Below are 57,671 nucleotides of genomic sequence, written 5' to 3'. Positions count from 1 at the left end.
CGCTCTCTTCGAGCGCGCCGATCCGCAAGCGATCGCGACGCTGGACGCGGCGATCGACCGCGAAAGCGACCCGGCGATCCTCGGCCGTCTCACGCAGGCGCGCGCCGTCGCCGTCCTGCGCTCCGACCGGCCTTCGGCCGAGAAGCTGGAAGCCGTCCACGTGGTCGCCGAGCGTTCCGACCGCGCGGCGCTGAACGTCTTGACGGCCGCTGCGAGCGACGCGGACCCGGCCGTGGCCGCGGCGGCCGAACAGGGAGCGGCCGCAATCCGCACCACGATCGCCGCCTGGGGGCAGGCGCAGAACGTCTGGTACGGGCTGTCGCTCGGCTCCGTCCTGCTGCTGGCCGCGATCGGCCTCGCCATCACCTTCGGCGTCATGGGCGTCATCAACATGGCGCATGGCGAGATGGTGATGCTGGGTGCCTACACGACCTTCGTCGTCCAGCAAGCCATGCGCGACCACGCCCCGCAATGGCTGGACTGGTCGCTGGCGCTTAGCATTCCGATGGCGTTCCTCGTGGCAGGCTTCGTCGGCTTCGTGATCGAGCGCGGCGTCATCCGCTTCCTCTACGGCCGCCCGCTGGAAACGCTGCTCGCCACCTTCGGCGTGTCGCTGATCCTCCAGCAGGCGGTCCGTATGATCTTCGGGCCGACCAACCGGGAGGTTTCCAATCCGTCCTGGATGTCGGGCTCTTTCGAGATCGGGCAGATGGCCGTCACCTGGAATCGGCTGTGGATCATCGTCTTCGCAGCCGTCGTCTTCGCCGCGCTCCTCTTCGCACTCAACCGCACGGCGGCGGGCCTCCAGATGCGCGCCGTTACCCAGAACCGGCGCATGGCCGCCGCCATGGGCATCCGCACGCCGATGGTGGACGCCCTGACCTTCGCGCTCGGCTCCGGGATCGCCGGCATGGCGGGCGTGGCGCTCAGCCAGATCGACAACGTCTCGCCGGACTTGGGGCAAGGCTACATCATCGACAGCTTCATGGTGGTGGTGTTCGGCGGGGTCGGCAATCTCTGGGGCACGCTCGTCGGTGCTCTGTCGCTCGGCCTCGTCAACAAGTTCCTCGAGCCCTATGCCGGCGCCGTTCTCGGCAAGATCGTGGTGCTCGTCCTCATCATCCTCTTCATCCAGAAACGGCCGCGCGGCCTCTTCGCCCTCAAGGGAAGGTTCGTGGACGCATGATCACCGTTCGGCTTCTCGGACCCCGCGTCGTCTGGCTGGCCCTGGCGCTCCTCCTCGCCGCCGTTCTGGTGCCCGCGCTCAACCTCGGGCTCTCCCCCGGCCATCCGCTCCATGTGCCGGACCACCTCGTGCCGCTCCTCGGCAAGTATCTGGCCTACGCTCTGCTGGCGCTCTCGCTCGACCTCGTCTGGGGCTATGTCGGCATCTTGTCGCTCGGCCACGGCGCGTTCTTCGCTCTGGGGGCCTACGCGATGGGAATGTACCTGATGCGCCAGATCGGGGCGCGCGGCGTCTACGGCAATCCCGACCTGCCGGACTTCATGGTGTTCCTGAACTACCGCGAACTCCCCTGGTTCTGGCAGGGGTTCGACCAGTTCTGGTTCGCCGCGCTTATGGTGGTGCTGGTGCCGGGGCTTCTCGCCTTCCTGTTCGGCTTCTTCGCCTTTCGCTCCCGGGTGACGGGCGTCTACCTTTCGATCATCACGCAGGCGCTGACCTACGCGCTCCTCCTCGCCTTCTTCCGCAACGATATGGGGTTCGGCGGCAACAACGGGCTGACCGATTTCAAGGAAATCCTCGGAGCTCCCCTCCAGGCCGCCTCGACGCGCGCCGGGCTGTTCGCCGCGACCGCTGTCGCGCTGGCGGGGGGCGTCCTTCTCGTCGGCGCGGTGACGCGCTCCAAGCTCGGGCTCCTGATGATCGCGGTGCGCGACGCGGAAGGGCGCACGCGCTTTCTCGGCTGGAAGCCGGAATACGTGAAGCTCTTCGCCTTCACGCTGTCGGCGATGATGGCGGGCGTCGCCGGGGCGCTCTACGTGCCGCAGGTCGGCATCGTGAACCCCGGCGAGTTCGCGCCGCTGAACTCGATCGAGGTCGTGGTTTGGACGGCGGTGGGCGGGCGCGCGACGATCCTCGGCCCGGTGATCGGCGCGATCCTCGTCAATGGCGGCAAGAGTTATTTCACCGCCGCCGCGCCGGACGCCTGGCTCTTCATCCTCGGCGGCCTCTTCGTCTTCGTCACCCTGTTCCTCCCGCGCGGCATCGTCGGCACGATCGACGGCGGCTGGCGGGCTTTGACGGAGCGCCGCCGCGCCGCGCGCGCCGAAAAGGGCGTCGACGACAGCGCGGCCGCCCCCGCCGCCAACCCCGCGGAGTGAGTTCGATGACCCCGGAAACCGCCGTCCCGCCCCGCGTCTCGCCCCACCCCTATGCCACCGCCATGGCCGAGCGGCGCGAGCGCGAAGCCGCCGCGAAGGCGCCGCGCGGCGAAACGCTGCTTTACCTCGACGGCGTGTCCAAGAGCTTCGACGGGTTCCGGGCGATCAACGACCTGTCGCTCGTCGTCGCGCGCGGCGAGATGCGCGCCATCATCGGCCCGAACGGCGCCGGCAAGACCACGATGATGGACATCATCACCGGCAAGACGCGGCCCGATCGGGGCGACGTCTACTTCGCCGGCGACATCGACCTCACGGCCCACGACGAGGCCGGGATCGCAAGGCTCGGCATCGGGCGCAAGTTCCAGAAGCCGACCGTCTTCGAAGGGCACACGGTGGAGGACAATCTGCGCCTGGCACTCGCCGGCGACCGGGGCATCTTCGCCGCCCTCCTTCACCGGCGCGGCGCCGAAGAGGATGGGCGGATCGAGGAGATCTTAAGAACCGTGCGCCTCTGGGAAAAGCGCGCGCTGCCGGCCGCCGACCTCAGCCACGGCCAGAAGCAATGGCTGGAGATCGGCATGCTGCTCGCGCAGGACCCCGAGCTTCTCCTCGTCGACGAGCCGGTGGCCGGGATGACCGATGCCGAAACCGAGGAAACCGCGCGTCTCCTGAAGGGCATCGCGCAAACCCGTTCGGTGGTGGTGGTCGAGCACGACATGCATTTCGTGCGCATGCTGGACGTCAAGGTCACCTGCCTGCACGAGGGGCACGTCCTCGCCGAAGGTCCGCTCGACCAGGTCTCGGCCGACCCGCGCGTGATCGAAGTCTATCTGGGGCGCTAGCGCCCTTTCGAACGATCGATCGGGTCGGTCCGGCGGGCCTTTTCCGCCGCCAGAGCGTCCCCGATCCTCGCCGATGCCGCTGGCATCACTCAAGTTCGGCTCCTTCCGAACGACGAAAAATTCCTCACCGACCCTCCGCCGCCGATCCTTCGAAAGGGCGCTGACATGCTGAAAGTTTCCGACGTCGATCTGTTCTACGGCGCCGCGCAGGCGCTGCGCGGCGTGTCGCTGGAGGCGAAGGCGGGCGAGATCACCTGCGTCCTCGGGCGCAACGGGGTCGGCAAGACCTCGTTGATGCGCGCGGTCGTCGGCCAGCAGGCGATCCGGGCCGGGCGCATCGAACTGGAGGGGAAGGATCTCGGCAGTGCCGCGCCTTATGCGCGGGCGCGCGCCGGCATCGGCTTCGTGCCGCAGGGGCGCGAGGTGTTTCCGCTCCTGTCGGTGCGCGAAAACCTCCACACCGGCTTCGCGCCGCTGAAGGGCGCCGAGCGCACGATCCCCGAGCACGTGTTCGAGCTGTTTCCGGTTCTGAAGACCATGCTCGGGCGGCGCGGGGGCGATCTGTCGGGCGGCCAGCAGCAGCAGCTCGCCATCGGCCGGGCGCTCGTCACGCGGCCCCGCCTTCTGGTCCTGGACGAACCGACGGAGGGCATCCAGCCCTCGATCATCAAGGATATCGGACGGGCGATCCGCTACCTCAAGCAGGAAGCGGGGATCGCGGTTCTCCTGGTCGAGCAGTATCTCGACTTCTGCCGTGAGCTTGCCGACCGGGTCTACATCCTCGACCGGGGCCGCATCGTGTTCAGCGGCGTCGGCGCCGATCTCGATGAGCCCGAGGTGCGCCGGCACCTGATGGTCTAGTTCAGGCCGGAACGCGGTCCAGAAGCGTGCGCGCCAGCGCCGCGCACTGGACGCGGATATCGGGCAGGGCGGTGATCTCCCAGAACCTTGCGCGCGTCACCGGCCCGACCGCGAAAAGGCGCGGCGAGGGGGTGCCGTCCGCGGCCACCACCGCGCCGTCGGCCGTCACGTCGATGCCGATGCGAAGCGGGTCGAGCCGCGCGGCGCCGCGTCCGATCAGGATCTCGACCAGCCCGCCGCGTCCGGGCTCGGGCTCGCGCAGCGTCCCCGTGCAGTCGATCACGTGGACGGCGAAGAGGCTCTCCACGACCCCACCCGGTCGGCGCAGGCGCACGGTTCGGCCCGTTCCCTTGCGCTCGATTCCCTCCACATGGGCGGCGACGATCGTGAGCTGTCCCTCGTCCAGCGCCTCCTGAAGAATGGCGGCGGCTTCGGGCGCCATGCGGTGGCGGTGGATTTCCCACAAGGTCTTGGCGTGGCGCAGGAAGCGGCGCTTGGCGTCCAGCGTCATCGATTGCCAAAGCGTCTGCGTGTGCGGGCGCAGCGCGTCCACCACGTCGCGCCAGTCGCCGCCCCGCTCCTCGGCCCAGCGTACGGTGCGCCGGATCCAGCGCAGGAGATAGGACAAGGACGTGCCGAACGGCACGTCGGCGGGGTCGAGGGGCAGGGGCACCGAGCGCTCGTGGATCTGCGGCAGGAGCCCGCGCCGCGACACGGCGGTGATCGGCCCCCGGTGCCGGCTCGCGCGTAAGAGCGCGACGTTGTCCACCATGGACAAGCCGGTGCCGACGATCACCACCGCTTCGCCGGGGTCGATGCCGAGTGCGTCCCGGCTTTGCCACGGGCCGGCGCAAGGATTCCTGCCCGCGATGCTCGGCTCGCTGTAGCCGGTGGCCAGAACCGCGACGTCCGCGATCTCGGTGCGCCCGTCGCCGAGATCGGCGGCGATCCCGCCGGGCACCGATCGCAGATCCGCACATTCGCCGCGCACGAAGCGCAGCCGCCCGTCGCCAGTCTCGGCATCCCAAGGCTTCACGATGTCGGCGAGATAGGTCCGGTAGAGCCGGCGCGGCACGAAGGCGAAGGCATCATGGAGTCCGAGGGCTGCCGCGTGGCCCTGGTCCTCCAGCCAGCGCCAGAAATGGTCGGGATCGTCGGCAAACGCGCTCATGGCGCTGGCGCGGGTGTTGAGAAGGTGGTCCGGCTCGTCCGTGCCGTAGGCGACGCCCGCCCCGATCACCGGCCGTCGCTCCACCACCGCGACCTCGACGCGCGCGTCCGAGCGCAGGAGATGGGCGGCCAGCACCACGCCGCTGGCGCCCCCGCCGAGAACCAGGATGCGCTTCGCGCTCAACCGTCGGCGCTTTCGCATGGGTCGCCGCCATCGCGAGCGTGGGGCAATCGGGTCCGGTCGGAAACGCTGGGCGGCATCGACATCCTCTTCGGCGGGAAACGAGGGGATGCTAGTGGCGGATGGACGCGGGGGACAGGCGGTTTCGTCTATCTCTAAGCTATACTGAAGATCGGATTGCTGATCCACCCGCTCAAACGACGAAATCGTTCGCGTGGCTTGCCGGCCAGTCTCAAAGGTGGGCGGCGAAGTGTTCGGCGAGCGGCAGGCCGGCGGCAAGAAGCAGGGCGGCGAGGATGCGCGCTTTCGGCCCGGCGAGATCGCCCGCGAAGAGAGCGCCCGCGCGCTCGAGATCCTTGCCCCCGCCATTGCCGTAGATCGGCCGCACGCGCCCTTCCGGGCAGCGCGAGGTGACGATCACCGGCGTGCCGGCCGCCACGATCTCCGCCACCGCCGCCGCGACGACGGGCGGCGCGTTGCCCCGCCCGAAGCATTCGAGGACGATGGCGCTTGCCCCGCTCGAAGCGGCAAACCGTAGGAGCTTGTCGCTCGATCCCATGGCGAGGCGGATCAGCTCGACGCCGGGATCGATGCGCTCGGCGGCGATCGTCCGGCGCGGGGGCGGACGACGATGGATGCGCACCTCGCCCGCGTCGACGTCGCCGAGCTTGCCGTGCTCGGCGGAGCGGAACGTGTCGGTGCGCGAGGTGTGGGTCTTGGTCGCGTCGCGCGCGGCGTGAAAATCGCCTTCGAACAGGATCAGCGCGCCAAGGCCGCGTGCCGCCGGGTCGGCGGCGAGGCGCACGGCATCCGCGATGTTGCGCGGGCCGTCCGTGTCGGGCTCGTCGGCGCTGCGCTGGGCGCCGGTGAAGACCACGGGCTTGTCCGAGCCGACGAGGAGATCGGCGAGATACGCGCTTTCCTCCATCGTGTCCGTACCGTGCGTCACCACCACCCCATCGCAGGCCGGGTCTTCGAGGTGTTCGCCGACGCGCTGCGCGATGCGGAAGGCGAGATCGAGATCGATCGCCGAGGAGCCGATGCGGCAGAAGTCGTCGACGCGAAGCTCGATCCCGTCCAGCGGGTCGTGGAGCGCGGCGCGCAGGGCGGCGCCCCCGATCGCGGCCACGACGTCGGCCGCATGATCCGGTTGCCCACCGGCCCGGGACGCGATGGTGCCGCCGGTGGTGACGAGCTGGATCAGGGGCATGGGCCGGGCGCTTTCAAGGAGGCTGCGTTCGGGTCGACTTACCACAACGAGCGCCGTCAGGGGACGGGCGCGCGGTCCATCGCCGCGCCGATCTCGTCGATATCGGCTTCGAGGGCTGCGAGACCGAAGCCGACGAGATACCAGCGCACGGGGTCGAGACGGACCACCTGGCCCCGGCGCCACGCCGTGGTTTCGGCCACCAGCGTTGCGGCCAGTCGGTCGGCGGAGGGCGCTTCGCCGACCGCCGCGTCGCGGTCGATCACGAAGAGCCAGTCCGGGTCGGCGTCGCGGATGAAACGGTCGTCCACCACCATTCCATGCGTTTCCGCTGGGATCGGCGTTGCGACGGGCGCCATGCCGAAGCCGGAATGGACGATGTCGTAGCGCGATCCTGGCCCGAAGACACTGATCCGCTCGCCCGTCGTCATCACCACGAGGCCGCGACCGGCCTTGGCTGTGACTTGGCGCAGGCCGTCGAGGTGACGATCGATCGCGCCAAGGCGCGCTTCCGCTTCTTTCTCGTGTCCGAACAGGGCGGCCAGCGTGCGGATCGCGCGTTTCGCGCCTTCCAGCCCGTCACCGTCCGGTGGCGTCATGTCGAGCACCGGGGCGAGGCGCGACAGGGCTTGCGCTTCCGGCCGGGCGCGCTGCGAGATCACCACGAGATCGGGCCGCAGCGCCCGGAGGACGTCGTAGTCGGGATGGAACAGGGAGCCGATCCGTGCCGCGCGCCCATCGGCATAGCCGCCGAGAGCTTCCGGCACGGGCGGAGCGGGCACGCCCGCCGCCCGGACGCCCAGCGCCTCCAGCGTGTCGAGCGCGGCCAGGTCGAACGTGGCGACGATCTGGGGACGGGCGGGAAGGGGGGAGGCGTTCGGCCCGCCTGGCGCGGCGATCGGTTCCGCCCTTGCCGCACCGAACGGAAAGGCGCCGAGGAGAAGGGCGCAAAGAAGGAGCCGGCAGGGAGCGCGCATCGGGCGGGTGTCTTCTCGTGGGCGAAGGCAAGGCGGAGCCGAAACGCGGAAGGGAAAGCCGGCTGTTTCCCCGCACCATGTCCGAGCCGGCCGCGTCCCACAAGCCAGGGAGGCGACCGCCCTGCGGCGTTCCGTAGCCGTGAACCGATACAAGACGCCGCGCGCCCTTGCTCCTGGCTCTCGAACGGCCGACAAGACAGGGAATGAAGGGTTCGGGGGCCGATGCGGTCTAGGCCCGGCCCATGCGTCCCGCTCGCCCTTGAGAGGGTTCTTCCGGATCCCGCGCCGGGACGCTGGCGAAACGGCCTGTTCGGGGCGGATGGGAATCGAAGGGCCATGACCATCCGCCAGGGCATCGAAACCCTCGTTCCCCCCGACCTGCCGCTGGCCGGCGGCGTGTTCCACGGCGCGCCCGAGCGTATGGCGGCCGCCGCGCTCATCGCCTGCCTGCCCGCCCAGAACGAGGCCGGCCGTATCGACCGCTGCCTAGCCGCCCTCGACACGGAGCTGGAGCCCGAGGACGGCGTCGTTCTCGTGGCCAACGGGTGCCGCGACGACACGGTCCCCATCGCACTTGCGCGCATGGGGCGCTGGTCGCGGCCCTGGCTCCTCTTCGACTGCGCTTGGAAGGGCGGCCGGGGCTCCGCGCCCCTCGCCCGGCGCCTCGGCTTCGACATCGCGCACGCTCTCGCTCCCAGTGCGGCGCTCCTGTCGGTGGACGGGGACACGGTGGTGCTTCCCGGCCTCCGCGCCGCCTATGCGCAGGAGTTCGCCCTCGGCTTCGATCTCGTGTGCGGGCGGATCGGCTTCCTGCCCGAGGAGGCGGCCCGGCTGCCACCGGCCGACCCGATGAGCGAGGCCACGATCCGGCAATACCGGGAAGCGTCCCGTCACTTGGCCGCCCTCGTCCTGCCCGACCCGGACAACCCCTGGCCGCACCATGGCAATATCGGCGGGGCGAACTTCGCGGTCACGGGCGCGGCCTACCGGCGCGCCGGGCCGCTGCCGACGCCCGCCTTCGCCGAGGATCGGGCGTTTCGCCGCCGCTGCGAGGCGCTCAGGCTGCGCATCCGCTATTCGCAGGGCCCTTGCGTCGAAACCTCGTGCCGGCTGGACGGGCGCGCGCGCGGCGGGCTGGCCGACGAGCTCCTGCGCAACCGGACGGAAGGCGATCCCGTGGTGGACGAGACGCTGGAGCCGCCTGCCGCGCTGCTCCTGCGCCTTCGTTCGCGGCGCCGGTTCGGCGAAGCGCGCACGCAGGGCGAGCGGCTGGAGCTTCTCCGCTCGCTGGGTCTGGACGTCGACGCGGCTCGGCGCCTGGCTTCGGTCGGAAACGGGCTCGCCTGGGCGGAGGCCGAGGACCTCAGCCCGAAGCTCACGCGATGCCGGATGCGCCTGTCCGACCTGCGGCATCATCTGCCGGCGCTTCTCCGGATGCGGGACGCCATTCGAGACGTTCCATCCGGTAGTCCGGCGTTTCGCGAATCTCTTGGCAGGTGACGCGCGAGCCCAGCGAGGCCACGAGGAAATCCGCCGCCTCTCGGCCCGGCAGCGGCGTGTCGGTGGGTCCGAGATAGGACACGAGAAGAAGATCGGCCCCTTCCGTCAGGAGCGCGGGCAGGCGGCGGGCGAGCTTCCCGAGCGTGTCCTCGTCCAGGAAATACAGGACCTCGGAAAAGACCACGAGGTCGAAGGGACCGTCCGGCAGGTCGTCCGGCAGGCTGCCGACCCGAAAGGCGGCGCCCGTTTCCCCATAGCGGCGCGCGGCCCGCTCGACGATCGCGGGCTCGCGGTCCACCCCGAGACCCGAGCGCGCAACGCCGGTCTGGACAAGCGCCGCCGTCAGGTGGCCTTCGCCGCAGCCTGCTTCCAGCGCGCGCTCGTAGCGGCGAGACCCGAGGAGGCGCACCGCCGCCTCGCGCTTTTCCGCCTCGTAGGCCGAGGAGCGCGCATGCCAGGGGTCGCCGTCGTCGGCATAAAGCCGGGCGAAGTGCTCGGGCGCCGGCACTGCGCCGGGCATGGCGAGCCACGACACCCATTCCATCGGCGTGTCCAGCGCCCGGAGGAACCAGGGCGGCAGCACGAAGCCTTGAGGGTCGTCGCGCACCACGCGGCCAAGCTGGCTGGCATGCTCATCCAGCGCCCGGGCCTTTAGAGCGGGGTCGGTGGCGACGCGAAACGGCGTGAGCCCGGCGTCGCGGAACGGGGTTTCGGGGGGCAGGCGCCGCGTCCACACCTCGTAGAACAGGATGCGCAGGCTCGGCAGGGCGCGGCGCACCTCAAGCGCGAGGGCGGCGGCCGCATGGTGGTCGGGATGGGGGTCGTCGGGATGCGGGGCGGCGAGCGCGGTGGCGCCCAGGCGCCGGCAAAGCTCGATCACCAGCTCCACGGCCGCCGGGAAGGCGGGGTCGCGGCCCGAGGCGCCGTCGGGCAGCCCGAGGCGGAGTTCGGCGGCCGGCGTGCAGCCAAGCTGTGCGAGGGCTTGCCGCTGCTCCTCGACGCGGATGGTGGCGAGGCGCTGAGGCGGATATTCGCGCGAGCCGGGATGCGAGTGGCCGCCGTCCGTCAGCGCCACGAGCCCGACCGGGCGCCCGAGGCGCACGGCGCCGAGAACGAGGCCGGAACAGGCGATCGTCTCGTCGTCGGGATGGGGCGAGACGACGACGAGCGCGCCCGCGCCGATCAGCCGTTCGACTTCCGCGACGGGCGCCTCTGCCACGCGTGCGTTCCAGGCTCCCAGCGTCGTGTCGGTCATCGGCGGATCCAGTCCTTGGCGAGCGCACGGCCGTGCTGGATCAGCGTCCCGTCCGGGTTGGCCTGGCGGATGTAGACGGCGAGATCGCGCGTCAGGGCTTCGGCCGGATGACCGAGCGCGAAGGAGCCGAGGCCGAGCGCGCGCTCGGCGAGATCGATCACCTCCATCGCCGCGTTTTCCAGGGTGACGCGGGCGAGCGCCGAGCAGGCGGTGATGCGCAGGATGTCGGCCTCATCGGCATCCGGGGGACAGAGTTCGACACGCTGCGCCGCATCCTCCACCCAGAACCGGGCGGTGCGCGCACGCATGATGGCGGTGGCGATGCGCATCATCTGCAAGGGACTGGCGTCGCGCCCGTTGGCGGAAAGCTCGGTCACCATGAGGGCGACGATCGCCTCCAGCGCGCCGAGCTGGGCTGCGGCGCAGCGCCAGATGCCGCCGACGAAGAAGGGCTCCCGCTTGTAGTCGTTGGGCGCGCCGACGATGTCTTCGGCTCCGATCTCGATCCCGTCGAAGCGATATGTGCCGGACGCCGTGCGCCGCATGCCGCGCTGGTTCCAGGTGGACAGGTCGACGCGGGCCGGATCGTCGACGGAGAGGAGCAGGAGCTGGAGAACGCCCGCGTCGTCACCGACAGGTACCAGCGCGCCGCGCAGCGTTCCGGCGCCCGAGGCGTAGCGCTTGGCACCTTCGAGCCGGCCGCCGCCCTGCGCGTCGGGCCTGAGGCGCAGCGGCACCTCGCCGTCCGCGCCCCAGACGCCGAGCCATCCACCCTCGTCCAGCCAGCCGAGGACGCGCCCCTGCTGCACCTGCGTCCCATAGAGGGCGACGAGCTGGAGCGTGTTGAGATGGCCTTCCAGAAGGCGCGCGGTGGACAGGTCCACCCCGCCGACGCCCGCCAGCAGTTCGAGAACCACGTCCCAGGTGCCGGCGTACCGGTAGCCGCCGCCGGGCGCGGGCTCGGCGAAGCGCCGGTGCAGGCCGTGCCGGGCGAGGACGTCGAGGCCGAGGCGCGCCGGTCCTTCCCGGTCGGCGGCGATGGCCTCCCCAAGGTCCGTCAGAAGGGGAGCGATGAAGGAGCGGTCGGCCGGGGGCGTGGGAAGCAAACGCGTGTCACCTGTTCCATAGGGCCGGCGACAGGGGTTCGCGCAGGCTTCGCGAGGCCGAAGACGGGCCGCGATCGATTCGGGGCCGAGCTTAGCATCCCGCGGACCACAGGCGGGTGCGGCAGGTTCGATCAAATGGCGTCGGGGCCAAGCACCCTATTCGAGGATATAGGCGATCGCGGTCGGCTGGAACCTCGCCAGAAACTCGTGGAGGCGGTGGACGGCCTTTTCGCGCGAGATCGCGAGATGCTCGGCCAAGCGTACGCTCGCCCGCTCGGTCTCGGCCGCCAGGAGCGCGTCGAGGATGTCGAGATGCTCGGCCATGAAGGAGTCGCGTGCATCCGGAGCCAGGAGAATCTTCTGCATGTGCTTGCCGGGAATCAGCGAGGCGCGCGCCCGGTGCAGCGAGCCGACGATCTCGCCGTTCGGGCAGAAGCCGAGACAGGTCGTGTGAAGATCCTGCTCCAGCGCGTCGAGCGTGTCGATGTCGAGATCGCCGAAGGGGTCGAGGCTTTCGCGAAGGCGATCGCGCATGCCCTCCACCAGGCCTTCGGGCAGATGGGGCGCGGCGGCGCGCAGCGCCACGGGCTCCAGAAGCTCGCGCAGCTCGTAGAGGTCGCGGATGCGCGTTTCGTCCAGCGGCACGATCCACCAATGGCCCCGCTCGCCCTTGGCGACGATGCCCGCCCCTTGCGCCTTGAGAAGAAGGTCGCGGGCGAGCGCCCGGCTCGCGCCGTAGTGGCGGGCGAGCGCCAGCTCGTTGACGCGGAACCGGCCGAACATCGAGCGCGTCAGGATCTCGCGCTCTACCTCGTAATAGAGTCCGTCGGTGCGGGGAGCCGTCTCGGGCGGGTCGTCCTCGAGCCCGAGATGGTCCGGCGTCAGGTCGAGCCGCAGCGGTTCGCAACCGCCTGCGACCAGAAGGCCGCGCCCGGAAAAGCGCGAAACGAGCCCATCTCGCTCCAGCTCGGCCAGCGCCTGCCGGACGGTGGACCGGCTGGCGCCGAAGAGCGAAGCGATCGCCCCTTCCAGGAGCACGGCGCCGGGGGGAAGCGCGCCCGCCCCGATCCGATCGCGCAAGGTCCGCCCGATCCGCGCGTAGGACGGCTGCTTCGCCAAGGCCACGGCGCCGGCGGTCAGGTGATGGCGCCGAGCTGCCAGGGCACGAACTCGTTGTCGCCGTAGTCGTAGATCTCGCTCTGGGTGCGGCGGCCGGAGGCGACCTCCAAGAGGAACTCGAACATCCGTGTCCCCGATTGTTCGATCGTTTCCTCGCCGGTGACGATCCCCCCGCAATTGACGTCCATGTCGTCGCTCATGTGCTCGAACATGTCGTTGTTGGTGGCGACCTTGATCGTGGGCACCGGCTTCCAGCCCGACACCGAGCCTCGGCCCGTGGTGAAGATCAGCATGTTGCAGCCGCCGGCGATCTGACCGGTCACCGCCACCGGGTCGTATCCCGGCGTATCCATGAACACGAAGCCGGTCCGGTCGATGGCTTCCGCATACTCGTAGACCGCTTCCAGCGGCATGGTGCCGCCCTTGGCGACCGCGCCGAGCGATTTTTCCAGGATCGTCGTCAGCCCGCCCGCCTTGTTGCCGTGGGAGGGGTTGTTGTTGAGCTCGGCGCCGTGGCGGGCGGTATAGTCGCGCCACCAGTCGATCCGGTCCATCAGCTTCTGGGCGACCGCCGGCGTCACGGCGCGGCGCGTCAGGAGATGCTCGGCGCCGTAGATCTCGGGCGTTTCGGCTAGGCACGCGGTGCCTCCGTTGCGAACGAGAAGGTCGGACGCCGCCCCAAGCGCCGGATTGGCGGAAATGCCGGAATAGCCGTCCGAGCCGCCGCATTCGAGCGCGAGCTTGAGCTTCGACAGGGGCTGGGTCGTGCGCTGCGCCGCGTTCACGGTGGGCAGCATCTCGCCGATGATGGCGCTCGCCTCCTCGACGGTCTTCCTCGTGCCGCCGAGCTGCTGGATCGTCATCGTGCGCAGGAGCGGGCCTTCCTCCAGCCCGTACTTGTCGGTGATGAAGGAGATCTGGTTGCTTTCGCAGCCGAGCCCGATCATCAGGATCGCGCCGAAGTTCGGATTGCGCGCGTAGCCCGACAGCGTTCGGGCGAGATAGGCGTAGCCTTCCGTCTTGAGGTTGAGCGCGCAGCCCTGGCCGTGCGTCAGCGCCACGACACCGTCGACGTTCGGGAAGCCGTCGAGCCCGCCGCGCCGGTTGAAATGGTCGGCGATGGCGCGCGACACGGTGGCCGAGCAGTTCACCGAGGACACGATGCCGATATAGTTGCGCGTGCCGACCTGCCCGTCGGCGCGCAGGTACCCTTGAAAGGTGCGGCGCTCGGCTTCCGGCAGGAGCGGCGTTGCGCGCGCGTCGGCGGCGAACTCGTGGGTGACGTGGCTGTCGTGCATGGCGAGATTGTGCAGGTGGACATGGTCTCCCGGCTGGATGTCCACGGCCGCATGACCGATCGCCTGCCCATATTTCAGGACCTCCTCGCCCGCGCGGATGGCGCGGATGGCGACCTTGTGCCCACTCGGGATCTCGGCGCCGGCGCGCACGCCCGCGATCCCGGTATCCTCGCCCGCTGCCAGCGCGCGGCGCGCCACGGCGACCGTGTCGGCCGGGTTCAGAAGGATCGTGGCGCGCGCATCGAGAACCGTGGACATCGAAGTCCTCCCCAAGTCTCAAGAATGACCTTTGCAGACAATAGTCATTCTACCTTCGGGAGCGCCGCGTCAAGCGCCGATGGGCTGCCTCGTCAGTCCTCGTGCGTGCGCAGGGCGTTGAGGCGCCGTTTCATCGCCTCGAAACGCTGGCCGGAGGCGTGCGCCCGGCGCAAGCCCACGGCGGTTGACAGGATGTCGATCACGACGAGGGCGGCGATGCGAGAGATCGTCGGGGTGTAGACGTCGGTATTGTCCAAGGTTTCGGCCACGAGGACGATGTCGCAATGGGGCCCGAGCGCCTCGCGCGATCCGGTGATGCCGATCACGGTGGCGCCCCCTTCTCTCGCGACGTCGGCGATCTCGATCAGCGAGCGGGTGCGCCCGGTGTTGGAGATTACCACCGCGACGTCGCCGGACCTCAGCACGGAGGCGGACATGATCTGCTGGTGCGAATCGAGCTCGGCCCCGCAGGGAACCCCGAAGAGCGGGAACTTCTGCTGCGCGTCGCGCGCCACGATGCCGGATGCCCCGAAGCCGAAGAACTGGATCGAGCGGGCCTGGAGAAGCGCCTCGATCGCCGCTTCCACGGCGACGGCGTCGAGATTGCGGCGCGCCCAGTCGAGGCTCGTCAGCGTGTAGTCGAAGATCTTCTCCACCACCGCGCCGGGCGGGTCACTCGGCCGCAGCACGGAATGGGTGGCAGGCGTGCCGAGCGCGAGGCCGCGTGCGAGGCGCAGGCGAAACTCCTGGTATCCGGTGCAGCCGAGCGCGTTGCAGAAGCGGATCACCGTCGGCTGGCTGACATCGGCCTGCGCCGCCGTTTCCGCCAGCGTCATGCCGAGCACGACTTGCGGGTCGGCGAGGACGAGATCGGCGACCTTGCGCTCCGACTTGCGAAGGGCATCGTGCGTGTCGCGCACGATTTCCAGGATGTTGCGCGTGGGCGCGGCGGTTGTCGTGTTCGATTGCGTCACACCGCGCTCCGACCGTTCGGCTCCTCGTGCCGCCAGTGCACCATGTCCATCGCCGGGGGGAAGCGTCAACCGGCGGTCCTGCTCCGCTCCAGCCGGTATTCCACGCCGAGCCGCGCGCGTTCGAAGCGCAAGGGCCGCGTCTCGGCGCCCACCCGGTCGATCTCCCCCGGATCGGCCGTGTTGAAGGCGAACATGCCGTAGTGATGGGCGAGGACCACCGGGATGCCGGCCGCCGCGCCGAGCGCGGCCGCCTCGCGCGCCGTCATGTTGCCGGCGATCCCGGCCGCACGGAGCGCTGGGGAGCGCCCGTTCACCGGCAGAAGCGCGATGTCGGCCGCGAGCGCCGCCACCTCACGGACCTGACCCTCGAAGGGGACGGTGTCGCCGGAATGGAAGACGGTGACGCCGGAGAGCGTCACCCCGTATCCGAGGAAGCGGTGGCGGCCGTCGGCGTCGCGTTCCAGCGTTTCGTGCGCGGCGCGCACCGCGTGGAGCCGGACGCCGGGCAGCGGCTCCAGTGCCTCACCGGCATCCATGGGCAGCAGGCGGTTCGCCACTGTCCCGATGCGCCTGAGGGCCTCGTCGCGTTCGGCGGCGGGGACCACGAAGCGCGCGGCCGGAAACCGCTCGGCCAGCGGGCGAAGCGTTTCGGAGTCCATGTGGTCGGTGTGGCGATGGGTGAGGAGAACGAGGTCCACCCGGCCGAGCGCCTGGAGAGCGATCGGGGCCGGCATCATACGGTCGTGTGGCGTCGCGCTGCCGGCATATTTCACGTGGAGCGAATCCGACAGGTAGGGGTCGATCAGGATGCGGCATCCCGCCCCTTCCAGAACGAAGCCGGCTTGGCCCAGCCAGAACAGCGACACGTGGCGGGAGCCGGGAGAGGGCTCGCCCGCCAGCCGTTCGCCCAAAGGCTCCGTTAGGGACAGGGCATCGAAACGGCTCGTCACGGGCGAAGAACGCTGAGAAGGTTTCGCACCGCGAGCTCGGTGACGCGATCGACGCTTTCCGCCGTGAAGCCGCCGACATGGCTCGTGGCGATCACCCGCGAATGGCCGGGAAGCGCGCGCGAGCGCGGTGGCTCCTCGGGAAACACGTCGGTCGCATAGGCGAACAGGCGGCCGGCATCAAGCGCTTCCAGCATCGCCTCCTCGTCCACGAGGCTGGCGCGCGCGGTGTTCACCACGACGGCGCCCTCGCGCAAGGTGGCGAGCGCGGCGCGGTCGAGAAGCGGACGGTTGCCCGGCATGGCGGGGCAGTGGAAGGAAACGAGGTCGCACTCGGCGAAAAGACTGGCCAAGTCCACCCAGCGAAGGCGTCCGGGCTCCACATGGAGTTCGGGCCGCGCGGGGTCGAAGGCGAGAATATCGGCGCCGAGCGCCGAGAACAGTCGTGCCACTTCGCCGCCCACCGCGCCGCAGCCGACGATGCCGACCTTGCGGCCGCGAATCTCGCGCCCCCTGCGGCGTCGCCATTCGCCCGCCTTCAGGCCGGCGTCGGCGAAGGGGATCTGGCGCAGCGCCGACAGCGCCAGGGCGATCGCGAGTTCCGCGACGCCCGCAGCGTTACCCCCGTCGGCCCGGCACACGGTGATGCCGCGCTCGGCCAGAAGCGGCAGGGGCAGGTTGTCGGTGCCGCTGCCGTTGCGGCTGACGACGCGAAGCGCGTCGGCGCGGGCGATCACGGCAGGCGAGACCGGCTCGACGCCGGCCAGCCAGCCCACCGCGCCGGGCAGGAGCCGGCAAAGCTCGGCCTCGTCCGGGAGCGTATCGGGCGCCGAGTAGACGATCTCGAAGCGCTGCTCGCGCAGCCGCTCCACCAGCGGATGCGGGGCGAGGGTGAGCGAGCGCGGGGTGACGAGAATGCGCTCCACGATCTCAAGCCTTCGCGGCGCGCCGGGCGATCGCGGCGATCTCGTCGAAGCGCGGGCCGGTCGGCGGAATGTCGATCGCGAACACTTCGGCGATGACTTGGCTCCAGCCGTAGAGGAAGTAGGTCCAGCCGTCCTCCACCTGGAGCCGGCGGCTTTCCGCCTGCAACCGCGCCTGGGCGAGGAAGACGAGGTCGCCGCGATAGTTCAGGTCCCAGACGACCCCGTTCTCGGGAAAGCGGCCGGCGTTGGTCAGCGGCGATCCCGGCGCGTCCTTGCCGAGGCCCGTCGCGTTAATCACCAGCGATCCGGCTTTCAGCGACGCGAGAACGGCGTCGTTGTCCCCCGGACGAGGCGCGAGGACGTAGGTGACCGGCACATCCGTTTTCATCGCCCGGTGGATGCGCTGGATGTCATCGAGCCGCGCCTGGCTGCGGTTGGACACGACGATTCGCGAGGGGCGGTCGGAGCCCCGGCTCGCCTGCATGAGATGCCAGGTGAGCGCGATGGTCGAGCCCCCGGCCCCCATGGAGAACAACTCCGCGCGGGTTCGCTCGAAATGGCGGGGCGGCAGGAAGCCGTCGAGCGCCAGACCGGAGGTGATCGGGTCCTTGGCGTGGCAGACGAGCCGGCCGTCGCGCTTGGAGATGCAGCTCGTCTCGTCCATCAGCCGGGCATGGGGGTCGATCTCGTCGAAGAGGTCGTGCGCCGCCTTGAAGAGGTCGATCTTGTGCGTCGTCACGAGGGCCCCGACCGACAGGGGATCTTGCCTGATGAAGGAAACGACCTCGCGATAGGCCGCCGCATCGGCATGCAGGGGCAGGTCGATCCCGCGGATTTCGGCATCGAGACCCAGAAAGCGCGCCCAGGCCGGAAACACATTCATGATCGAGCTTTGGCCCGTGGTCACGCCGATGAAGTAGAAGGTCGGGCGCGCGGCGGGCGGGTAGGGCGCGGATACCGTGTTCATCGCGCCGGTTCCTTCAGCGCCGCGATCGCTTCCGCCGAGCGAGGGGTCCAGGCCGGATTGTCCACGGCCTGCCAGCCGCCCTGTCCGTCGTCGACGATGCGCTGGCGCATGCCCCCCGACCGGGCGATGATGTCGTAGTCCTGCCCCGCATCGGCTGGATAGGCGAAGGTCATCACGAGATCGTCCGCTCCGACATTCACCGATCGGTGGATCCAGAAGGGCGGCACGTAGCAGAGCGTGCGCGGCCTCATCTCGACGATGCGCACCTCGCCTTCGGGCGATTCCAGGAGCATCAGGCCGGTGCCGGCCTCGCCGTAGTACATTTCGGGCCGGTCGGCCCGGGCGTGGATATGGCCGCGCGTCAGGAAGAATTCGCGCCCGATCCGGCCCGGCGCCATGCGCGTGACGCCGATGATCATGTCGCCGGCGTCCGCCGACGGCTTGTGGTCGGTCACCTCGTACATCACGGCCTCGGGGCCGAGTTCGGCAAGGCGCGTCTCGAAGGCCGCATCGTCTTCGTAGAGCCCGGCTAGATCGCCCAGCGTCTTCCGGTAGCGCGTGGCCGCGCCGCGTAGCTCGCCCCGTTCGATATCGACCGTGAATACACCCGGCTCGCGCATGAAGCGTCTCCAAATTGTAGAATTACTACATTGAACCGAGGTCGCTCACGGATTGCAACGGAAAATCGTGCTGCATGACGGTTTCCGCAGTGCAACATCGGGATGATCGCAACGCGAAATGGCAGAACCAATGTGAAAATCGTAACATAATGCCTATTGCGGCGGTTGACGGCTTGTCAATTGTGTACCTAAGCTACAAGGCGGGCAGGGAGGATGCGCCCGATCTGTGGAGGATGGAGATGAAGTCACTGCCCCTTTCGGGTTGCCTGCTGGCGGTCGCTTTGACGACGTTGGCCGGCGGTGCGGCCCAGGCTGCCGACTGCAAGGTCGGCGTTGCCATGTACACGCTGAGCGCCCCCTACTTTGCCGCCCAACAGGCGGCCGCGCTCGACCAGGCCAAGAAGGCCGGCTGCGAGGTCTCGACCTCCGACGGCCAGAACGACATGAACAAGCAGATCGCCGACGTGGAGGACATGGTCGCCAAGGGCGTCAACCTCCTGATCTTGAACCCGCGCGACCCCGAAGGGCTGGTCGCGGCGGCGAACGCGGCGACGGCCGCCGGCGTCAAGGTCGTGGTGATGGACTCCTCCATCAACCCGAATGCCGACGTCGTCACCCAGGTGCGCTCCTCCAACGACCAGAACGGCTATCTCGTCGGTCAATGGCTCGCCAAGCGCATGCAGGGCACCCCGATGAAGATCGCGCTCCTGTCGGGCGCGCAAGGGAATGAGGTCGGGCGCGACCGCCGGCTCGGCGTCTTCAAGGGCCTCGTGGAAGGCCAACTGACGGGCGAGGGCAAGGCCTCCTTCGAAGTGGTCGGCCAGGGCTGGGGGAGCTGGGAGCAGGAAGGCGGCCTGAAGGCGGCCGAGGATCTTCTGACCGCCCATCCCGACATCAACGTCGTGCTCGGCGAAAACGACTCCATGGCGCTCGGCGCGATCAAGGCGCTGGAGGGCGTCGGAGCCAGCGACGTTCTCGTGCTGGCGGCCGCCGACGGCCAGAAGGAGGCGCTCGCCGCCATCAAGGAGGGCAAGTACGGCGCGACCGGCCTCAACGATCCCGATCTCGTGGCGCGCACGGCCGTCGACATCGGTCTGGACGCCCTGAACGGCAAGCTGGAAGCCGGTTTCCCGAAGCTCAAGCTCACCGAGCCGGCCGTGATCACCAAGGACAACGTGGACCAGTACTACCGCGCCGACGCGGTGTTCTGACCGGGTCGTGAAGGATTGCCGGGCGGCGGATCTTCGTGGTCCGCCGCCTCCCTTATCCATTCGCGGGAGGCCGAGCTCTTGGAACTCGCCCGTCTGACGGCCATCACCAAATCCTTCGGCGGCATCCACGCCCTGCGCGGCGTCGATTTCGACGTGCGCGCCGGCGAGGTACATTCGCTGCTCGGCGAGAACGGGGCCGGCAAGTCCACCCTGATGCGGGTTCTCGGCGGCGAGATGCTGCCGACCGGCGGCACCGTGTCGATCGGCGGCGAGAGCGTCGTCATGCGCGACCCGCGAGAGGCGCGTGCCCGGGGCATCGCCGTGATCCACCAAGAACTGGCGCTCGCCCCCGACCTGACGGTGGCGGAAAACATTTTCCTCGGCGAACTGCCGGGTGTCATCGCCTGGGGCCAGCTCAAGTCCCGCGCCAAGGCGCTTCTCGATCGCCTGGGATTCGCCATCGATCCCGGCCGCACCGTCGGCAGCCTCGCGGTCGCCCACCAGCAGGTGGTCGAGATCGCGAAAGCCTTGGCCCGCGAGGTGCGCATCATCGTCTTCGACGAGCCGACGGCGGTTCTCTCCGCGCGCGATGCCGAGCGCCTCCACGGCATCATCGACGGCCTCCGCCGGAACGGCGTCGGCATCGTCTACATCTCTCATCGCCTCGACGAGGTGATGCGCATTTCCGACCGGATGACGGTGATGAAGGACGGGCAGCTCGTCGGCACCGTCACCGCTTCCGACATCACCGTGGACGAGCTGATCCGCATGATGGTCGGCCGCCCGCTGGCCGCGATGTTTCCCGAGCGGGGCCGCCGGGAGATCGGCGAGGTGGTGCTGGAAGCGGAAAACCTCAGGCGCGGCGCCAAGGTGCGCGGCGTGTCGCTCCAGCTTCGGGCCGGCGAGGTGGTCGGGCTCGGCGGGCTCGTCGGGGCGGGCCGCACCGAGGTCGCCCGTCTCCTGTTCGGCGCCGACGCGCCGGAAGGGGGCGAAATCCGCGTCCGGGGGAAGGTGACCCGCTTCGCCTCGCCCCGCGCGGCGGTCCGCGCCGGCATCGGCCTCGTGCCCGAGGACCGCAAGCACGAGGGCGTCGTTCTCGACAACGCCATCCGCATCAACGCCACCATGGCCCGCATGTCGGCCGTGACCGGCCCGCTCGGCTTCCTGCGCCGGCGCCGCGAAAAGGGTCTGGTGGAGGCGCTGGGCGCGAGCCTTCGCCTCAAATCGGCCGGCGTCGATGCCCCCGTTTCCAGCCTGTCGGGCGGCAACCAGCAGAAGGTGGTGCTCGCCAAGTGGTTTCACGCCGGCGGCGACGTCATCATTCTCGACGAGCCGACGCGCGGCGTCGATGTCGGGGCGAAGACCGAGATCTACGCCCTGATCGACAAGCTGGCGCTCGGCGGCAAGGCGGTGCTCGTCATCTCTTCCGAGCATCAGGAGCTTTTCGGCCTGTGCGACCGCGTCCTCGTGATGAGCGAGGGCGAGATCCGGGGCGAACTTCGGCCCGATCGCTTCTCGGAGGAAAACCTCCTGTCCCTGGCCATGATCCGCTCGGTGGCCGCTCCAATCGAAGGTGAAGCCGCATGACGACGCTGGCAGACAATCCGGGCAAAGCGGAGCGTCGGATCGACGTCGCCTCGCTGCTCCAGCACTTCGCGACGCTCGCGATCTTCCTCGTCCTCGTGGTGGCCGCGAGCTTCTGGTCCGACGCCTTTCTCAGCCGCATCAACATTCTGAACGTGCTCCGGCAGGTGGCGGCAGGCGCCGGCATCATGGCGGTCGGCATGCTGTTCGTGATCCTGACGCGCGGCATCGACCTGTCGGTCGGCTCGGTGGCCGCCCTCGGTTCGGTTCTGACCGCCCACTTCATCCATTTTGCCGGCTTCGGTCAGGCGTCGGCGGTCGCCCTCGTGATCCTGTCGGGCATGGCCTGCGGGTTGGTGACGGGCCTTTTCGTCGCCTACCTCAAGCTGCCGTCCTTTGTGATGTCGCTCGCCATGCTGGCGATCGCGCGCGGCCTGTCGCTCATCATCTCGGACGGGCGGCCGATCCCGCTGGGGCAAGAAGGCGCGGCGATCTCGAACTTCGGCTCCGGCTTCGCCTTCGGCCTGCCCTTGCCCGTGTGGCTGATGTTCGCCGTGTTTCTGGTCGGCGGCATCGTCCTCAACTTCACCCGCTTCGGGCGCATCGTGAAGGCGATCGGCTCCAACGAGGAGGCGGTGCGGCTGTCGGGCATCGCCGTGCCCCGCTATATCCTCGCCGTCTACGTCCTTTCGGGTGCGCTCGCGGCGGTGGCCGGCGTCATCTCCACCGCGCGCACCGGCGTCGGCTCGGCGCAGGTCGGCGTCGGGGCCGAGCTCAACGTCATCGCTGCCGTGGTGATCGGCGGCGCCAGCCTGATGGGGGGGCGCGGCGGGGTGATCAACACGCTGCTCGGCGCGCTCATCATGGGCATCATCGCCAACATCATGAATCTCGGCGGCGTGCCGGGCTACCACCAGCAGGTCTACATGGGCGTCATCATCGTGATCGCGATGCTGCTTCAGTACGGAACCGGGCGGCTGCGGGGCTGACGCTTGTCCATGAACCGAGACCTCACGCTTTCGATCGACGTCGGAACCGGCAGCGTGCGCGCCGCCCTTGTCGGCGGGGACGGGCGCATCCGGGCGATCGCCGCGCGCGAGCACGACCAGATCGTGCCCGCCTTCGGCTGGGCCGAGCAGCGCGCGGCCGACTGGTGGACGGGCGTCGTCGCGGCTGTGCGCGCCGTGCTGAACGAGGTCGAGGGCGCGGCAAGCCGCATCGCAGCCGTCGCCGCCTGCGGCCAGATGCACGGCACGGTGCTGGTCGGCGCGAACGACCGGCCGACCCGCGCCACGGTGCCGCTTTGGAACGACAAGCGCACGAGCGGCCTCGTGTCCGCGTTCGAGAGCGCGCATCCGGGCGGCGACTATCTCACCGACAGCGGCAATCCGCCGACGCCGGCTTGGCCCGGCTTCAAGCTTCAGTGGCTGAAGGAAAACGACGCGGCGTCCTACGGGGCGGCCGAGACCGTCCTGATGCCCAAGGACTACATCAACCTCCGCCTCACCGGCGAGCGGGCGATGGATACGGGCGACGCGTCCGCGTCCTTCCTGATGAACCCGGCGATGCGCGCTTGGTCACCTGCCATGGTGGAGCGGCTGGGACTCGACGTGAAGCTTCTGCCTCCGATCCGCAATCCGACGGAGATTCTGGGCAGCGTCACGGCCGCCGCCGCCCTGGAAACGGGACTTCTCGAGGGAACGCCGGTTCTCGTCGGCGGCGCGGACTATCCGGTGTCGCTGCTCGGCTCGGGCGTCTGCCGGCCGGGCCTTGCCTCCGACGTGACGGGCACGTCCTGCATCCTGACCCTGATCGCGCACGCGCCGCTTCTCGATCCCGAGATCTGCAACGTCGCGACGGTGGAAGGCCATTGGGGCGGCTTCGTGCTTCTGGAAACGGGGGGCGACGCCATGCGCTGGGCGCGCCGCGCCTTTCACGAACGGACTTTAAGCTACGACGAGATCGTGGCGCGCGCGGCGCAAGCGCCGGCCGGGTCGGACGCCCTGTTCTTCGTGCCGTATCTCACCGGCGAGCGGTTGGGGGCGCATCGCAACGCGCGCGCCCAGTTCTTCGGCCTCGGTGCCGGGCACGGCCTCGCCCATCTCCACCGCGCGGTTCTGGAAGGCGTCGCCTTCGCCTCCGCCCGCCACCTTCGCATCATGGAATCCGCGTCCGGCACGCGGCTCGAGCGCGTCGTGGCCTCGGGGGGCGGGGCGAAGACCGAGCTTTGGCTGCGCATCAAGGCGAGCCTCTACGACCGGCCGATCGTGGTGCCGGAAGAGGCCGAATGCGGCATCGTCGGCTGCGCGGTGATGGCGGGCGTCGCGACCGGGCGCTTCACGGATCCGCAAGCCGGCGCGGATGCGCTGGTGCGCTACGGTGCCGAGATCGCGCCCGATCCCGCCTGGGCCGAGCGCTACGCCCGCATGCAGCCTGTGTTCGACCGCCTCTATCACGGCGCGCAAAGTTTCTACGACGACCTCGACGCCTTGGCCGCCGGCTGACGCATCGTTTCCGACATGAATGGGGAAGACCAACCATGGATGAAATCCTGTCCACCTTCCGGCCCGATCTCTTCGCCGGCAAACGCGTCCTCGTGTCGGGCGCGACGAGCGGCATCGGCGTCGCCATCGCGCGCGGCTTCCGCGGGCTCGGCGCCGAAGTCGTCGCCACCGGCTCCTCGACCGGAAAGCTGGAAGCCGCTAAGGCCGATCCCGCCAACGCGGGCATCCGCTTCGCGCAATTGAACGTGCGCGACCGGGCGGCGGTGGACGCGTTCGTGGGCGCGCTTCCTTCGCTCGACGTCCTCGTCAACACGGCCGGCATCGTGCGCCCCGACCTCGAATACGAGGAGGAGCCCTATCTGGAAGTCATCGACGTCAACCTCAACGGCGCGATGCGCCTCTCGATGGCCGCCTATCCGCACCTCAAGGCGTCGCGGGGCGCCATCGTCAACACCGCCTCCATGCTGAGCTATCTTGCCGACGAGCGGGTGCCGGCTTACGGCGCGTCCAAGACCGGCATCATGGGACTGACGCGCGCGCTCGCCCATCGCTTCGGCGCGGACGGCATCCGCGTCAACGCCATCGCGCCCGGCTACCACAAGACCGACATGACCAAGGACCTGTGGACCCACGACGAGCACGGCCCGACCATCGCGCGCAAGGCGGCGCTGAAGCGCTGGGGCACGGTGGAGGACCTCGTCGGCACCGTCCTGTTCCTGGCCTCGCCCGCCAGCCTCTTCGTCACCGCGACGACGCTGCCCGTCGACGGCGGCTACGTCGTTAGCGGATGGTGAGCGCCATGACGACGGGAATGGGATGGCAGGCGGCCGAAGGGCGCGCCTATGGAGGACCCGGCCGCTACATCCAGCGCGCCGGCGAAATCGAACGGCTCCCCGAACACGTCCGGGACTTCGGCGGGTCGGTGTTCGTTCTGGTGGACCGGATCGTGGAGGAGCGCTACGGCGCCTCGATCCGCCGATCCTTCGAGGCCGCCGGCCTCCCAGCGCGAATGGAAGTCTTCGGCGGCGAATGCTGCACGGCGGAGATCGACCGCGTGGCGGCGCTGGTGGCTCAAGGCGGCGCCGACGTCGTGGTCGGGATCGGCGGCGGCAAGACGGCCGACACGGCCAAGGTCGCCGCGATCCGCAACGGCGCGCGCATCGCCATCGTGCCGACCATCGCCTCCACCGACGCGCCGACGAGCGCGATCGCGGTGCGCTACAACGAAGAAGGGGTGATGCAGGAGGCGATCTCGCTGCCGCGCAACCCCGACATCGTGATCCTCGACAGCGCGCTCATCGCGGCCGCGCCCGTGCGTTTTCTCGTGGCCGGCATGGGCGACGCGCTCTCCACCTATTTCGAGGCACGCTCCAATCTCGAATCGCGCTCGCCGAACTTCATCCGCCCCTATCTGCCGGCCCCGCTCGCCGGCATCGCCATCGCGCGGGCCTGCCACGAGACGCTGATGCGCGACGGGCTGGCGGCCAAGCTCGCCGCCGAGCGCGGCCTCCTGACGCCGGCGGTGGAGAACATCATCGAGGCCAACACGCTTCTCTCGGGGCTCGGTTTCGAGAACTGCGGCGTGTCGGGCGCGCACGGCATCCACGACGGGCTGACGGTCTTCCCGCAGACGCGCCGCTTCTTCCATGGCGAAAAGGTCGCCTTCGGCGTGCTCTGCCTTCTCATGCTGGAAGGGCGCCCGCTCGCGGAGATCGAGGAGATCGCGCGCTTCTGCCGCTCGGTCGGCCTGCCGACGACGCTTGCCGATCTCGATCTCGAAGGGGCGGGGCCGGACGAGATGATGCGCGTCGCCGAAGCCGCGCTGAAGCCCGGCGCGATTCTCACCCGCGTCGCGACCCCGATCTCCGCCGCCATCGTGCGGGACGCGATCCTCGCGCTCGACGCCTACACCTCCAGTCTCGTCCCCGACGCCCGATAGCCTGAAGCCACGAAAGCCAGTTCCATGCGCGCAGCCGTCATGTATACGCCCGGCGACATTCGCCTCGAGGATGTTCCCAAGCCCGTCGCCGGCCCCGGCGAGGTGCTTCTGAAGGTCGATGCCGTCGGCGTCTGCGGCTCGGACCTGCCGCGCATGCTGGTGAAGGGCGCCCACAAGATGCCCCTCATCTGCGGCCACGAGTTTTCCGGCCGGATCGAGGCGCTGGGCGAGGGGGTGGAAGGGTTTGGCGTCGGCGAGCTGATGGCCGTCGCCCCGCTCATCCCGACCGAGCCCTGCGACCAGTCCTTGACGGGCAACTTCTCGCGCGCGCGCAACTACGATTATTTCGGCAGCCGCCGCGACGGCGCCTATGCCGAATACGTCGCCGTGCCGACCGGCAATCTCCTGCGCGCGCCGGCGGATGCCGACCCGCGCGCGGTGGCGATGACCGACCCGGCCTCCATCGCCCTTCACGCGATCTGGAAGGCGAAACCCACGATGGGCGACCGGGGCGGGGTGATCGGCTGCGGCCCGATCGGCCTCTTCGCCATCCAGTGGATGCGCATGATGGGCTGCACCGAGATCGTCGCCGTCGACGTGTCGGAGCGCAAGCTCGCCCAAGCGCGCGAGGCGGGCGCCGACTTCACCTATCTCGCCGGCGAAACGGTGCCGCGCGAGCATGCCTGCGATCTCATCATCGAGGCGGCCGGCCACCCGTCCTCGATCAACGCGGCCGCGCGCATGGCCGCGCCCGGCGGGCATGTCGTCTTTATCGGCATTCCGGTCGGCGACGTGTCCCTCGACAACGCCACCTTCCAGCATTTCCTGCGCCAGGAGGTCTCGCTCCACGGCTCCTGGAACTCGTTCGGCGCGCCGTTTCCCGGCAAGCAATGGCATGTGACGCTGGATGCGCTGGTGACCGGCAAGCTCCAGTGGGAGTTCATGATCAGCCACGAACTGCCTCTGGAAGAGCTTCCCGCCATGTTCGAGACCTTGAAGGGAAAAAACGACTTCTTCTCCAAGATCATGTTCCGGCCTTGAGGGGTCGCTGATGGCGCTTCTTCTCGGCCTCGACTTCGGCACCGGCGGCGTGCGCGTCGGCGTCTTCGATCTCGAGGCGCGCCGCATGCTCGGCGAAGCCGAGGCCGAATACGCGACCCGCCATCCCCAGCCCGGCTGGGCCGAACAGAACCCGGCGGACTGGTGGGAGGCGCTCGGCCGAGCCTCGCGTGCCGCGCTCCGCGATCTTGGTACCCCCGAGATCGCCGGTATCTGCGCGGCGACCACCGCCTCCACCGTGGTCGCCTGTCGACGGGACGGGGCGCCGCTGCGCCCCGCACTCCTGTGGATGGACTGCCGGGCGGCGGCCGAATCCGACCTGACGGCGGCGCGGGACCATCCCGTCCTGCGCTTTTCGGGCGGCAGCGACGCCGCCGAATGGCTGGTGCCCAAAGCCATGTGGCTCGCCCGGCACGAGGGGGACGTCTACGCCGGGGCCGACGTGATCTGCGAATGCCTCGACTGGATCAACTTCCGCCTCACCGGCCGCTGGGTCGGCTCGCGCATGAACGCGACCTGCAAGTGGAACTACGACAGCGCGGCCGGGTGCTTCCACGACGATCTCTTCGCAAGCCTCGGCGTGCCCGATCTCGCCGCCAAGCTGCCCCAGCCGATCCTGCCCGTCGGCGCGCCCGTCGAGCGCCTGAGCGCGGAGGCCGCCGCCCATCTCGGCTTGCGCGGCCGCCCGGCGGTGGCGCAAGGGGGCATCGACGCGCATGTCGGGATTCTCGGTGCCGACACGATCGAGCCGGGCGACCTTCTGATGATCGGCGGCACCTCCGTCGTCCATCTCTTCCAGCTGGCCGAGGAGCGGGCCGTGCCGGGCTTCTGGGGGCCCTATCCCCATGCGCTGGTGGACGATCGCTGGCTGGTGGAAGCCGGGCAGGTGTCCGCCGGCTCGGTCCTGTCCTGGTTCTCGCGCGAGATCTTCGCCCTCGACGGGGCGGGGCACGACGAATTGTGCGAGGCGGCGGCGCGCATTCCGGTCGGCGGCAGCGGGCTTCTCGCGCTCGACTACTTCATGGGCAACCGCACGCCCTACCGCGACCCGCACCTGCGCGGCGCCGTGCTCGGCCTGTCGCTCGGCCACGACCGCGCCTCGCTCTACCACGCGGCAGTGGAAGGGGTGGCGCTCGCCTCCGCCAACGTCCTCCGGCGGATGGACGAGCTCGGCGTGCCCTGTCGGCGCATCGTCACCTCGGGCGGCTATTCGCGCAATCCCCTGTGGCTGAAGGCGACGGTGGATGCCATCGGCCGACCGGTGGAACTGCCGTCGAAAGCCAATCTGACGATCATCGGTGCGGCGGCTTCGGCGGCCGCCGGCGCCGGCCTCGTGCGCGATCTTCGCGCGGCGGCCAAGGCCGTCGTGCCGCCCGCCACGATCGTCGAACCCGACATGGCCGCCCATCGCCGCTACGGCGAACTCCTCGGCGACTATCTGGAGGCGACCGAACTCTTGGGTCCCTTGTCGCGGCGTCTGGCCGCCCGCCAAAGGGAGCGGCCGGGGGCGTAAGCGCCCAACCGAACCGGCAAACCGAAACGGGCGCCCTTCGGCGCCCGCATCGATTCTCGTTTCGAAAACGACCGGCCGGCAAACCCGCTCCTGATCAGAACTCTTCCCAGCTGTCCACCGATGCCGCCGGTGCGGCGCCGCCGTGGCCGGTGGTGCGCATCTGGACGACCCGTTGGACAGGCGCGGCGGGCCGGACCGGGGGCGTGCGCCGGGTGGCGGGCTCCATCCCGGCGGAGGCGCCGGTGCGGAAGCGGCCGGCCAGGTGGCCGAGTTCCTCGGTTTCGCCCGACAGGGTCTGCGCGGCGGCGGTCGCTTCCTCCACCATCGCCGCGTTCTGCTGGGTCACCTTGTCCATCTGGTCGGCGGCCGTGGACACCTCCTTCAAGGCCACCGCCTGCTCCTTGGCCGAGCGGGCGATCTCGGCGACCGTGCGGCTCATCTCCGACACCTGCGCGACAATCTCCTCGAGGCTCCGGCCCGAGGCGGCCACGAGTTCCACGCCGTTTCCGACCTGGGCAGTCGAGGTCGAGATCAGCTCCTTGATCTCCTTGGCTGCTTCCGCCGAGCGCTGTGCGAGCCCGCGCACCTCCTGCGCCACCACCGCGAAGCCTCTGCCCGCCTCGCCGGCGCGCGCTGCCTCGACACCGGCATTGAGCGCCAGGAGGTTGGTCTGGAAGGCGATCTCGTCGATCACGCCGATGATGCGGCCGATCTTTTCGGACGACTGCTCGATCGCCTGCATCGCGTCCACCGCCTGGCCGACGATGGCGCCGCCCTTCTGGGCACTGGCGCGGGTGGCTTCGGCCGACGCCTGGGCGCGGGCCGCACCGCCCGCCGTCTCACCGATGCCGCGCGTCACCTCGGACAGGGCGGCGACCGTTTCCTCCAGGCTCGCCGCCTGCTGCTCGGTGCGCTGGGCGAGATCGTTGGAGGCGACGCTGATTTCGGACAGGCCGGTGCGGATCGAGCCGATCGAGCCGACCACGGAGCCGAGCGCCTCGTCGAGGCGCGACACGCTTTCGTTGAAGCGGGCGCGGATCGCCTCGTATTCCGGCGCGACCGGCCGGTCGAGGCGCACCCGCAGGTCGCCCTCGGCCAGCTGTTCGAAGCCCGCTTCGATATCCATGACGAAGGCGCGAAGCGCTTCGGCCGATCCCGCTTCCAGGCGCGTGCGCCGATCGCGCTCGTCCGCCTCGCGCCGACGCGAAGCCTCGGCCTCCGCTTCCAGCGCGACGCGCTCCACCGCCGCCTGACGGAAGGTGAGTACGGCTTTCGCCATCTCGCCGATCTCGTCGCCGCGCTCCACGGCGGGAACCTCGACCCCATTGTCGCCGGCCGCCAGCCTGGCCATCACGGCGCGCAGGCGGTTCACCGGAGCCGCGATGCCGCGCGACAAGGCCCAGCCGAGCAGCACCGCCAGTGCCAGGAGCGACGAGATGCCGACGCCAAGCGTGATCTTGCTGACGAGGGCCGATTCCTGGAGAGTGGCGGCATTCTCCGCCACGCTGGCCTGGGCCGAGGCGGTGATGGCGTCGATCGCCTTTTCCATCGGCTCGACCAAGGCGTTGGCCTGATCCGAGAAGGCCAGCGTCACGGCCTGGGGCACGGTTGCCGGGTCCCGCGCCAGTCCGATCGCGGGCTGCACGATCTGCTCGTGCCAGTTGGCGATTCCCGAACGGATGGTGTCCACCGCCGCCATCGTGTCCGGATCGTTCGCCTCGAGGCGGGCGATCGTGTCGACGTTCTCGACGAACTTGTCGCGCTGGGTAGCGATGCTCTTTTCGCGCCGCGCTTCGCGCGTCAGGAGAAGGCCGCGCAGCGAGTTTTCCTGGCGCGACAGGAAGAGGCGGGCCTGAAGCGCGCTGCCGAGCGTCTGGTTGACGTGCCCGTTGTCGTCCAGAACCTCGTCGATCGCTTCCAGCTTGGAGTAGACGACGCCCCCCATACAGGCCGCGGCCACGACGAGGATTGCAAAGGCTGCCGCGATCTTTCGAGACAGCCGGAAATCTGCCAAGCGCATGGGACAACTTCGAGAAGAGGGCTCGGCTTCGTCGCCGAAGCAGAGCGGGGCCGATGAGGGCCGACATCCAAGGACCGTCGGCGACCGAAAGGGTCGATCCTCCCCACCTAAGCAGACGGGCTTAAATTATGTCTTACAACTGACGGTGGATCGCGCTCGGCAAGAGCCGAGGGACCGGGAAGGGAGACGGCGTTTCCCGTGTCGTTTCCAGCCGATGGGCCATTGCGGATCGGCCTGCCTCGCGGCATCGTCGCCCACGTCATGTCCGATCGCCGTGCCGCCCTTTCCCCCATCGCCGCCGACGCCGCAGGGCAAGCGGGCCCGGGCGGGCGCAAGGTGATCCATATCGACATGGACGCCTTCTATGCTTCCGTGGAACAGCGCGACGATCCATCCTTGCGCGGCCTGCCGGTCGCCGTGGGCGGCTCGGCGGAGCGCGGCGTGGTGGCGGCGGCGAGCTACGAGGCGCGCGTCTTCGGCGTGCGCTCGGCTATGCCCTCGGTCACCGCCCGGCGGCGCTGCCCGGCGCTGGTCTTCGTCAAGCCCCGGTTCGACGTCTACAAGGCGGTGTCGGCGCAGATCCGCGCGATCTTCGCCGAACACACCGACATCATCGAGCCCTTGTCCCTGGACGAGGCCTATCTCGACGTGACGCAGAACAAGCAGGCGATCGCCTCGGCCACCGCGATCGCGCAAGATATCCGCCGGCGCATCCGCGAGGAAACCGGGCTGACGGCCTCGGCGGGCGTGTCCTACAACAAGTTCCTCGCCAAGCTCGCCTCCGACCACCGTAAGCCCGACGGGCTCTTCGTCGTGACGCCGGCCATGGGCGAGCGCTTCGTGGAAACGCTGCCCGTTGCCCGCTTCCACGGCGTCGGGCCGGCGACGGCCGCCAAGATGGAGCACCTCGGCATCCGCACGGGCGCCGACCTCAAGGCGCAGTCGCTCGGTTTTCTTCAGGAGCGCTTCGGCAAGATCGGGCCCTATTACTACGGCATCTCGCGTGGGCTCGACGAGCGCCCGGTGCGCGCCAACCGCATCCGCAAGTCGGTGGGCGCTGAGAACACGTTCTCGGCCGACCTTCATACGGAGCACGAGATGCGCGAAGCGCTCGGGCCGATCATCGACAAGGTGTGGCGGCACTGCGAAACGGCCGGCACGCGCGGGCGCACAGTGACGCTCAAGGTCAAGTATGCCGACTTCCGCCAGATCACCCGCGCCCAGTCCTCGCCGGCACCCGTCGCCTCGCGTGCCGATATCGAGCGCGCCGCGTTCCGGTTGCTCGCCGACCTGCCGGCCGACCCCCGCGGCGTCCGCCTTCTCGGCGTGACGCTGTCGGCGCTGGAAGAAGGGCGCGAGGGCGAACGGACGGACGAGCCGGCGCAGTTCGCCCTCCCCTTGTGAGGGAACGGGGGCGCGGGAGAGGCGAGCCTTAGATGGCTGGGCGCGGGAGCGTGCCCGGGGCGACCTCGCTCGTGTCGGGGTCCGGCACGAGGCCGCCTTCCTCCTCGTTTTCCGGGTCGGGCTCGTTTTCCACCCGGCCGCCATTGGGAAGGCTGCGCTCGTAACGGTTGATGCGGTCGGTCTCGGTTTCCTCGCGGCCCGTGGGGGCGGTCTCGTCGATGCGGGACATGGGCGGATATCCTCTCGTGGCGTCTTGTGGGAGGGGAAGTCCTCACCGGCCGGCCGGTTCCAGCGCCCGTCCCGTATGCGCATGCTTGAACGCTCCGTCATCGCCGGCACGCGGCCGCACCCCTGTTCGCATCGCACGCCGCGTTCTAAGGGATCGGAGGATCGGCGCGCACGGGAGACCCTGATGACCCAACCCTTGGAACTCGGCCTCGACACGTTCGGCGACGTTACCCGCGCCGACGACGGCTCGGCGAAATCGCACGGCGCGGTGATCCGCGACGTGGTGGAGGAGGGGGTTCTGGCCGACGAACTGGGCCTCGCCTTCTTCGGGGTCGGCGAGCATCACCGGGCGGATTTCGCCGTGTCGGCGCCCGAAGTGGTGCTGGGCGCGCTGGCCGCGCGCACGCGCCGCATCCGCCTCGGCTCGGCCGTCACCGTCCTGTCTTCGGACGACCCCGTGCGCGTGTTCCAGCGCTTCTCCACCCTCGACGCCCTGTCGGAGGGCCGCGCGGAGGCGATCCTCGGACGCGGCTCCTTCACCGAGTCCTTTCCCCTGTTCGGCCTGGCGCTTACCGACTACGAGCGCCTGTTCGAGGAAAAGCTCGACCTCTTCGCCGCGCTCCTCAAGGGCGGCCCCGTGTCCTGGCGGGGCTCGGTGCGCCCGCCGCTCGACGTGCCCGGCGTGTACCCTTCCCCCGAACGCGGCGCCTTCACGGCGTGGGTGGGCGTCGGCGGCAGTCCGGAATCGGTGGTGCGCGCGGCGCGCCACGGCCTGCCGATGATGCTGGCGATCATCGGCGGCGCGCCGGGGCGCTTTCGCCCCTATGTCGATCTCTACGCCCGCGCATGCGCGCAGATGGAACGCCCCATGCTGCCGGTCGGCGTCCATTCGCCGGGCTATGTCGCCGATACAGACGAGGCGGCGCGCGAGGAGTTCTTCGACGACTACCGGCAGATGCATCAGCGCATCGGCGCCGAGCGCGGCTGGCCGCCGCTCGAACGCGCGGCCTTCGTCCACGAGATCGAGCACGGCTCGCTTTATGTCGGCTCGCCCGAAACCGTGGCACGCAAGATCGCCGACACGGCCTCGAAGCTGGGCCTTTCCCGGTTCGACCTGAAATACAGCGCCGGCCCGCTGCCGCATGCCCGCCTGATGCGCTGCATCGACCTCTACGGGCGCGTCGTCGCCCCGCGCGTGCACGAACTCATGGCAGGCTGAAGGCTTGCGTCGCGGCCGCGTTTGTCCGCAAAAAGGGAAAGACGCGAAGTTCACGCCCTGAACGCGGCCCCGCCGAGGAGAACGATCCCATGAACGCTTCCATCTTCTCCGGCGTGGTGCCCGCGCTGATGACGCCCTGCCTCCCCGACCGGACACCCGATTTCGACGCGCTGGTGGCCAAGGGGCGCGAGCTGATCGCGGCCGGCATGTCGGCGGTGGTGTATTGCGGCTCGATGGGCGACTGGCCGCTTCTCACCGACGCCCAGCGCATGGAGGGCGTGGAGCGGCTGGCCGAGGCCGGCGTGCCGGTGATCGTGGGCACCGGGGCGGTCAACACCGCCTCGGCCGTGGCGCATGCGGCGCATGCGGCCCGCGTCGGCGCCAAGGGCCTGATGGTGATCCCGCGCGTCCTGTCGCGCGGGACGGTGCCGGCCGCTCAGCGGGCGCATTTCAAGGCGGTGCTTGCGGCCGCGCCCGACCTGCCGGCCGTCATCTACAACAGCCCCTACTACGGCTTCGCCACCAAGGCCGACCTGTTCTTCGCCTTGCGCGCCGAGCACCCGAACCTCGTCGGCTTCAAGGAGTTCGGCGGCCCGGCGGACCTGCGCTACGCCGCCGAGCACATCACCAGCCGCGACGACGGCGTGACGCTGATGGTCGGCGTCGACACCGCCGTCGTCCACGGCTTCGTCAATTGCGGGGCGACGGGCGCCATCACCGGCATCGGCAACGTCCTGCCGCGCGAGGTCATCCAGCTGTGCGAGCTGTCGAAGGCGGCCGCTGCCGGCGATGCCGCCGCGCGCCGGCGCGCGCTGGAGCTCGAAGCCGCGCTCGCCGTCCTGTCCTCGTTCGACGAGGGGCCGGACCTCGTCCTCTACTTCAAGCACATGATGGTGCTGAAGGGGCACCGGGAATACGCGCTCCACTTCAACGAGACCGACGCCCTGTCGGACTCGCAGCGCGGCTATGCCGAAGCGCAGTTGACGCTCTTCGACGCCTGGTACGCCGATTGGTCGGCCAAGCCGGACGCCGCCCGCGTCGATCGGGCCGCCTGAGCGGAACGGAGGTGAGTGCGAGCGAGCATGTGATCGTCGTCGGGGCGGGTGTCGTCGGCCTTTCCGTCGCGATCGCCCTGCAGCGCGCCGGGCGCGCCGTCACCGTTCTCGACCGCGAAGGTCCGGCGGCCGGCGCCTCGGCGGGCAATGCGGGCGCCTTCGCCTTTTCCGACATCCTGCCGCTCGCCTCGCCCGGCCTCCTGCGCCGCGCCCCGCGCTGGCTTCTCGATCCATTGGGGCCGCTTTCGGTGCCGCCCGCTTATGCCTTGCGTATCGCGCCCTGGATGTGGCGCTTCGCCAAGGCCTGCGCGCCCGAGCGCGTCGCCGCCTCGGCCCGCGCGCAGGCCGCGCTGATGGACCTGTCGCGCGCCGAACTGGAGCCCTTTCTGGCGGCGACCGGCACGCTTCCCATGCTGCGGCGCGACGGCAATCTCCAGGTCTACGAGGGGGCGGGCGAGTTCGAGGCGTCGCTGCCCGGCTGGCATGCGCGCGAGGAGCACGGTATCGAATTCCGCGATCTCGGCGCCGCTGAGATGGCCGCGATCCAGCCCGGCATCGACGCACGTTTCACCCACGGCACCTTCACGCCGGGCTGGCATTCGATCGCCGATCCGAAGGCCTACGTGCTGGCGCTGGCCGAGCGCTTCGCGCGGGACGGCGGGGTGATCGAGCGCGCGGCCGTGCGCGCGCTGCGCCCGGAGCAGGGTGCGGTCGGCGTCGAGATGGACGGGGGGGCGCGGCGCGCTTCGCAGGTGGTGCTGGCGGCGGGGGCGTTCTCGCACCGGATCGCTGCGACGCTCGGCGAGCGCATTCCGCTGGAAACCGAGCGCGGCTACAACACGACGCTGCCAGAGGATGCGCTCGACCTGCGCACGCAGGTCACCTTCGGCGGCCATGGCTTCGTCGTTTCGCGCCTGTCCACCGGTATCCGCGTCGGAGGCGCGGTGGAACTCGGCGGCCTCGACCGCCCGCCGGACTTCCGCCGATCGGACGCGATGCTGGCCAAGGCGAAAGCGTTTCTCCCCGCCCTGCGCACCGAAGGGGGCGACCGCTGGATGGGGTTCCGCCCCTCCCTTCCCGACAGTCTGCCCGCGATCGGCTTCTCGCGCGCCAGCCGGCGGGTCGTCCATGCCTTCGGCCACGGGCATCTCGGGCTGACGCAGTCGGCCGGTACCGCCCGTCTCGTCGCCGACCTGCTCCTCGGTCGCCCCACTGCGCTCGACCTCGCCCCCTTCTCGCCCCAGCGCTTCTAGGACGTCCCATGGCCCAGCATACGTTCTCCTGCCTCGACGGCCATACCTGCGGCAATCCGGTCCGGCTGGTCACGGGCGGCGGCCCGCTCCTCCGGGGCGACACGATGCTGGAGAAGCGGGCGCATTTTCTGGCCGAGTTCGACTGGATCCGCACCGGGCTGATGTTCGAGCCGCGCGGCCACGACATGATGTCGGGCTCGATCCTTTATCCGCCGACGCGGCCCGACTGCGACGTCGCCGTCCTCTTCATCGAAACCTCCGGCTGCCTGCCGATGTGCGGCCACGGCACGATCGGCACGATCACCATGGCGATCGAGAACGGGCTCGTCGTCCCGCGCGAGCCCGGCCGCCTTTCGATCGACGCGCCCGCCGGCCGGGTCGACATCACCTACCGCCAGGAAGGACGCTTCGTGGAGGAGGTGCGCCTGACCAACGTGCCGGGCTATCTCCACGCCGAAGGCCTTACCGCCGAGGTGGAGGGCCTCGGCGAGATCGTGGTGGACGTCGCCTATGGCGGCAACTTCTACGCCATCGTCGAGCCGCAGACTAACTTCCGCGACATGGCCGATTTCACCGCCGGCGAGCTCGTCGGCTTTTCGCCCAAGCTCCGCGCCGCCTTGAACGCGAAATACGAGTTCGTTCATCCCGAGCATCCCGAGATCCGCGGCCTCAGCCATATCCAGTGGACCGGGGCGCCGACGGTGGCGGGCGCCGATGCGCGCAACGCCGTGTTCTACGGCGAAAAGGCCATCGACCGCTCTCCCTGCGGCACCGGCACCTCGGCGCGCATGGCCCAGCTCGCCGCCAAGGGCCGGCTCGACGTCGGCGACGAGTTCGTCCACGAAAGCATCATCGGCTCCTTGTTTCGCGGCCGGGTCGAGGCCGAAGCGCGGGTCGGCGACCACGCCGCCATCGTGCCCTCCGTCGCCGGCTGGGCGCGCCAGACCGGGATCAACACGATCTTCATCGACGACCGCGACCCCTTCGCCCACGGCTTCGTGGTGCGCTGAGGCGCGGCGGGGTCAGACCCCGATCGCGGCCCGAATGCGCTCGCGCGTCAGCGGCAGGTCGTGGATGCGGGTGCCGATCGCTCCGGCGACGGCGTTGGCGAGCGCCGCCCCGCCGGGCCCCTGGCTGCATTCGCCGGCGCCCAGGAACGGCGTGCCCGGCCGGGGTACGATCTCGACGTCGATCGCCTCCGGCAGCGCGTCGAAGCGCAGGATCGGGTAGGTCGACCAGTCCACCGAGGTCACCCGCGTCCGGTCGAAGGTGACGGCTTCGTAGAGCGTCCAGCTCGCCGACTGGACGATGCCGCCCTGCACCTGGTTGGCGATCCCATCGGGGTTGACCACCTCGCCGGCATCCACGGCGGCATGGGCGCGCAGCATGCGCACCCGGCCGGTGTCGGGCTCCACCATCACCTCCATCGCCACCGCGCAATAGGCGGCGAGATTCTTGTAGCGCGCGAAGGCGAAGCCGTATCCGTGGCCGCGCGGCGGCGCCTGTCCCGCCTGCCAGCCGAAGCCGGCGGCGGCGCGGCTCACCACCTCGCGCGCGCGCTCGTCGGTCAGGTGCCGCAGCCGGTACTCCACCGGATCGACGCCCGCGCGGGCCGCCAGTTCGTCCATCGCGTTCTCGATGGAGAAGACGTTCATGTAGGCACCGAGCCCGCGAAGGGCGGAAACGCGCAGCGGCATCTCCTTGACGAAGTGCCAGACGACCTCGCGGTTCGGGAAGGCGTAGAGCGGGTTGGAGTTGCGGTCGCCGTTGCCCTCGGGCGTGATCGCGAGCTTGGGCGGCTTAGGGCTGAAGGGTCGGGCGATGTGCTGCGCGGCCAGAAGCGCGCCTGCGCCGCCGGGGCGGGAATTGTGGGTGCTGCTCCACACCTCGTATCGCCAGTCCACGATGTCGCCGGCGGCATCGGTGCCGGCGCGCACGCGGGTCACCATGCCCGGCGAGAAGGGCTCGAAGGCGTGTTCCTGCTCGCGCATCCACTGGACGCGCACCGGCCGGCCGGGCAGCGCCTGCGCCAGAAGCGCGGCATCGGCCGCCGCGTCGTCCGCGCCGTTGTGGCCATAGCAGCCCGAGCCCTCCACATGGACGCAGCGCACGGCCTCGTCGCCGACGCGCAGCATCTCGGCGATCGCCTGCCGGTCGGGGTAGACGCCCTGGGTGTGCGTCCAGACGGTGGTCACGCCGTCCTCCAGCACCGCCAGGGCGCAGGACGGGCCGATCGAGGCGTGGAGCTGGTAGGGCCGGGTGAACGAGACCTCGAAGGCTTGGAGGCCCGCCGAGCCGAGGCTTCCGTCCTCGGCGACGATCCCTTCCTCCGCCGGCAGGGCGATGATGGATTCGGCCAGCCGTTCGGCGTCGGGCAGGCTTTCACGCTCCTCCCACTCGGCGAGCGACGCCAGCGTCCACAAAGCCTTGATCGCCTGCCATTCCCGTTCCGCCAGAAGGCCGAGGAACGAGCCGTCGCGCACCACCTTGAGGACGCCCGGCATCGCCTCCACCGGCCCCGCATCGACCGAGACGAGCCGTGCGCCGGGGCTCGGCGGGCGCACCACGCGCCCGTGCATCATCCCCTCGGGGCGCATGTCCTGCACATAGGCGGCACCGCCGGTGACCTTGGCGGGAATGTCGATGCGCCGCCGCGCCGTGCCCATCTCCCGGAAGGCGTCGGCGGGCTTCAGCCGCGCGTTCGGCTGCGCCCGGCCCCGGATCAGCTCGGCCGACACGAGCTCGCCATAGGGCACGCGCCGCCCGTCGCCGGCGATCACCGCGCCCGCTTCCGCGCGCAGGGTTTCGGGGCCGAGGCTCCACCGGCGGCCGGCCTCCGCCACCAGGATGTCGCGCAGCTGCGCCGCCACGTGCCGGATCGCGGTGCCGCTGTCCTGCACCGAATGGCTGCCGGCGGTGAAGCCTTCGTTCGGGCTTTCGCCGGTGTCCGGGCCGATCAGCGCGAGGCTGTCGAAGGGAAGCTCCAGCTCTTCCGCCGCGATCTGGAGAAGCGCCGTCTTGATGCCCTGGCCGAGTTCGGCCTTGCCGGTGAAGACCGTTGCCCGGCCCGCAGCGTCGATGCGGATCCAGGATTCGAGATCGGGATTGGTCTTCAGGCTGCCGGGCAGTTCGGGCGCGGCCTCCTCCACCGCCTCGAAGTTCTGCGCCTCGTTGCCGGGCGCGGTCACCGTCTGCGCCAGCGCGCCGCGCAAGGAGAAGGCCAAAACCAGCGAGCCGGTGCCGAAAAGGACGCTGCGCCGCGTCAGGCCGTGGGGTGTCTCGTGCCGCATCAGCCCGCCCTCGTCCCGGAATTGCCGGCCGCGGCCGCGCGCATGGCCTCGCCCGCCCGCTCGATCGCGGCGAGGATGCGCATATGCGTGCCGCAGCGGCAAAGGTTCGGCGCCATATGCGCCTGGATCGTCTCGCGCGAGGCGCCGGGATCGCGCTCGAGCAGAGCCTGTGCGCGCATCATCATGCCGGGAATGCAGTAGCCGCACTGGGCGGCCTGTTCGGCAATGAAGGCGTCCTGCATCGGGCCGGGCGCCTCGATCGTGCCGAGCCCCTCCACCGTGGTGACGGCCTTCCCCTCCAGGAGAACGAGCGGCGTCACGCAGGACAGGACCGCCTCGCCCCCCACCATGACGGTGCAGGCGCCGCACTGGCCGAGGCCGCAGCCGTATTTCGCGCCGTGAAGGCCGAGCTCGTCGCGCAGCACGTAGAGAAGCGGGGTGTCGGGCTCCGCCTGGATCTCGTGCGATGTTCCGTTGACGGTGAGGCTTACCATGAGGTTTCCCGCTTGGAAGGGTTGGCAGGCGCGTCGGAGCCGGTGCCGAGCGAGCGCTGGCCGCCCTCCGAGCCGTCGGCGCGCGCGTCTCGGATCAGCTCGGACGGGTCCTCCCAGGGCGGCTGGTCGCTGAAGGTCTTGCGCATGTAGGCGAGAAGATCGGCGATCTGCCCGTCGTCGAGCGAACCGGCAAAACCCGGCATGATCGGGCCGCGCTCGCCTTCCGGCGCCGGCAGCCCCTGCAGGATCACATGGATCGGGTTGGCCGGCGTCGGCCCGTAGAGCGCGGTGGAATGATCGAGCCGGAGGCCGCCATAGGGCAGGGGCCGCCCGGCATCGTGGCAGGTGGAGCAGGCCGCCGCATAGATCGCGGCGCCCCGCTCGGCTGGGTCGTGCGCGGCCGGCACGCTCTGGCTGCCGCCCGACTGCGGCCGGGCGCCCGGCGGATGGGTCGCGGCCTCGGCTCCGAGCGCTTCCGCCCGCGCCCGCTTTTCGGGCGAAGGCTCGCCCATCCGCGAAACGACATAGGTGGCGATGGCGCGCGATTCGGCCTCCGGCAGCGTGCCGAGATTGCTGTTGACGGGCGCCATCGGTCCGCGCGCGACGCCGTGGCGTGCTTCCCATCCCTCGTGGAGGTAATGGGTCAGCGCATCGACGTCCCAGGGAATGGGCGCGGGCGAAGCGCCGTTCAGCGCATAGGCCGTCCAGCCCTCCGCCTCGCCGCCGCCGAAATGCGCCTCGCCCCCCTTTTCGGCGCCCAGAACGTTGCGCGGCGTGTGGCAGGCGCCGCAATGGCCGAGACCCTCCGCCAGATACGCGCCGCGATTCCAGACCTCGTCCTTCGCAGGGTCGGGCTCGTAGGCGCCCTCGCGAAAGAACAGGAGCTTCCAGCCGGCCAGCACCATGCGCACGTTCAAGGGGAACGGCAGCTCGTTCTCCGGCGGCTCAGCCGAAACGGCCTCGCGCGTCATCAGATAGGCGTAGAGCGCGCGGTTGTCCTCGTCGGTGACGCGGGTGAAATGGTCGTAGGGGAAGGCGGGGTAGAGGTGGCGCCCTTCGCGGTCCACTCCCTCGCGCATGGAGCGCGCGAACGCCTCCTCGTTCCAGCGCCCGATCCCCGTTTCCGCATCGGGGGTGATGTTGGTGGAATAGATCGTGCCGAAGGGCGTCGGCAGGGCGAGGCCGCCCGCGAAGGGCTTTCCGCCGAGCGCGGTGTGGCAGACGACGCAGTTGCCGACCGCCGCCAGATCCGCTCCGGCCTTCACGATGTCGGGTGCGAAATCGAACGTCGGATTTTCGGCGGCCGCGATCTCCGGCTCCCAAGCATAGGCGATGAACCCGCCCGCGCCGCAGGCCGCCAGAACCAGAAGACCCAGTCCGAATGTTCGAAGCTTCATGAATGTCGCTCGCGGCGGACGGCACTCGTTTGGAACCGTTACAGACAGGAACAGCTAAGCCGTTCGGCACATGTGTCCACCCGATATCGTAAGTGTGACTTCGTAGCCGCCCATCCATCGGCACCGATGCGCGTTCTTCTCGCTGCGGCGCATCATAGATCACTGGTTGACGCAGGGCGGAGGGCGCGAAACAACGGCGGTCCCCGCGAGTCGCCCGAGCGCTTCCGGGCGAAACGACGAGCGAGGAAGACGATGTCCGACACCCAGCGCCGCGGCGGTATCCGCACGACACCGGAGGAGGCCCTGGCCTTCCACGCCGAAGGGCGTCCCGGCAAGCTGGAGATCCAGCCGACCAAGCCCATGGCGACGCAGCGCGACCTCAGCTTGGCCTATTCGCCGGGCGTCGCCGTCCCCGTAAAGGCGATCGCCGAGGATCCGGCGCGTGCCTTCGACTACACGACGCGCGGCAACATGGTGGCGGTGATCTCCAACGGCACGGCGATCCTCGGCCTCGGCAACCTCGGCGCGCTCGCCTCCAAGCCCGTGATGGAAGGCAAGGCGGTGCTGTTCAAGCGCTTCGCCGACGTCGATTCCATCGACCTCGAGGTCGACACGGAGGACGCCGACAAGTTCGTCGACGCGGTGCGCTATCTCGGCCCCTCGTTCGGCGGCATCAATCTGGAAGACATCAAGGCGCCCGAGTGCTTCGTGATCGAAAGCCGGCTGCGCGAGCTGATGGACATTCCCGTCTTCCACGACGACCAGCACGGCACGGCGATCATCGCGGCCGCCGGCATCATCAACGCGCTGCACCTGACGGGGCGCGAGATGCGGGACATCAAGCTCGTGTGCAACGGCGCGGGCGCGGCGGGCATCGCCTGCGTCGAGCTCGTCAAGGCGATGGGCGTGCCCCACGACAACGTCATCCTCTGCGACACCAAGGGCGTGATCTTCCAAGGCCGCACGGACGGCATGAACCAGTGGAAGTCGGCGCACGCCGCCCAGACGGACGCGCGCACGCTCGAGGACGCGATGCGCGGCGCCGACGTCTTCTTCGGCGTCTCGGCCAAGGGCGCGCTGACGCCCGAGATGGTCAAGTCCATGGCTGATAATCCCATCATCTTCGCCATGGCCAACCCCGATCCCGAGATCACGCCGGAGGAAGCGCACGCCATCCGCGACGACGCGATCGTGGCGACCGGGCGTTCGGACTATCCCAACCAAGTCAACAACGTCCTCGGCTTTCCCTACATCTTCCGCGGCGCGCTCGACGTGCGCGCCACGCAGATCAACGACGCGATGAAGATCGCGGCGGCCAACGCTCTCGCCGCCCTCGCCCGCGAGGACGTGCCCGACGCCGTCGCCTCCGCCTACAAGGGCTCCGGCCGGCCGCGCTTCGGGCGCGACTACATCATTCCCGCGCCCTTCGATCCGCGCCTCATCACCCATGTGCCCGAAGCCGTGGCGCGCGCCGCGATCGAGACCGGCGTCGCGCGGGCCGAGATCACCGACTGGCACGCCTATCGCAACCAGCTCGCCTCGCGCCGCGACCCGACCGCCGGCACCTTCCAGAACATATTCGCCAAGCTGCGCCAGAGCGGGCGCAAGGTCGTCTTCGCCGAAGGCGAGGAAGAGCAGGTCATCCGCGCCGCCTCTTCCTATGTCGCTCAAGGCTTAGGCGTCGCAGTCCTCGTCGGGCGCGAGGACCGCATCATCGAGACCGCCAAGACCGCCGGCGTCGAACTGCGCGAGGGGATCGAGATCAACAACGCCAAGCTTTCGAACCGCACCAATGCCTATTCCGAGCACCTCTACCGACGCCTCCAGCGCCACGGCTACCTGCAGCGCGACTGCCACCGCCTGATCAACACCGACCGCAACCACTTCGCCGCCACCATGGTCGCGCTCGGCGACGCCGACGCCATGGTCTCGGGCCTCACCCGAAACTACTCCGTGGTGCTGGAGGACGTGCGCCGCGTCATCGACCCGAAGCCCGACCGCGCCGTGATCGGCATCTCGATCGTCATCGCCAAGGGCCGCACCACCTTCGTCGCCGACACCGCCGTCCACGACATGCCGACCGCCCCCCAGCTCGCCCGCATCGCCACGGAGGCCGCGCGCTTCGCCCGCAAGCTCGGCCACACGCCGCGCGTCGCCTTCCTGGCCCATTCTACCTTCGGGCACCCCCCGTCCGAGCGCTCCGAGCGGGTGCGCGAGGCCGTCGGCCTCTTGGCCCAGAACAGCGTCGACTTCGAGTTCGACGGCGAGATGGGTGCCGACGTCGCCCTCAACCCCGAACTCATGGCCCTCTACCCGTTCTGCCGCCTGACAGGACCCGCCAACGTCCTCGTCATGCCCGCCTTCCACTCCGCCTCGATCTCCACCCGCATGATCCAAGAACTCGGCGACCAGACCGTGATCGGCCCCGTCCTCGTCGGCCTCGAGAAACCCGTCCAGATCGTGACGCTCGGCGCCCGCGACACCGACATCGTCAACATGGCCGCCTTCGCGGCGTTCTCGGCGGAAGGCTGAAGGGCGGTGGGGGTGTTGGCAGGGGTTCCACCCCTGCACCCCGCCAGGGGAAATGATTTCCCCTGGACCCCTCATCTTGTGTGACAACAAAAAGGGGGCCGCTGGCCCCCTTTTTGTTGTCAAAAGAAAAGAAGGGTTCGGGAATTCGTTCCCGAGCGGGGCTCGGGGCGGCAGCCCCGCCAAGACCCCAGCCCCTCAGGCCGCCGCAGCCAAGCTGGTGCGTTTCGTCAGGCCGCGTTGGAGGGTGATGAAGGCGAAGAGGAGGATGCCGATGGCGATCTTGGTCCACCAGGAGGAAAGGGTGCCGTCGAAGACGATGTAGGTCTGGATGAGGCCGGAGATGAGGACCCCGACGAGGGTGCCGGCGACGAAGCCGACGCCGCCGGTGAGGAGGGTTCCGCCGATGACGACGGCGGCGATGGCGTCGAGCTCGACGCCGACGGTGGCGAGCGAGTAGCCGGAGGAAGTGTAGAGGGCGAAGACGGTGCCCGCGACGCCGGCGAGCAGGCTGGAGAGGGCGTAGATGCCGACCGTGACGCGGGCGACGGGCACGCCCATGAGCTCGGCGGAGGTACGGTCGCCGCCCAGCGCATAGACGTAGGTGCCGAAGCGCGTCTTGTGGGCGATCGCGATGCCGATGGCGAAGACGGCGAGCATGACGATGGCGACGAAGCTCAGGCGGCCGCCGGTCGGGATGGTCCAGTAGATGCGCTTCAGGGCGTCGAAGGCGGGATGGTCGATCGGGATGGATTCGGTGGTGAGGAGGTAGCAGCCGCCGCGCGCCAGGAACATGCCGGCGAGTGTGACGATAAAGGGCGGCGTTTCGAGATAGTGGATCATCGCGCCCATGAGGGCGCCGAAGAGCGCGGCGATGACGAGGATCGCGGCGATCATCGGGTAGGGATGGAAGCCGTCGCGGATGGTGACGGCGAGGAAGACGCCGGTAAAGGCGATCACCGAGCCGACCGACAAGTCGATGCCGCCCGATAGGATGACGAAGGTCATGCCGACGGCGACGATGCCGAGAAACGCGTTGTCGGTGAGGAGATTGGCGACGACGCGGGTGGAGAGCATCGCGGGGAATTGCACGGCCGATAGGGCGAAGGCGACGGCAAAGACGAGCAGCGTGACGAGAAGAGGGAGGAAGCGCGCGTTCATCGGGTGGTCGCTCCCGGTTGGCGGGGCAGGGCGGCGGGCGTCGGAAGGCCCCGGTCTGGCGGCGGCGCGGCGCGCGAGGATAGGGCGCCGGTGACGCGCGCCATGGCGGGCGACTGGAGGACGAGGATCAGCGCGATCAGGACCGCCTTGAGGATGAGGTTCATTTCCGGCGGGAAGCCGGACAGAAGGATGCCGGTGTTCATCGCCTGGATGATGAGGGCGCCGACGAGCGACAGGAGGATGGAGAAGCGCCCGCCCATCAGCGACGTGCCGCCGATCACGACGGCGAGGATGGCGTCGAGTTCCAGCCAAAGGCCGGCATTGTTGGCGTCCGCGCCGCGAATATCGGCGGCGGCGATGAGGCCAGCGACGGAGGCGCAGAGCCCCGAGGTCATGTAGGCGGCGACGATCACGGCCTTGGCGTCGACGCCGGCGAGCGCCGAGGCGCGCCGGTTGATGCCGGTCGCCTCGATCAGGAGGCCGAGCGCGGTGCGGCGCACGAGGAGAACGGCCAGAAGCGCCATCAGGAGGGCGATGATCACCGGCATCGGAAGGAAGGCGAAGGAGCCCGAGCCGATGAACAGGAGGGTCGGATCGTTGAAGGTGACGATGAAGCCGGAGGTGACGAGCTGCGCGATGCCGCGCCCCGCCACCATCAGGATCAGGGTCGCGATGATCGGCTGGATGTCGAGAACGGCGACGAGGAAGCCGTTCCACAACCCGCAGACGAGGCCGACGCCAAGCGCCGCCAGGATCACGATCGGGATGGGAACGCCCGCGACGGTCAGCTGCGCCGCCACCGCGCCGGCGATCGCCATGGTGGCGCCGACCGACAGGTCGACGCCCTTGGTGGCGATCACGAGCGTCATGCCGATGGCGAGCAGCATTACCGGCGCGCCGCGGTTGAGGACGTCGATCAAGGGCCCGTAGAGCCGGTCGTTTCGCAGCGCTAGGTCGAAGAAGGACGGAAACAGGAGGGCGTTGACACCGAGCACCAGGGCGAGCGCCAGGATCTGGGGGGCGGCGGAACGGAGGCGCGACAGTGTCATGGACGTGCGTTCTCGGCCGGTGTCCCGGCAATGGTGCGCATGATGGCGGCGGGGGAAACGTCTTCGCCGGTCAGGTCGCCGAGATGGCGGCGATCGCGCAGGACGCGCACGCGGGAGGAATAGGTGGTGATCTCGTCGAGCTCGGAGGAGATGACGAGCATCGCCATTCCGTCCTCGCAGAGCTTCTCGATGAGGCGCACGATCTCGGCATGAGCGCCGACGTCGATGCCGCGCGTCGGCTCGTCGAGGATCAGGAAGCTCGGCTCGGTGGCGAGCCAGCGGGCGAGGATCGCCTTCTGCTGGTTGCCGCCCGACAGGAGCTTGATCGGCTTCTCGATGTCGGTGGTGCGGATGTCGAGCGCCTTGACGAAGCGATCCGCGATGCGGACCTGCTCGCGAAGGGGGAGGGGCCTGGCCCAGCCGCGCCGCGCCTGGAGGGCGAGGACGATGTTCTCGCGTACCGACAAATCGCCGACGATGCCCTCCACTTTCCGCTCCTCCGGGCAATAGCCGAAGCCGAGGCGGATGGCGGCGCGCGGGCCGGCGAGGCGCACCGGCTTGCCGTCCACGGTGGCGGTGCCCGCATCCGCCCGGTCGGCGCCGAAGACGAGGCGCGCGGTCTCGGTGCGGCCCGAGCCGAGGAGGCCGGCGACGCCGACGGCCTCGCCGGGACGGATGTCGAGATCGAACGGCTCAATGCTGCGCTTGGCGCCGAAGCCCCGGAAGGACACGCGGGGCGCGGTATCCGCCGGGGCGGGGGCCTTCGTCTGGTGAACCGCCTCGCCGAGCTCGCGCCCGAGCATCATGGTGACGATGTCCATGCGCGAGGTGGCCGCGATCTCGCGCTCGCCGACGAGGCGGCCGTTGCGCAGGACGGTGGCCCGGTCGCACACGGCGAAGACCTGATCCAGGAAATGGGTCACGAAGACGATCGCGAGCCCGCGATCGCGCAAAGCCCGCATGGTGCCGAACAGCATCTCGACCTCGGCCGCGTCGAGGCTGGCCGTCGGCTCGTCGAGGATCAGCACCTTGCCCGACACGTCCACCGCGCGAATGATGGCGACGAGCTGCTGCACGGCGACGGACAATTGCCCGAGCGTCGTGGCGGGATCGACGGGAAGCCCGTAGCTTTGGAGAAGCGCGGCCGTGCGCCGGCGCATGGCGCGCCCGTCCGTGAAGCCGAAGCGCGTGGGCTGGCGGCCGAGGAAGAGGTTCTCTGCGACCGAAAGGTTCGGCAGGAGGTTGACCTCCTGGTAGACGGTGCCGATGCCCAAGCCTTGCGCCTCGCGGCTGTCGGCCGGGTGGATCTCGGCGCCATCGAGGACGATGCGCCCCCCGTCGCGGCGGTAGACGCCGGTCAGCGTCTTGATCAGGGTCGACTTGCCGGCCCCGTTCTCGCCGAGCAGCGCGTGGATCTCGCCGGCTCTCAAGGTCAGGTCGACCCCGTCGAGCGCGGTCATCCCGGCAAAGGTCTTGGTGAGCCCCTGGAGGCTCAGGAGGGGCTGGGACATGGAGGACGCGGGCTCCCGGGGGAATGCAAACGACCGCCGCTCGGACGGCTTCATGAAACGACCCGGCGGACCGCCCTGGCGGCCCGCCAAGCGCCGGAATCGCCGACGCTCGTCCGCGCCGGCGATCGTGTCAGGGTGCTCGGCTCAGTAGCCGAGGCCCTTCTTGGACTCCATCACCGCCTTCGGGTCGTCCTTCTGGGTGTAGAGCTTGGATTCGGTCTGGATCCACTTCTTGGGCTCCGTTCCGTCCTTCTTGTAGGCTTCCAGGGCGTCGAAGGCCGGGCCGGCCATGTTGGGCGTCAGCTCGACGGTGGCGTTCGCCTCGCCCGCCGCCATGGCGGCGAAGATGTCGGGCACGGCGTCGATCGAGACGACCATGATGTCGGAGCCCGGCTTCAGGCCGGCTTCCTTGATCGCCTGGATCGCGCCCACGGCCATGTCGTCGTTGTGGGCGTAGACCGCGCAGATGTTCTTGCCGCCGCCTTCCGCCTTGATGAAGCTTTCCATGACTTCCTTGCCCTTGGTGCGGGTGAAGTCGCCGGTCTGCGAGCGGGTGAGCTTGATGTTGTCGTGGCCCTGGATCGCCTCCTCGAAGCCCTTCTTGCGGGCGATCGCGGGCGAGGAGCCGGTGGTGCCCTGAAGCTCCACGACGTTGCAGGGCTTGGAGCCGACTTGGCTGGCGAGATAGTCGCCCGCCACCTTGCCCTCGTGGACCTGATCGGAGGTCACGGCGGTGAGGTAGAGCGAATCGTCCGATGTTTCGATGTTGCGGTCGAGAAGAACGACCGGGATCTCGGCTTCCTTGGCTTCGGCGAGGACATCGTCCCAGCCGGTGGCGACGACAGGCGCGAGCAGGATCGCGTCGACACCCTGCGCCACGAAGGAGCGGATCGCCTTGATCTGGTTTTCCTGCTTCTGCTGCGCGTCGGCGAATTTCAGGTCGATGCCGCGCTTCTGCGCCTCCTGGCGCGTCACGGAGGTTTCGGCCGCGCGCCAGCCCGATTCGGAGCCGACCTGCGAGAAGCCGACCACCATGGCGTCCTGCGCGAGCGCCGCGCTTCCCATCGTGGTCGCCAAGCCTAGGGCGGCTACGAGCTTGCCCAGATTCGTCATGTTCTTCCTCCCCTGCCGGCACTCCCGCCGGCCTGTGCCAGAACCGGCCCTCCGCGGCCGGGGCGCGTCGAGCCTTGACGCGCGACGCTGCCTGCGGTCCATCGGATCCGCAATAACTCATACAATTGCCAAACGCAGTGCCGTGTCAATCGGATTCATGCAGCCGGTCGGAGGCGGTGAACGTCGGGTGGCTCGAGAGCGAAGACGGTGGGGAGGGGAAAGACCGCCAGATCCCTGTGGATTGCGTCCCTCTTCGATCATTACGTGGATGTCATGAAACTTGGCGGAAACAAGGCCGTTGTAGAAGCGAAGGGCCAATCGGGTAGGAGTGATTTCGGTGCGTATCGAGACCATGGTGTCGCTTTTCGTCAACGTCACCGCGCTGGCCATGCTGGCGGCGGGAACCACAGTCGCCGTCGCCCTCCTGTTTCCCTGAACGAGGCCGAGCCGGCCACCCGGCCGGATGGGGGTGGATAAAAAAACGGGTCGGCCCTCGATCGAAGGCCGGCCCGTTTTCCTTATTCCCAAATGGGCGCCGTATCAGGCGGCGCGGCCGAGGTGCCGTTCCAGAACGGCGCGCGTTCCGTCCTGCCACAATGCCTTCAGGTGTCCGGAGAAGGCGCTCGCATAGGTTTCGTTCGAGCCGAGATCGCCGAACACGTCGCGCAGTTCCAGGAAGCGGCGCGGTTCGTCCTTGGCGGCGCGGGCTGCCGCCTGGAGTGTGTCCCAGTTCGGATCGTTCGGCTCGATCGTCTGGCCGTCCTCGAGCTCGCCGTAGCAGTAGCGGCACCAGAGCGCGCCGACGAGGGCGAGACCCGTGATGTCCTCGCCCGCCGCCAGCCGCTCGCGCACGGAAGGAAGGATGAACTTCGGCTGCCGGTTCGAGCCGTCGAGCGCCAGACGGCGCAGCGTGTCGCCGATCGCCGGATTGGCGAAGCGCGAGGTGACGGTGGCGAGATAATCCTCGCGGCTGACGCCCTCGATGCTGGGAGCCGTCGGCAGAAGTTCCTTCTCCTCGACGTCCCGGAAGAAGCGCAGGACGAGGTCGTCGCGCATCGCGTCGTGCGCATAGGTGAGACCGACAAGAGCCGCTGGATAGGCGATCGTCGCATGGCCGGCGTTGAGGATGCGCAGCTTCATCAGCTCGTAGGGCGTGACGTCATCCACGAAGGTGACGCCGACCGCTTCCAGCGCCGGGCGGCCGGAGGAGAACTTGTCCTCCACCACCCACTGGATGAAGGGCTCGCAGAACACCGGCCGCTTGTCGTCGATGCCCGTTTCCTCCCGAAGGGAGGCGATCTGGGCCGGGGTGGTGGCGGGCGTGATCCGGTCCACCATCGAATTGGGGAAGGCGATCGACGCCTCAATATGGGCGGCGAGCGCCGGGTCGGCTTTCCCAGCCAGTCCGGTGACGACCGTCTTCGTCAGGTCGCCGTTGTGGGGAAGGTTGTCGCAGCACAGGACGGTGAAGGGCTGGGTGCCCGCATCGCGCCGCGCCGCGGCGGCCGCGACGATCAGGCCGAACACGGTCCGCGCGTTGCCGAGGTCGGCGGCGTCGGCCACGAGGTCGGGGTGATCGAGATCCGGCCGGTCGCCCGACATGTAGTAGCCGCCCTCCGTGATCGTCAGCGTCACGATGCGGATCGCCGGGTCGGTGAGGACTTGGAGCGTCGCGGCCCGGTCGCCCGGCTCCACCACGCGCGCCACCGAGCCGACGACGCGCGTTTCGCGCACGCCCTCGTCGACCTCCGTCACGGTGAACAGCCCGTCCTGCGCGGCGAGATCGGCAAAGACCGGCTTTTCCTCCGGGCGCACGCCGAGACCCACGACGGCCCAGTCGTGCCCGGCACCGGTGTCGAACAGATCGTCGAGATAAACGCACTGGTGGGCGCGGTGGAAGTTGCCGACGCCGAAATGCGCGATGCCGGGCGTCAGGCCGGCGCGGTCATAGGCCGGGGTGCGGGCTTTCCCCTCCAGTTCCGAAAGGTTCGCGTTGCCGAGCGCCACCATGCTTCATCCTCCGAATCCCAAGCCGGCGGGCCGTTCGCGGCCGCGCCATCGCCCCGCTCATAGCGGATTCGAAACCCGGTCGCATCCCTATCCCGCAAGCCCGGGCCTATTTGGCGACCGCTTCGGCCAGCGTGTCGCGCATGGTCAAAAGCGTGGTGCGCATCTGGGTGATCTCCGCTTCCGTCATGGAAACGGCGCCACGAACCTCGGAAGGAATCGGGCAGGCGACCTCGCGCATGGCGCGTCCCGCCTCGGTCAGCGTCACCTCCACCACCCGCTCGTCGCGCGCCGAGCGGTTGCGGCTGACGAGGCCGGCGGCTTCCAGCCGCTTCAGGAGCGGGGTGAGGGTCGAGGAATCGAGAAGAAGCCGATCGCCGATCGAGCCCACCGTCTGCGGCTCCTCCTCCCACAGCACCATCATGACGAGATACTGCGGATAGGTGATGCCCATCCGGTCCAGTCGTGGTTTGTAGTAGCGGTTGAAGGCGTGGGTCGCCGAATAGACGGCAAAGCAAAGCTGCTCGTCGAGATGAAGGTCCCTGCTCATTGAATGGGCGCCATCCCCTGCGGGCTGTGTCATCGGAGCCTTACCACATGCAACAACCGAAGCGGGGGCGCAACACGCCAGACGCTTCGTGCCCGATCGGATATCGGGGCGAGTCAGTTCGGCCCGACATCCGCTCACGCGTTTCCTTTTGTCAGAGGATTCGAACCCCGAACGCCCGGTTCCGGTTCCATCCCGCCTCACAAGGGTTTAAGTCGGCCTGGAACCGAGGAGGGACGCCGGACGCGATCGGCGGCCGCCGGAACGGAGAATCAGGATGACCATTCAAGGCGAACAGATCATTGGACACGCCATCGCCAAGGGAAGCCAAGGCGAGGTCTTCGGCGTCGACGCGGCGACGGGCCAGGCGCTGCAGCCGGCCTTCGGCGGAGCGAGCCCGGCCGACCTGGAGCGCGCCTGCGCCCTGGCGGAAGCCGCCTTCGATCCGTATCGCGAAACCTCGCTGGAAGAGCGCGCGCGTTTCCTGGAGGCGATCGCCGACGAGATCTCAGGCCTGGGCGATGAGCTGATCGAGCGCTGCTGCCTGGAAAGCGGCCTGCCGCGCGGGCGGGTCGAGGGCGAGCGCGGGCGCACGATGGGCCAGCTGCGCCTGTTCGCGGGGGTCCTGCGCGATGGCGGCTATCTCGACGCGCGTATCGACCCGGCGCTGCCCGATCGCCAGCCCCTGCCGCGCCCGGACCTGCGCCTGCGCAACGTGCCGCTCGGCCCCGTCGCCGTGTTCGGCGCTTCCAACTTCCCGCTCGCCTTTTCCGTGGCCGGCGGCGATACGGCATCGGCGCTCGCCGCCGGCTGCCCGGTCGTCGTCAAGGCGCACTCGGCCCATCCCGGCACCTCCGAGCTCGTCGGGCGCGCCGTCGCCAAGGCTGTCCAGTCGTCCGGCATGCCGGAAGGCACGTTCTCGCTCCTGTTCGCGGCCGAGCGCTCGATCGGCGAGGCGCTGGTGGCCGATCCGCGCATCAAGGCCGTGGGCTTCACCGGCTCGCGCGGCGGCGGCACGGCGCTCATGAAGATCGCGGCCGCGCGGCCCGAGCCGATTCCGGTCTATGCCGAGATGAGCTCGATCAACCCGGTTCTCCTGTTCGGCGGCGCGCTGCGTGAGCGCGGCGCGGAGATCGGCCGTGCCTTCGTCGCTTCGCTGACGCTCGGTGCCGGTCAGTTCTGCACCAATCCGGGCCTGGTTCTGGCCATCGAGGGCGAAGGGCTCGACGCGTTCCTCAGCGCGGCGGAAGAAGCCCTGGTGGCCTCGCCCGCCGCCGTGATGCTGACGCCGGGCATCCATTCGGCCTACACGAAGGGCGTCGCGGCCGTGGAAGCCCACGGCAGCGTCGCGACCGTGGCCAAGGGCCAGGCAGGCGAGACGCTGCGCGGCCAGGCGGCCCTGTTCCAGGTGTCGGCGGCCGATTTCGCCAAGGCGCCCGAGCTGCAGGAGGAGATGTTCGGTGCTGCTTCCATCGTCGTCACCTGCCGCGACGCCGCGGAGATGGCCGAAGTCGTCAGGGCCTTGGAAGGCCAGCTGACGGCCGCTCTTCACATCGTGGCGGCCGACCATGGCGACGCGCGCTCGCTCCTGCCGCTTCTGGAGCGCAAGGCGGGCCGCATCCTCGTCAACGGCTTCGGCACCGGCGTCGAGGTGGCCCATGCCATGGTGCATGGCGGCCCCTATCCCTCCACGGCGGACGGGCGCTCCACCTCGGTCGGCTCCAAGGCGATCGAGCGCTTCCTGCGCCCGGTGTCCTACCAGAGCCTGCCGGACGCGCTCCTGCCCGACGCCTTGAAGGACGCCAACCCGCTCGGCCTGTGGCGCCGGGTCGACGGCCGGATGACCGCGCCGCAGGGCTGATCGCGGCTCGGGGGGGCGGGCCCGGCAGGGGGCGCCCCTCGGCGCTTGGTGCGGCTTCGCTCAGGCGGCGCGGGTGCGGACCTGGTTGCGGCCCCCCGATTTCGCCTCGTAGAGCGCCTGGTCGGCGCGCTGGAGAAGGTCCTCCGAGGTCGCGATGCCGCCGAAGGCCCGCCGCGAGGCGACGCCGATGCTGATCGAGACGACGCCCGCCTCGCTGTCCTCGTGCAGGATCCGGAGCGCGAGCACCGCGCGCCGGAGCGCTTCGCCCCGCGCCAGCGCTTCCGCCAGGGGAACGGCGGGCAGCACCACGGCCATCTCCTCGCCCCCGTAGCGCGCGCCGATCTCGTCGCCGTGCCGGATCGAGCCGCCGACGGCTTTCGCGATGGCTTCCAGGCACCGGTCGCCCGCCGGGTGACCGTAGCGGTCGTTGAAGGCCTTGAACCGATCGACGTCGATCAGAAGCAGGCTGAGATCCCCCTCGCTCTCGCCGCTCCGCTCGAAAGCCTGCCGCAGGTGGCGGTTGAAGGAGCGGCGGTTGGCCAGATGCGTCAGCTCGTCCGTGTCGGCAAGCCGCTCCAGCTGGCGGCTGGTCTGCGCCAGCTCCTCCTCCATGCGCTGGCGCTCGTCGACGTCGCGCATCGACAGGACGAACCCGTTGTCGTCGGCCATCGGCTGGCCGGAGATTTCGACCCAGATCGCGGTGCCGTCGCGGCGCCGCACCCGGTAGCGCACGCCCCGGATGTTCCGGCGCGCCTGGATGTCGCGCACGACGCCCTCCACAACCTCCCGGTCCTCGGGAAGGGTGATCTCCACGGGAGAGCGGCCGATCAACTCTTCCGGCGCGTAGCCGAGAAGGCTGCGGCTCGCCCCGGTGACGAGCGTGCGAAGGCCCGCCGGATCGATGCAGGAAATCATGTCCGCCGTGTTGTCGGCCACCAGACGGAAGCGCCGTTCGCTGGCCGCCACCGCCAGCTCGGCCGCCTTGGCGTTGCCGAGCGCCTCGGCCGCCGCGTCCAGCAGCGACCCCAGCCGGCGGAACTCGGGCGCCTGCCAGCTGTGCATGCCGGTGCGCGTGCCGAAGTCCCCGGCGCCGATGCGCCGGGCCGATTCCGACAGGAGCGCGATCGGGCGCAGCTGCATCCAGTAGGCCAGAAAGGCCGCTCCGCACAGCGCCGCCACCAGAACCACCGCTCCCATGGCCAGCGCCCAGCGCATGCGCCATTCCACCGTGGCGAAGACGCTTTCGGGCGCGACCCCGACCGCGAGCACCAGGCCCGCCGTCCGGGCGCCGTCGATGGGCTGGAAGCCGTAGATCTGCGGATGGCCGAGGAGATCGTGGGTTTCGAACGTGCCGCCCTCGAACTGTCGCAGCGTTTCGCCCAGAAGCGGAAAGTTGCCGACCGTGGCGCCGAAATCCGTCACATGCGGCCAGTTGACGAGGATGCGCGAGGTTCGCGGCTGGATGATCATGGCCGACCGCCCGTTCGCGCCGGCGATGTCCTCGATATCCTTCTCGATCAGGGACAGGTTGAGCGAGGCGAAGACCGCGCCCGCCGGCTTGCCGTCGGCGCGCGGCAGAAGGCGCATCGCGACGGCGACCGTCGGCTTGCCGCTGATCGGGCCGACCATGAAGTCGCCGACCACGAACTGGGGGCCGCGCGCGGCGACGGCGCGCTGCGTCAGGCGCCGGTCGCCGAAGACGGACCCCTTGATCCCCTTGCTGTGGCACTGGATGACGCCGTCCGGCGAAATCACGCCGATCGTGTGGAACTGCGGGCGCGACGCCTTCAACCCGGCCAGGAGCGAATCGCAGGCCGGCTGTTGGATGTCGTTGAGCTGCGACATGTGGCGCAGCGCCGACAGGAAGCCTTCGGCCTGCTCGAAGATGCCCGACAAGCGCGCCGCACCGAGCTGCGCCTGGTTGGACATGGCCCGCTTGGCTTCGACGTCGGCGTCGGAATAGGACACGGTGAGGCCGGCCGCGATCAGGCCGATCAGCGGAAGCATCGCGGTCGCGATGAGGATCATCAGCCGAACGCGCACGTCGAAATCGCGTAGGAATCTCATCGCCGAACCGCTGCCATGCCTTGCGCTCCCCTTGAACGGCAAAGCGTTCCTCCACCCAAGGATGGGAACGATAGCCCCGAGGGTTTAAGGATGTTCGAAGCCGGGCGCGTATTCCACCGCGGCTGAACGTGCGATGTCGGGGAAGCGTTCGCGCATTTCGCCCGCCTGCCCTATCGTGGCGCCTGCCCCGCCGTCGGTTCGGATCCATGCATCCCGGCCGATGGCATTCGAGGACAGCGCCGATGTCGATCCGCAACCTGGACGCCCTGTTCGAGCCCCGCTCCATCGCCCTCGTGGGCGCCAGCAACCGGGCGGGCTCGGTGGGCGCCGTTCTGGCGCGCAACCTCTTCGGCTCCGGGTTCCAGGGGCCGGTGATGCCAGTCAACCCGCGCGAAAGCTCGATCCGCTCGGTGGTGTGCTACCCTTCCATCGCCGAGCTGCCGGTGGCGCCCGACCTCGCGCTGGTGGCAACGCCCGCCGCCGGCGTTCCCGCCGTCGTGGACGAACTGGGCGCGCGCGGCGCGCGGGCGGCCGTGGTGATCTCCTCCGGCTTCGACGAGGGCAGCCGCGCCGCGCTGCTGGCGGCGGCCCGGCCCCATCTTCTTCGCGTCGTCGGGCCCAATTGCCTCGGCGTGCTGTCGCCACCCGCCTCCCTCAACGCGAGCTTCGCCCATCTGACGCCGCGCGCGGGCGATCTCGCCTTCGTCAGCCAGTCGGCGGCGATCACCACCACCGTTCTCGACTGGGCGGACGTACGCGAGATCGGCTTTTCGCACGTGATCTCCACCGGCGACATGAGCGACGTCGATATCGGCGATCTTCTCGACTACCTGGCGCTGGACGCGCGGGCCCGCGCGATCCTCCTCTACGTCGAGACGATCACGGACGCGCGCAAGTTCATGACCGCCGCGCGCATCGCGGCGCGCACCAAGCCGGTGGTGGTGATTAAGGCGGGGCGGCGCGCGGGCGCCGTGCGTCAGGATCCGTTCGGCCGTGCCGGCGCGCAAGGGGCGGACGACGTCTACGACGCCGCCTTCCGGCGCGCCGGCATGCTGCGCGTCGGCTCGCTTCGCGAACTCTTCGAGGCGGTGGCCACGCTCGCCACGGGCCTGCGCCTGAAGGGCGACCGGCTGAGTGTCGTCACCAACAGCGAGGCCGCCGGCATCCTCGCCATGGACGCGCTGGCCGATCTCGGCGGTCGCCTCGCGGTGCCGACGCCGGCGCTCGCTGAGCGTCTCGCGGGCGTGCTCGTCCGCCCCTTCGCCTCCGCCGGCCCGGTCGCCCTGCCGCCGGACGCCGGTGCCGAGGCCTATGCCGGCGTGCTGGAGGCGATCCTCCGGGACGGAGAACAGGACGCGGTTCTGGTGATGAACTGCCCGCAGGCGATCGCCGACGGGACGCAGGCCGCGCGCGCCACCTTGGAGCGGGGCCGCGAGTTCCGCCGTACGCCGATCCTCACCTGTTGGCTCGGCGAGCGCGCCGCGCGCGGCGCGCGGCGCCTTTTCGCCGCCAGCAGCGTTCCGACCTACCAGACCCCGGACGAATCCGTTCGCGCTTTTCTGCAGCTCGTCACCTATCGCCGCAACCAGGATCTTCTGATGGAAACGCCGGCGGCTGCGCCCGCCGCCCTGCGGGGGCGCGGCGCGCAGGCCGATGCGATCCTCGACGGCGCGCTTGGCGTCGGCCGTACCGTCTTGAGCGAGCCGGAGACACGGGCGTTCCTGTCGGCCTGGGGCATTCCGATCGTGGAAACGCGCACGGCGCATGGCGGGGAGGAGGCGGCCGAGCTGGCCGAGGCGATCGGCTTTCCGGTGGCGCTGAAGATTCTATCGCCGGACGTCGCGCACAAGTCCGACGTCGGAGGCGTCCGGCTCGATCTGGGCAGCCGGGCCGCGGTCCTGGAGGCGGCCGAGCGCATGGTCCTCGAGGTCGCCCGGTTTCGCCCCGGCGCGCGCATCGAAGGGTTCAGCGTGCAGCGGATGATCCGCCGCCCCCATGCGAGCGAGCTGCGCCTGGGGCTCGGGGCCGATCCGGTATTCGGCCCGGTTCTTCACTTCGGGCAAGGGGGCACGGCGGCCGAGCTCCTGGCCGACCGGGCGATCGGCCTGCCGCCCTTGAACCGGGTCCTGGCGCGCGACATGATCGAGCGGACCGCCGTGTCGCGCCTTCTTCATGGATACCGCGACCGACCGCCGGCCGATCTGGAGGCGATCGGCGAGGTGCTCGTCACCCTGTCGGAGATCGCCGCCCGGCACGGCGCGGTGGCCGAGATCGACATCAACCCGCTCCTGGTGGATGCGGGCGGGGTCCTGGCGCTGGATGCGCGGGTGGTCCTGCGCGAGACGGTCGAGGACGGAACGGCGCGTTTTGCGATCCAGCCCTATCCCGCCGAGCTGGAAGAGGAGGTCGCCTCGCGCCGCGCCCGGTTTCACCTGCGCCCGGTCCGGCCGGAGGACGAGCCGGCGCTGGTGCGCATGCTGGAGCTCAGCGACCCGGAGGACGTGCGGCTGCGCTTCTTCGCGCCGATGCGCCGCATCGGCCATGCCTTCGCCGCCCGCCTGACGCAGATCGACTACGCCCGCGAGATGGCCTTCGTGGCCGAGCGGCCCAAGGGCGAGGAGGAGGGGGGCGAGGCGGGCGCGATCCTCGGCGTCGCGCGCCTCATCGCCGACCCGGACGGCGAGCGCGCCGAGTTCGGCATCATGGTGCGCTCCGACCAGAAGGGGCGCGGCCTCGGCCACATCCTGATGCGCACGCTTCTCGCCTATGCCGCCCGGCGCGGGGTGAAGGCGGTGTTCGGCGAGGTGCTGGCGGAAAACGCGGCCATGCTCGCCATGGCCCGCGCGCTCGGCTTCACCCAGAGCCGCCATCCCGAGGACCCGACGCTGCGCCATGTCGAGATCGCGCTGACGCCTCCCGAGAGCTGAAGCGCCGGCGAGGTCTTAGAGACTGTTTCGAAACTCCGCCGGGTCGGCTCGCCGGTTCTTTTCGCCGTTCGCTTCGTTGCTTCGGGGCGAGCCACTGGTCTCGCCCGTCCATCGGACACTCGCCGATGCCACCGGTATCGACTGCGCTCGACGCCGAGCCGGACGACGAAAATCC

The 57,671-nt window shown here is 69.7% G+C and carries 44 protein-coding genes (1 of these 44 only partly in view); 20 read left to right on the top strand and 24 right to left on the bottom strand.

The genetic code is table 11. The features are described from left to right. From urtB to urtE, 4 genes are all read left to right on the top strand, one after another. On the top strand, nucleotides 1–1,186 hold the 3' portion of the coding sequence (gene urtB, locus H7A85_RS13760) for an urea ABC transporter permease subunit UrtB (protein ID WP_182086513.1). The gene continues 434 nt to the left of window position 1, outside the view; 1,186 of the gene's 1,620 nt are visible here — the last part of the coding sequence; its start codon lies beyond the left edge, outside the window; it ends in the stop codon at nucleotides 1,184–1,186. After that, nucleotides 1,183–2,343 (top strand): urea ABC transporter permease subunit UrtC, encoded by a 1,161-nt coding sequence (gene urtC / locus H7A85_RS13755; RefSeq protein WP_182086512.1) that lies wholly within the window; start codon nucleotides 1,183–1,185, stop codon nucleotides 2,341–2,343. Before urtB ends, urtC begins: the two co-directional genes overlap by 4 nt. A gap of 62 nt (nucleotides 2,344–2,405) precedes the next feature. Further along, on the top strand, nucleotides 2,406–3,188 hold the full coding sequence (gene urtD, locus H7A85_RS13750; protein ID WP_182086604.1) for an urea ABC transporter ATP-binding protein UrtD: 783 nt from the start codon (nucleotides 2,406–2,408) through the stop codon (nucleotides 3,186–3,188). Nucleotides 3,189–3,353: 165 nt separating this feature from the next. Further along, nucleotides 3,354–4,049: an urea ABC transporter ATP-binding subunit UrtE gene (urtE, locus tag H7A85_RS13745; RefSeq protein ID WP_182086511.1), complete on the top strand. Its 696-nt coding sequence runs from the start codon at nucleotides 3,354–3,356 to the stop codon at nucleotides 4,047–4,049. Between the two features lies 1 nt (nucleotide 4,050). Here the strand turns inward: urtE and H7A85_RS13740 are convergent, their stop codons facing one another. The 12 genes from H7A85_RS13740 to H7A85_RS13685 form a co-directional block, all read right to left on the bottom strand. Next, nucleotides 4,051–5,403, bottom strand: coding sequence for an FAD/NAD(P)-binding protein (locus tag H7A85_RS13740; RefSeq protein WP_182086510.1), 1,353 nt, complete (start codon nucleotides 5,401–5,403; stop codon nucleotides 4,051–4,053). 229 nt (nucleotides 5,404–5,632) lie between these two features. After that, nucleotides 5,633–6,610: an asparaginase gene (locus tag H7A85_RS13735; protein ID WP_182086509.1), complete on the bottom strand. Its 978-nt coding sequence runs from the start codon at nucleotides 6,608–6,610 to the stop codon at nucleotides 5,633–5,635. A gap of 56 nt (nucleotides 6,611–6,666) precedes the next feature. After that, nucleotides 6,667–7,584: an ABC transporter substrate-binding protein gene (locus H7A85_RS13730; RefSeq protein ID WP_182086508.1), complete on the bottom strand. Its 918-nt coding sequence runs from the start codon at nucleotides 7,582–7,584 to the stop codon at nucleotides 6,667–6,669. 1,375 nt (nucleotides 7,585–8,959) lie between these two features. After that, nucleotides 8,960–10,339 carry a bifunctional PIG-L family deacetylase/class I SAM-dependent methyltransferase gene (locus H7A85_RS13725; protein ID WP_182086507.1) on the bottom strand — a complete coding sequence of 460 codons (1,380 nt, stop codon included), beginning with the start codon at nucleotides 10,337–10,339 and terminating at the stop codon, nucleotides 8,960–8,962. Continuing rightward, nucleotides 10,336–11,445 carry an acyl-CoA dehydrogenase family protein gene (locus H7A85_RS13720; RefSeq protein ID WP_182086506.1) on the bottom strand — a complete coding sequence of 370 codons (1,110 nt, stop codon included), beginning with the start codon at nucleotides 11,443–11,445 and terminating at the stop codon, nucleotides 10,336–10,338. Before H7A85_RS13720 ends, H7A85_RS13725 begins: the two co-directional genes overlap by 4 nt. 156 nt (nucleotides 11,446–11,601) lie before the next feature. Further along, nucleotides 11,602–12,570: a GntR family transcriptional regulator gene (locus H7A85_RS13715; RefSeq protein WP_210270257.1), complete on the bottom strand. Its 969-nt coding sequence runs from the start codon at nucleotides 12,568–12,570 to the stop codon at nucleotides 11,602–11,604. An 11-nt stretch (nucleotides 12,571–12,581) separates the two neighbouring features. Next, the gene (locus H7A85_RS13710; protein WP_182086505.1) at nucleotides 12,582–14,120 is read right to left on the bottom strand and encodes an altronate dehydratase family protein; all 1,539 of its coding nucleotides are present in this window, start codon (nucleotides 14,118–14,120) and stop codon (nucleotides 12,582–12,584) included. Between the two features lie 92 nt (nucleotides 14,121–14,212). After that, a complete protein-coding gene (locus H7A85_RS13705) occupies nucleotides 14,213–15,094 on the bottom strand; it encodes an SIS domain-containing protein (protein WP_182086504.1) in 882 nt (293 codons plus the stop codon). Nucleotides 15,095–15,159: 65 nt separating this feature from the next. Further along, nucleotides 15,160–16,044 (bottom strand): MBL fold metallo-hydrolase, encoded by an 885-nt coding sequence (locus H7A85_RS13700; RefSeq protein WP_244631190.1) that lies wholly within the window; start codon nucleotides 16,042–16,044, stop codon nucleotides 15,160–15,162. Then, nucleotides 16,041–16,967, bottom strand: a complete 927-nt coding sequence (locus H7A85_RS13695) for an NAD(P)-dependent oxidoreductase (RefSeq protein WP_182086503.1) — start codon at nucleotides 16,965–16,967, stop codon at nucleotides 16,041–16,043. Before H7A85_RS13695 ends, H7A85_RS13700 begins: the two co-directional genes overlap by 4 nt. Before the next feature lie 4 nt (nucleotides 16,968–16,971). After that, nucleotides 16,972–17,934 carry a shikimate dehydrogenase gene (locus H7A85_RS13690; RefSeq protein ID WP_182086502.1) on the bottom strand — a complete coding sequence of 321 codons (963 nt, stop codon included), beginning with the start codon at nucleotides 17,932–17,934 and terminating at the stop codon, nucleotides 16,972–16,974. Then, complete coding sequence (locus H7A85_RS13685; protein WP_182086501.1) at nucleotides 17,931–18,554, bottom strand: glucose-6-phosphate isomerase; 624 nt, start codon at nucleotides 18,552–18,554, stop codon at nucleotides 17,931–17,933. The genes H7A85_RS13690 and H7A85_RS13685 overlap by 4 nt, the downstream gene beginning before the upstream one ends. A 239-nt stretch (nucleotides 18,555–18,793) precedes the next feature. Here H7A85_RS13685 and H7A85_RS13680 point away from each other — a divergent pair, with 239 nt between their 5' ends. From H7A85_RS13680 to H7A85_RS13645, 8 genes are all read left to right on the top strand, one after another. Beyond that, nucleotides 18,794–19,765: a substrate-binding domain-containing protein gene (locus tag H7A85_RS13680; RefSeq protein ID WP_182086500.1), complete on the top strand. Its 972-nt coding sequence runs from the start codon at nucleotides 18,794–18,796 to the stop codon at nucleotides 19,763–19,765. Nucleotides 19,766–19,843: 78 nt separating this feature from the next. Beyond that, nucleotides 19,844–21,352, top strand: coding sequence for a sugar ABC transporter ATP-binding protein (locus H7A85_RS13675; RefSeq protein WP_182086499.1), 1,509 nt, complete (start codon nucleotides 19,844–19,846; stop codon nucleotides 21,350–21,352). Continuing rightward, nucleotides 21,349–22,338, top strand: a complete 990-nt coding sequence (locus H7A85_RS13670) for an ABC transporter permease (RefSeq protein WP_182086498.1) — start codon at nucleotides 21,349–21,351, stop codon at nucleotides 22,336–22,338. Before H7A85_RS13675 ends, H7A85_RS13670 begins: the two co-directional genes overlap by 4 nt. A gap of 9 nt (nucleotides 22,339–22,347) precedes the next feature. After that, on the top strand, nucleotides 22,348–23,853 hold the full coding sequence (locus H7A85_RS13665) for an FGGY family carbohydrate kinase (RefSeq protein ID WP_182086497.1): 1,506 nt from the start codon (nucleotides 22,348–22,350) through the stop codon (nucleotides 23,851–23,853). A 35-nt stretch (nucleotides 23,854–23,888) separates the two neighbouring features. Then, nucleotides 23,889–24,647, top strand: a complete 759-nt coding sequence (locus H7A85_RS13660) for an SDR family oxidoreductase (protein WP_182086496.1) — start codon at nucleotides 23,889–23,891, stop codon at nucleotides 24,645–24,647. Nucleotides 24,648–24,652: 5 nt separating this feature from the next. Then, on the top strand, nucleotides 24,653–25,792 hold the full coding sequence (locus tag H7A85_RS13655; RefSeq protein WP_244631189.1) for a glycerol dehydrogenase: 1,140 nt from the start codon (nucleotides 24,653–24,655) through the stop codon (nucleotides 25,790–25,792). A gap of 24 nt (nucleotides 25,793–25,816) precedes the next feature. Further along, a complete protein-coding gene (locus tag H7A85_RS13650) occupies nucleotides 25,817–26,833 on the top strand; it encodes a galactitol-1-phosphate 5-dehydrogenase (protein WP_182086495.1) in 1,017 nt (338 codons plus the stop codon). Between the two features lie 10 nt (nucleotides 26,834–26,843). Next, complete coding sequence (locus tag H7A85_RS13645) at nucleotides 26,844–28,364, top strand: FGGY-family carbohydrate kinase (protein WP_182086494.1); 1,521 nt, start codon at nucleotides 26,844–26,846, stop codon at nucleotides 28,362–28,364. Between the two features lie 94 nt (nucleotides 28,365–28,458). Here the strand turns inward: H7A85_RS13645 and H7A85_RS13640 are convergent, their stop codons facing one another. Next, nucleotides 28,459–30,384: a methyl-accepting chemotaxis protein gene (locus tag H7A85_RS13640; protein WP_182086493.1), complete on the bottom strand. Its 1,926-nt coding sequence runs from the start codon at nucleotides 30,382–30,384 to the stop codon at nucleotides 28,459–28,461. A 351-nt stretch (nucleotides 30,385–30,735) separates the two neighbouring features. On the opposite strand from H7A85_RS13640, the gene dinB reads away from it, so the two are divergent. Next, complete coding sequence (gene dinB, locus H7A85_RS13635; protein ID WP_244631195.1) at nucleotides 30,736–31,788, top strand: DNA polymerase IV; 1,053 nt, start codon at nucleotides 30,736–30,738, stop codon at nucleotides 31,786–31,788. Nucleotides 31,789–31,816: 28 nt separating this feature from the next. Here dinB and H7A85_RS13630 read toward each other — a convergent pair whose 3' ends face one another. Continuing rightward, nucleotides 31,817–32,017 carry a hypothetical protein gene (locus H7A85_RS13630; protein ID WP_182086492.1) on the bottom strand — a complete coding sequence of 67 codons (201 nt, stop codon included), beginning with the start codon at nucleotides 32,015–32,017 and terminating at the stop codon, nucleotides 31,817–31,819. A gap of 183 nt (nucleotides 32,018–32,200) precedes the next feature. Here H7A85_RS13630 and H7A85_RS13625 point away from each other — a divergent pair, with 183 nt between their 5' ends. The 4 genes from H7A85_RS13625 (at nucleotide 32,201) to H7A85_RS13610 (ending at nucleotide 36,553) form a co-directional block, all read left to right on the top strand. Beyond that, the gene (locus H7A85_RS13625; protein ID WP_182086491.1) at nucleotides 32,201–33,235 is read left to right on the top strand and encodes an LLM class flavin-dependent oxidoreductase; all 1,035 of its coding nucleotides are present in this window, start codon (nucleotides 32,201–32,203) and stop codon (nucleotides 33,233–33,235) included. Nucleotides 33,236–33,324: 89 nt separating this feature from the next. Next, nucleotides 33,325–34,290: a dihydrodipicolinate synthase family protein gene (locus H7A85_RS13620; RefSeq protein ID WP_182086490.1), complete on the top strand. Its 966-nt coding sequence runs from the start codon at nucleotides 33,325–33,327 to the stop codon at nucleotides 34,288–34,290. An 11-nt stretch (nucleotides 34,291–34,301) separates the two neighbouring features. After that, on the top strand, nucleotides 34,302–35,543 hold the full coding sequence (locus H7A85_RS13615) for an FAD-dependent oxidoreductase (RefSeq protein WP_182086489.1): 1,242 nt from the start codon (nucleotides 34,302–34,304) through the stop codon (nucleotides 35,541–35,543). An 8-nt stretch (nucleotides 35,544–35,551) separates the two neighbouring features. After that, entirely contained in the window at nucleotides 35,552–36,553 is a 1,002-nt protein-coding gene (locus tag H7A85_RS13610) for a 4-hydroxyproline epimerase (RefSeq protein ID WP_182086488.1), read from the top strand. Nucleotides 36,554–36,565: 12 nt separating this feature from the next. Here the strand turns inward: H7A85_RS13610 and H7A85_RS13605 are convergent, their stop codons facing one another. From H7A85_RS13605 to H7A85_RS13595, 3 genes are read right to left on the bottom strand one after another with little or no spacing between them, the layout of a single operon-like run. Beyond that, entirely contained in the window at nucleotides 36,566–38,833 is a 2,268-nt protein-coding gene (locus H7A85_RS13605) for a molybdopterin cofactor-binding domain-containing protein (protein WP_182086487.1), read from the bottom strand. Continuing rightward, entirely contained in the window at nucleotides 38,833–39,327 is a 495-nt protein-coding gene (locus H7A85_RS13600) for a (2Fe-2S)-binding protein (protein WP_182086486.1), read from the bottom strand. The genes H7A85_RS13605 and H7A85_RS13600 overlap by 1 nt, the downstream gene beginning before the upstream one ends. Further along, the gene (locus tag H7A85_RS13595) at nucleotides 39,321–40,724 is read right to left on the bottom strand and encodes a cytochrome c (protein ID WP_182086485.1); all 1,404 of its coding nucleotides are present in this window, start codon (nucleotides 40,722–40,724) and stop codon (nucleotides 39,321–39,323) included. Before H7A85_RS13595 ends, H7A85_RS13600 begins: the two co-directional genes overlap by 7 nt. A gap of 252 nt (nucleotides 40,725–40,976) precedes the next feature. Between H7A85_RS13595 and H7A85_RS13590 the strand changes: the two genes are divergently transcribed. Beyond that, nucleotides 40,977–43,256, top strand: coding sequence for an NADP-dependent malic enzyme (locus H7A85_RS13590; protein WP_182086484.1), 2,280 nt, complete (start codon nucleotides 40,977–40,979; stop codon nucleotides 43,254–43,256). A 195-nt stretch (nucleotides 43,257–43,451) separates the two neighbouring features. On the opposite strand, the gene yjfF is transcribed toward H7A85_RS13590, so the two are convergent. The 6 genes from yjfF to H7A85_RS13560 form a co-directional block, all read right to left on the bottom strand. Beyond that, the gene (yjfF, locus tag H7A85_RS13585) at nucleotides 43,452–44,414 is read right to left on the bottom strand and encodes a galactofuranose ABC transporter, permease protein YjfF (protein WP_182086483.1); all 963 of its coding nucleotides are present in this window, start codon (nucleotides 44,412–44,414) and stop codon (nucleotides 43,452–43,454) included. Then, nucleotides 44,411–45,463, bottom strand: a complete 1,053-nt coding sequence (locus H7A85_RS13580; protein WP_182086482.1) for an ABC transporter permease — start codon at nucleotides 45,461–45,463, stop codon at nucleotides 44,411–44,413. The genes yjfF and H7A85_RS13580 overlap by 4 nt, the downstream gene beginning before the upstream one ends. After that, the gene (locus tag H7A85_RS13575) at nucleotides 45,460–46,974 is read right to left on the bottom strand and encodes a sugar ABC transporter ATP-binding protein (RefSeq protein ID WP_244631188.1); all 1,515 of its coding nucleotides are present in this window, start codon (nucleotides 46,972–46,974) and stop codon (nucleotides 45,460–45,462) included. The genes H7A85_RS13580 and H7A85_RS13575 overlap by 4 nt, the downstream gene beginning before the upstream one ends. Before the next feature lie 144 nt (nucleotides 46,975–47,118). Next, nucleotides 47,119–48,087, bottom strand: coding sequence for a galactofuranose ABC transporter, galactofuranose-binding protein YtfQ (ytfQ, locus tag H7A85_RS13570; protein WP_182086481.1), 969 nt, complete (start codon nucleotides 48,085–48,087; stop codon nucleotides 47,119–47,121). A 540-nt stretch (nucleotides 48,088–48,627) separates the two neighbouring features. Continuing rightward, entirely contained in the window at nucleotides 48,628–50,097 is a 1,470-nt protein-coding gene (locus tag H7A85_RS13565; RefSeq protein WP_182086480.1) for a mannitol dehydrogenase family protein, read from the bottom strand. Nucleotides 50,098–50,203: 106 nt separating this feature from the next. Continuing rightward, entirely contained in the window at nucleotides 50,204–50,644 is a 441-nt protein-coding gene (locus H7A85_RS13560) for a MarR family transcriptional regulator (RefSeq protein ID WP_182086479.1), read from the bottom strand. Nucleotides 50,645–50,918: 274 nt separating this feature from the next. Between H7A85_RS13560 and H7A85_RS13555 the strand changes: the two genes are divergently transcribed. Continuing rightward, nucleotides 50,919–52,502 carry an aldehyde dehydrogenase (NADP(+)) gene (locus tag H7A85_RS13555; protein WP_182086478.1) on the top strand — a complete coding sequence of 528 codons (1,584 nt, stop codon included), beginning with the start codon at nucleotides 50,919–50,921 and terminating at the stop codon, nucleotides 52,500–52,502. Nucleotides 52,503–52,562: 60 nt separating this feature from the next. Here H7A85_RS13555 and H7A85_RS13550 read toward each other — a convergent pair whose 3' ends face one another. Then, nucleotides 52,563–54,569, bottom strand: a complete 2,007-nt coding sequence (locus H7A85_RS13550; RefSeq protein ID WP_182086477.1) for a diguanylate cyclase — start codon at nucleotides 54,567–54,569, stop codon at nucleotides 52,563–52,565. A gap of 242 nt (nucleotides 54,570–54,811) precedes the next feature. On the opposite strand from H7A85_RS13550, the gene H7A85_RS13545 reads away from it, so the two are divergent. Then, nucleotides 54,812–57,496 carry a bifunctional acetate--CoA ligase family protein/GNAT family N-acetyltransferase gene (locus H7A85_RS13545; protein ID WP_182086476.1) on the top strand — a complete coding sequence of 895 codons (2,685 nt, stop codon included), beginning with the start codon at nucleotides 54,812–54,814 and terminating at the stop codon, nucleotides 57,494–57,496. Nucleotides 57,497–57,671: the final 175 nt, after the last annotated feature.

The organism is Aureimonas sp. ME7 (assembly GCF_903970965.1).
In the GTDB taxonomy this organism is placed as follows: Bacteria; Pseudomonadota; Alphaproteobacteria; order Rhizobiales; family Rhizobiaceae; genus Aureimonas.
Note: the sequence above shows the minus strand (reverse complement) of the source record. Positions and strands in the feature narration are given on the sequence as shown.

Excerpts from the sequence above, each read along its gene's own strand:
- yjfF (WP_182086483.1), bottom strand. The coding sequence starts at position 44,414 with ATGAACGCGCGCTTCCTCCCTCTTCTCGTCACGCTGCTCGTCTTTGCC.
- urtD (WP_182086604.1), top strand. The coding sequence starts at position 2,406 with ATGGCCGAGCGGCGCGAGCGCGAAGCCGCCGCGAAGGCGCCGCGCGGC.
- H7A85_RS13690 (WP_182086502.1), bottom strand. The coding sequence starts at position 17,934 with ATGAACACGGTATCCGCGCCCTACCCGCCCGCCGCGCGCCCGACCTTC.
- H7A85_RS13665 (WP_182086497.1), top strand. The coding sequence starts at position 22,348 with ATGAACCGAGACCTCACGCTTTCGATCGACGTCGGAACCGGCAGCGTG.
- H7A85_RS13725 (WP_182086507.1), bottom strand. The coding sequence starts at position 10,339 with ATGACCGACACGACGCTGGGAGCCTGGAACGCACGCGTGGCAGAGGCG.
- H7A85_RS13620 (WP_182086490.1), top strand. The coding sequence starts at position 33,325 with ATGAACGCTTCCATCTTCTCCGGCGTGGTGCCCGCGCTGATGACGCCC.
- H7A85_RS13610 (WP_182086488.1), top strand. The coding sequence starts at position 35,552 with ATGGCCCAGCATACGTTCTCCTGCCTCGACGGCCATACCTGCGGCAAT.
- urtE (WP_182086511.1), top strand. The coding sequence starts at position 3,354 with ATGCTGAAAGTTTCCGACGTCGATCTGTTCTACGGCGCCGCGCAGGCG.
- H7A85_RS13565 (WP_182086480.1), bottom strand. The coding sequence starts at position 50,097 with ATGGTGGCGCTCGGCAACGCGAACCTTTCGGAACTGGAGGGGAAAGCC.
- H7A85_RS13650 (WP_182086495.1), top strand. The coding sequence starts at position 25,817 with ATGCGCGCAGCCGTCATGTATACGCCCGGCGACATTCGCCTCGAGGAT.
- H7A85_RS13605 (WP_182086487.1), bottom strand. The coding sequence starts at position 38,833 with ATGCGGCACGAGACACCCCACGGCCTGACGCGGCGCAGCGTCCTTTTC.
- H7A85_RS13730 (WP_182086508.1), bottom strand. The coding sequence starts at position 7,584 with ATGCGCGCTCCCTGCCGGCTCCTTCTTTGCGCCCTTCTCCTCGGCGCC.
- H7A85_RS13590 (WP_182086484.1), top strand. The coding sequence starts at position 40,977 with ATGTCCGACACCCAGCGCCGCGGCGGTATCCGCACGACACCGGAGGAG.
- H7A85_RS13555 (WP_182086478.1), top strand. The coding sequence starts at position 50,919 with ATGACCATTCAAGGCGAACAGATCATTGGACACGCCATCGCCAAGGGA.
- H7A85_RS13640 (WP_182086493.1), bottom strand. The coding sequence starts at position 30,384 with ATGCGCTTGGCAGATTTCCGGCTGTCTCGAAAGATCGCGGCAGCCTTT.
- H7A85_RS13670 (WP_182086498.1), top strand. The coding sequence starts at position 21,349 with ATGACGACGCTGGCAGACAATCCGGGCAAAGCGGAGCGTCGGATCGAC.
- H7A85_RS13575 (WP_244631188.1), bottom strand. The coding sequence starts at position 46,974 with ATGTCCCAGCCCCTCCTGAGCCTCCAGGGGCTCACCAAGACCTTTGCC.
- H7A85_RS13645 (WP_182086494.1), top strand. The coding sequence starts at position 26,844 with ATGGCGCTTCTTCTCGGCCTCGACTTCGGCACCGGCGGCGTGCGCGTC.
- H7A85_RS13685 (WP_182086501.1), bottom strand. The coding sequence starts at position 18,554 with ATGCGCGAGCCGGGTGTATTCACGGTCGATATCGAACGGGGCGAGCTA.
- H7A85_RS13580 (WP_182086482.1), bottom strand. The coding sequence starts at position 45,463 with ATGACACTGTCGCGCCTCCGTTCCGCCGCCCCCCAGATCCTGGCGCTC.
- H7A85_RS13625 (WP_182086491.1), top strand. The coding sequence starts at position 32,201 with ATGACCCAACCCTTGGAACTCGGCCTCGACACGTTCGGCGACGTTACC.
- H7A85_RS13550 (WP_182086477.1), bottom strand. The coding sequence starts at position 54,569 with ATGAGATTCCTACGCGATTTCGACGTGCGCGTTCGGCTGATGATCCTC.
- H7A85_RS13680 (WP_182086500.1), top strand. The coding sequence starts at position 18,794 with ATGAAGTCACTGCCCCTTTCGGGTTGCCTGCTGGCGGTCGCTTTGACG.
- ytfQ (WP_182086481.1), bottom strand. The coding sequence starts at position 48,087 with ATGACGAATCTGGGCAAGCTCGTAGCCGCCCTAGGCTTGGCGACCACG.
- H7A85_RS13660 (WP_182086496.1), top strand. The coding sequence starts at position 23,889 with ATGGATGAAATCCTGTCCACCTTCCGGCCCGATCTCTTCGCCGGCAAA.
- dinB (WP_244631195.1), top strand. The coding sequence starts at position 30,736 with ATGGACGCCTTCTATGCTTCCGTGGAACAGCGCGACGATCCATCCTTG.
- urtC (WP_182086512.1), top strand. The coding sequence starts at position 1,183 with ATGATCACCGTTCGGCTTCTCGGACCCCGCGTCGTCTGGCTGGCCCTG.
- H7A85_RS13545 (WP_182086476.1), top strand. The coding sequence starts at position 54,812 with ATGTCGATCCGCAACCTGGACGCCCTGTTCGAGCCCCGCTCCATCGCC.
- H7A85_RS13600 (WP_182086486.1), bottom strand. The coding sequence starts at position 39,327 with ATGGTAAGCCTCACCGTCAACGGAACATCGCACGAGATCCAGGCGGAG.
- H7A85_RS13735 (WP_182086509.1), bottom strand. The coding sequence starts at position 6,610 with ATGCCCCTGATCCAGCTCGTCACCACCGGCGGCACCATCGCGTCCCGG.
- H7A85_RS13595 (WP_182086485.1), bottom strand. The coding sequence starts at position 40,724 with ATGAAGCTTCGAACATTCGGACTGGGTCTTCTGGTTCTGGCGGCCTGC.
- H7A85_RS13655 (WP_244631189.1), top strand. The coding sequence starts at position 24,653 with ATGACGACGGGAATGGGATGGCAGGCGGCCGAAGGGCGCGCCTATGGA.
- H7A85_RS13560 (WP_182086479.1), bottom strand. The coding sequence starts at position 50,644 with ATGAGCAGGGACCTTCATCTCGACGAGCAGCTTTGCTTTGCCGTCTAT.
- H7A85_RS13710 (WP_182086505.1), bottom strand. The coding sequence starts at position 14,120 with ATGTCCACGGTTCTCGATGCGCGCGCCACGATCCTTCTGAACCCGGCC.
- H7A85_RS13630 (WP_182086492.1), bottom strand. The coding sequence starts at position 32,017 with ATGTCCCGCATCGACGAGACCGCCCCCACGGGCCGCGAGGAAACCGAG.